The sequence below is a fragment of the Escherichia sp. E14V7 genome (genome assembly GCF_004212225.1).
Lineage (GTDB): Bacteria > Pseudomonadota > Gammaproteobacteria > Enterobacterales > Enterobacteriaceae > Escherichia.
Genome location: NZ_RHJJ01000012.1, coordinates 1 through 57,671, shown reverse-complemented (window position 1 = coordinate 57,671; position 57,671 = coordinate 1). Strand labels below are relative to the sequence as shown.

53 protein-coding genes (1 of these 53 running past the window's edge) are annotated in these 57,671 nt (G+C 52.1%); 20 read left to right on the top strand and 33 right to left on the bottom strand.

Going from position 1 to position 57,671, the window contains the following annotated elements; all coding sequences use genetic code 11:
- Nucleotides 1-341: the 5' end (the start) of a DNA-binding transcriptional regulator HcaR gene (hcaR, locus tag D9741_RS13880; protein WP_130214633.1), read on the bottom strand. 550 nt of this gene lie to the left of the window's left edge; 341 of the gene's 891 nt are visible here — the first part of the coding sequence; its start codon is at nucleotides 339-341; its stop codon lies off the left edge, out of view.
- A gap of 135 nt (nucleotides 342-476) precedes the next feature.
- Here hcaR and hcaE point away from each other — a divergent pair, with 135 nt between their 5' ends.
- From hcaE to D9741_RS13850, 6 genes are all read left to right on the top strand, one after another.
- Nucleotides 477-1,838, top strand: coding sequence for a 3-phenylpropionate/cinnamic acid dioxygenase subunit alpha (hcaE, locus tag D9741_RS13875; RefSeq protein ID WP_130214635.1), 1,362 nt, complete (start codon nucleotides 477-479; stop codon nucleotides 1,836-1,838).
- Nucleotides 1,835-2,353 (top strand): 3-phenylpropionate/cinnamic acid dioxygenase subunit beta, encoded by a 519-nt coding sequence (gene hcaF / locus D9741_RS13870; protein WP_130214637.1) that lies wholly within the window; start codon nucleotides 1,835-1,837, stop codon nucleotides 2,351-2,353. Before hcaE ends, hcaF begins: the two co-directional genes overlap by 4 nt.
- Nucleotides 2,353-2,673, top strand: coding sequence for a bifunctional 3-phenylpropionate/cinnamic acid dioxygenase ferredoxin subunit (locus D9741_RS13865; protein ID WP_130214639.1), 321 nt, complete (start codon nucleotides 2,353-2,355; stop codon nucleotides 2,671-2,673). The genes hcaF and D9741_RS13865 overlap by 1 nt, the downstream gene beginning before the upstream one ends.
- Complete coding sequence (gene hcaB, locus D9741_RS13860; protein WP_130214641.1) at nucleotides 2,670-3,482, top strand: 3-phenylpropionate-dihydrodiol/cinnamic acid-dihydrodiol dehydrogenase; 813 nt, start codon at nucleotides 2,670-2,672, stop codon at nucleotides 3,480-3,482. Before D9741_RS13865 ends, hcaB begins: the two co-directional genes overlap by 4 nt.
- 9 nt (nucleotides 3,483-3,491) lie before the next feature.
- Nucleotides 3,492-4,694 carry a phenylpropionate dioxygenase ferredoxin reductase subunit gene (gene hcaD / locus D9741_RS13855; protein ID WP_130214643.1) on the top strand — a complete coding sequence of 401 codons (1,203 nt, stop codon included), beginning with the start codon at nucleotides 3,492-3,494 and terminating at the stop codon, nucleotides 4,692-4,694.
- 96 nt (nucleotides 4,695-4,790) lie between these two features.
- Complete coding sequence (locus D9741_RS13850) at nucleotides 4,791-5,213, top strand: DoxX family protein (protein WP_001087245.1); 423 nt, start codon at nucleotides 4,791-4,793, stop codon at nucleotides 5,211-5,213.
- Nucleotides 5,214-5,372: 159 nt separating this feature from the next.
- On the opposite strand, the gene D9741_RS13845 is transcribed toward D9741_RS13850, so the two are convergent.
- The 6 genes from D9741_RS13845 to D9741_RS13820 all read right to left on the bottom strand — a co-directional run bounded on the left by D9741_RS13845 (nucleotide 5,373) and on the right by D9741_RS13820 (nucleotide 14,302).
- Complete coding sequence (locus tag D9741_RS13845; protein WP_130214645.1) at nucleotides 5,373-6,245, bottom strand: aldose 1-epimerase; 873 nt, start codon at nucleotides 6,243-6,245, stop codon at nucleotides 5,373-5,375.
- Nucleotides 6,246-6,256: 11 nt separating this feature from the next.
- Nucleotides 6,257-7,351, bottom strand: coding sequence for a zinc-binding dehydrogenase (locus D9741_RS13840; protein WP_000700812.1), 1,095 nt, complete (start codon nucleotides 7,349-7,351; stop codon nucleotides 6,257-6,259).
- A gap of 32 nt (nucleotides 7,352-7,383) precedes the next feature.
- Entirely contained in the window at nucleotides 7,384-8,382 is a 999-nt protein-coding gene (locus tag D9741_RS13835) for an ABC transporter permease (protein ID WP_001276664.1), read from the bottom strand.
- 24 nt (nucleotides 8,383-8,406) lie between these two features.
- A complete protein-coding gene (locus D9741_RS13830) occupies nucleotides 8,407-9,918 on the bottom strand; it encodes a sugar ABC transporter ATP-binding protein (RefSeq protein ID WP_130214647.1) in 1,512 nt (503 codons plus the stop codon).
- 22 nt (nucleotides 9,919-9,940) lie between these two features.
- Entirely contained in the window at nucleotides 9,941-10,924 is a 984-nt protein-coding gene (locus D9741_RS13825) for a substrate-binding domain-containing protein (RefSeq protein ID WP_130214649.1), read from the bottom strand.
- 96 nt (nucleotides 10,925-11,020) lie between these two features.
- Nucleotides 11,021-14,302 (bottom strand): DUF5107 domain-containing protein, encoded by a 3,282-nt coding sequence (locus D9741_RS13820; protein WP_130214651.1) that lies wholly within the window; start codon nucleotides 14,300-14,302, stop codon nucleotides 11,021-11,023.
- A gap of 117 nt (nucleotides 14,303-14,419) precedes the next feature.
- Here D9741_RS13820 and D9741_RS13815 point away from each other — a divergent pair, with 117 nt between their 5' ends.
- A complete protein-coding gene (locus D9741_RS13815) occupies nucleotides 14,420-15,613 on the top strand; it encodes an ROK family protein (RefSeq protein WP_130214653.1) in 1,194 nt (397 codons plus the stop codon).
- A gap of 197 nt (nucleotides 15,614-15,810) precedes the next feature.
- Here D9741_RS13815 and glyA read toward each other — a convergent pair whose 3' ends face one another.
- Nucleotides 15,811-17,064, bottom strand: coding sequence for a serine hydroxymethyltransferase (glyA, locus tag D9741_RS13810; RefSeq protein ID WP_130214655.1), 1,254 nt, complete (start codon nucleotides 17,062-17,064; stop codon nucleotides 15,811-15,813).
- Nucleotides 17,065-17,394: 330 nt separating this feature from the next.
- On the opposite strand from glyA, the gene hmpA reads away from it, so the two are divergent.
- Nucleotides 17,395-18,585, top strand: a complete 1,191-nt coding sequence (gene hmpA / locus D9741_RS13805) for an NO-inducible flavohemoprotein (RefSeq protein WP_130214657.1) — start codon at nucleotides 17,395-17,397, stop codon at nucleotides 18,583-18,585.
- A gap of 43 nt (nucleotides 18,586-18,628) precedes the next feature.
- Here hmpA and glnB read toward each other — a convergent pair whose 3' ends face one another.
- From glnB to purL, 5 genes are all read right to left on the bottom strand, one after another.
- Nucleotides 18,629-18,967 (bottom strand): nitrogen regulatory protein P-II, encoded by a 339-nt coding sequence (gene glnB / locus D9741_RS13800; RefSeq protein ID WP_000717691.1) that lies wholly within the window; start codon nucleotides 18,965-18,967, stop codon nucleotides 18,629-18,631.
- Nucleotides 18,968-19,027: 60 nt separating this feature from the next.
- Nucleotides 19,028-20,362 carry a two-component system response regulator GlrR gene (glrR, locus tag D9741_RS13795; RefSeq protein WP_064526171.1) on the bottom strand — a complete coding sequence of 445 codons (1,335 nt, stop codon included), beginning with the start codon at nucleotides 20,360-20,362 and terminating at the stop codon, nucleotides 19,028-19,030.
- Nucleotides 20,352-21,065, bottom strand: a complete 714-nt coding sequence (qseG, locus tag D9741_RS13790; RefSeq protein WP_130214659.1) for a two-component system QseEF-associated lipoprotein QseG — start codon at nucleotides 21,063-21,065, stop codon at nucleotides 20,352-20,354. The genes glrR and qseG overlap by 11 nt, the downstream gene beginning before the upstream one ends.
- A gap of 163 nt (nucleotides 21,066-21,228) precedes the next feature.
- Nucleotides 21,229-22,656: a two component system sensor histidine kinase QseE/GlrK gene (gene qseE / locus D9741_RS13785; protein WP_130214661.1), complete on the bottom strand. Its 1,428-nt coding sequence runs from the start codon at nucleotides 22,654-22,656 to the stop codon at nucleotides 21,229-21,231.
- Nucleotides 22,657-23,253: 597 nt separating this feature from the next.
- Nucleotides 23,254-27,141: a phosphoribosylformylglycinamidine synthase gene (gene purL, locus D9741_RS13780; RefSeq protein WP_130214663.1), complete on the bottom strand. Its 3,888-nt coding sequence runs from the start codon at nucleotides 27,139-27,141 to the stop codon at nucleotides 23,254-23,256.
- A gap of 257 nt (nucleotides 27,142-27,398) precedes the next feature.
- Between purL and mltF the strand changes: the two genes are divergently transcribed.
- Nucleotides 27,399-28,955 carry a membrane-bound lytic murein transglycosylase MltF gene (gene mltF / locus D9741_RS13775; RefSeq protein WP_130214665.1) on the top strand — a complete coding sequence of 519 codons (1,557 nt, stop codon included), beginning with the start codon at nucleotides 27,399-27,401 and terminating at the stop codon, nucleotides 28,953-28,955.
- Here the strand turns inward: mltF and tadA are convergent.
- Nucleotides 28,952-29,455 (bottom strand): tRNA adenosine(34) deaminase TadA, encoded by a 504-nt coding sequence (gene tadA, locus D9741_RS13770; RefSeq protein WP_064526984.1) that lies wholly within the window; start codon nucleotides 29,453-29,455, stop codon nucleotides 28,952-28,954. The two genes, mltF and tadA, sit on opposite strands and share 4 nt — an antisense overlap.
- Nucleotides 29,456-29,512: 57 nt before the next feature.
- Nucleotides 29,513-30,148, bottom strand: a complete 636-nt coding sequence (gene yfhb, locus D9741_RS13765) for a phosphatidylglycerophosphatase C (protein WP_130214667.1) — start codon at nucleotides 30,146-30,148, stop codon at nucleotides 29,513-29,515.
- 207 nt (nucleotides 30,149-30,355) lie between these two features.
- Here yfhb and D9741_RS13760 point away from each other — a divergent pair, with 207 nt between their 5' ends.
- Complete coding sequence (locus D9741_RS13760) at nucleotides 30,356-31,204, top strand: MurR/RpiR family transcriptional regulator (protein WP_130207550.1); 849 nt, start codon at nucleotides 30,356-30,358, stop codon at nucleotides 31,202-31,204.
- A gap of 55 nt (nucleotides 31,205-31,259) precedes the next feature.
- A complete protein-coding gene (gene yfhL / locus D9741_RS13755) occupies nucleotides 31,260-31,520 on the top strand; it encodes a 4Fe-4S dicluster ferredoxin YfhL (RefSeq protein WP_001196283.1) in 261 nt (86 codons plus the stop codon).
- Between the two features lie 193 nt (nucleotides 31,521-31,713).
- Here yfhL and shoB read toward each other — a convergent pair whose 3' ends face one another.
- From shoB to rseD, 13 genes are all read right to left on the bottom strand, one after another.
- Nucleotides 31,714-31,794, bottom strand: coding sequence for a type I toxin-antitoxin system toxin ShoB (gene shoB, locus D9741_RS13750; protein ID WP_130214702.1), 81 nt, complete (start codon nucleotides 31,792-31,794; stop codon nucleotides 31,714-31,716).
- Between the two features lie 418 nt (nucleotides 31,795-32,212).
- On the bottom strand, nucleotides 32,213-32,593 hold the full coding sequence (gene acpS, locus D9741_RS13745; protein ID WP_064526159.1) for a holo-ACP synthase: 381 nt from the start codon (nucleotides 32,591-32,593) through the stop codon (nucleotides 32,213-32,215).
- Nucleotides 32,593-33,324 carry a pyridoxine 5'-phosphate synthase gene (gene pdxJ / locus D9741_RS13740; protein WP_130214669.1) on the bottom strand — a complete coding sequence of 244 codons (732 nt, stop codon included), beginning with the start codon at nucleotides 33,322-33,324 and terminating at the stop codon, nucleotides 32,593-32,595. The genes acpS and pdxJ overlap by 1 nt, the downstream gene beginning before the upstream one ends.
- Before the next feature lie 11 nt (nucleotides 33,325-33,335).
- On the bottom strand, nucleotides 33,336-34,064 hold the full coding sequence (recO, locus tag D9741_RS13735) for a DNA repair protein RecO (RefSeq protein ID WP_130207598.1): 729 nt from the start codon (nucleotides 34,062-34,064) through the stop codon (nucleotides 33,336-33,338).
- 131 nt (nucleotides 34,065-34,195) lie between these two features.
- Entirely contained in the window at nucleotides 34,196-35,101 is a 906-nt protein-coding gene (era, locus tag D9741_RS13730) for a GTPase Era (protein ID WP_000020738.1), read from the bottom strand.
- The gene (gene rnc / locus D9741_RS13725; protein WP_001068343.1) at nucleotides 35,098-35,778 is read right to left on the bottom strand and encodes a ribonuclease III; all 681 of its coding nucleotides are present in this window, start codon (nucleotides 35,776-35,778) and stop codon (nucleotides 35,098-35,100) included. Before rnc ends, era begins: the two co-directional genes overlap by 4 nt.
- A gap of 272 nt (nucleotides 35,779-36,050) precedes the next feature.
- Nucleotides 36,051-37,025, bottom strand: coding sequence for a signal peptidase I (gene lepB, locus D9741_RS13720; protein WP_000002532.1), 975 nt, complete (start codon nucleotides 37,023-37,025; stop codon nucleotides 36,051-36,053).
- A gap of 15 nt (nucleotides 37,026-37,040) precedes the next feature.
- The gene (lepA, locus tag D9741_RS13715) at nucleotides 37,041-38,840 is read right to left on the bottom strand and encodes a translation elongation factor 4 (RefSeq protein ID WP_000790173.1); all 1,800 of its coding nucleotides are present in this window, start codon (nucleotides 38,838-38,840) and stop codon (nucleotides 37,041-37,043) included.
- Between the two features lie 197 nt (nucleotides 38,841-39,037).
- Nucleotides 39,038-39,517 carry a SoxR-reducing system protein RseC gene (rseC, locus tag D9741_RS13710; RefSeq protein ID WP_130214671.1) on the bottom strand — a complete coding sequence of 160 codons (480 nt, stop codon included), beginning with the start codon at nucleotides 39,515-39,517 and terminating at the stop codon, nucleotides 39,038-39,040.
- Complete coding sequence (rseB, locus tag D9741_RS13705) at nucleotides 39,514-40,470, bottom strand: sigma-E factor regulatory protein RseB (protein WP_064526144.1); 957 nt, start codon at nucleotides 40,468-40,470, stop codon at nucleotides 39,514-39,516. Before rseB ends, rseC begins: the two co-directional genes overlap by 4 nt.
- Complete coding sequence (gene rseA, locus D9741_RS13700; protein ID WP_130214673.1) at nucleotides 40,470-41,120, bottom strand: anti-sigma-E factor RseA; 651 nt, start codon at nucleotides 41,118-41,120, stop codon at nucleotides 40,470-40,472. Before rseA ends, rseB begins: the two co-directional genes overlap by 1 nt.
- A 32-nt stretch (nucleotides 41,121-41,152) precedes the next feature.
- Nucleotides 41,153-41,728 carry an RNA polymerase sigma factor RpoE gene (gene rpoE / locus D9741_RS13695; RefSeq protein WP_001295364.1) on the bottom strand — a complete coding sequence of 192 codons (576 nt, stop codon included), beginning with the start codon at nucleotides 41,726-41,728 and terminating at the stop codon, nucleotides 41,153-41,155.
- Nucleotides 41,725-41,880, bottom strand: a complete 156-nt coding sequence (gene rseD, locus D9741_RS13690) for a rpoE leader peptide RseD (protein ID WP_064526141.1) — start codon at nucleotides 41,878-41,880, stop codon at nucleotides 41,725-41,727. The genes rpoE and rseD overlap by 4 nt, the downstream gene beginning before the upstream one ends.
- A gap of 255 nt (nucleotides 41,881-42,135) precedes the next feature.
- Between rseD and nadB the strand changes: the two genes are divergently transcribed.
- Nucleotides 42,136-43,758 carry an L-aspartate oxidase gene (gene nadB / locus D9741_RS13685; RefSeq protein ID WP_130214675.1) on the top strand — a complete coding sequence of 541 codons (1,623 nt, stop codon included), beginning with the start codon at nucleotides 42,136-42,138 and terminating at the stop codon, nucleotides 43,756-43,758.
- On the opposite strand, the gene trmN is transcribed toward nadB, so the two are convergent.
- Nucleotides 43,743-44,480: a tRNA(1)(Val) (adenine(37)-N(6))-methyltransferase TrmN gene (gene trmN, locus D9741_RS13680; protein ID WP_130214677.1), complete on the bottom strand. Its 738-nt coding sequence runs from the start codon at nucleotides 44,478-44,480 to the stop codon at nucleotides 43,743-43,745. The two genes, nadB and trmN, sit on opposite strands and share 16 nt — an antisense overlap.
- A 131-nt stretch (nucleotides 44,481-44,611) precedes the next feature.
- Here trmN and srmB point away from each other — a divergent pair, with 131 nt between their 5' ends.
- On the top strand, nucleotides 44,612-45,946 hold the full coding sequence (srmB, locus tag D9741_RS13670; RefSeq protein ID WP_000219193.1) for an ATP-dependent RNA helicase SrmB: 1,335 nt from the start codon (nucleotides 44,612-44,614) through the stop codon (nucleotides 45,944-45,946).
- A gap of 31 nt (nucleotides 45,947-45,977) precedes the next feature.
- Here the strand turns inward: srmB and D9741_RS13665 are convergent, their stop codons facing one another.
- Nucleotides 45,978-46,859 carry a LysR family transcriptional regulator gene (locus tag D9741_RS13665; RefSeq protein ID WP_130214679.1) on the bottom strand — a complete coding sequence of 294 codons (882 nt, stop codon included), beginning with the start codon at nucleotides 46,857-46,859 and terminating at the stop codon, nucleotides 45,978-45,980.
- Between the two features lie 102 nt (nucleotides 46,860-46,961).
- Between D9741_RS13665 and eamB the strand changes: the two genes are divergently transcribed.
- Nucleotides 46,962-47,549, top strand: coding sequence for a cysteine/O-acetylserine transporter (gene eamB, locus D9741_RS13660; RefSeq protein ID WP_130214681.1), 588 nt, complete (start codon nucleotides 46,962-46,964; stop codon nucleotides 47,547-47,549).
- A 55-nt stretch (nucleotides 47,550-47,604) separates the two neighbouring features.
- On the opposite strand, the gene grcA is transcribed toward eamB, so the two are convergent.
- Nucleotides 47,605-47,988, bottom strand: coding sequence for an autonomous glycyl radical cofactor GrcA (gene grcA / locus D9741_RS13655; protein ID WP_130214683.1), 384 nt, complete (start codon nucleotides 47,986-47,988; stop codon nucleotides 47,605-47,607).
- 304 nt (nucleotides 47,989-48,292) lie between these two features.
- Between grcA and ung the strand changes: the two genes are divergently transcribed.
- Nucleotides 48,293-48,982, top strand: a complete 690-nt coding sequence (gene ung, locus D9741_RS13650) for a uracil-DNA glycosylase (RefSeq protein ID WP_130214686.1) — start codon at nucleotides 48,293-48,295, stop codon at nucleotides 48,980-48,982.
- 47 nt (nucleotides 48,983-49,029) lie between these two features.
- On the opposite strand, the gene D9741_RS13645 is transcribed toward ung, so the two are convergent.
- Nucleotides 49,030-50,067 carry a tRNA/rRNA methyltransferase gene (locus D9741_RS13645; protein WP_130214688.1) on the bottom strand — a complete coding sequence of 346 codons (1,038 nt, stop codon included), beginning with the start codon at nucleotides 50,065-50,067 and terminating at the stop codon, nucleotides 49,030-49,032.
- Nucleotides 50,068-50,273: 206 nt separating this feature from the next.
- Here D9741_RS13645 and trxC point away from each other — a divergent pair, with 206 nt between their 5' ends.
- The 5 genes from trxC to D9741_RS13620 all read left to right on the top strand — a co-directional run bounded on the left by trxC (nucleotide 50,274) and on the right by D9741_RS13620 (nucleotide 55,988).
- Nucleotides 50,274-50,693, top strand: coding sequence for a thioredoxin TrxC (gene trxC / locus D9741_RS13640; protein ID WP_001098726.1), 420 nt, complete (start codon nucleotides 50,274-50,276; stop codon nucleotides 50,691-50,693).
- 68 nt (nucleotides 50,694-50,761) lie between these two features.
- Nucleotides 50,762-51,460 (top strand): tRNA-uridine aminocarboxypropyltransferase, encoded by a 699-nt coding sequence (gene tapT / locus D9741_RS13635; protein ID WP_130214690.1) that lies wholly within the window; start codon nucleotides 50,762-50,764, stop codon nucleotides 51,458-51,460.
- A 31-nt stretch (nucleotides 51,461-51,491) separates the two neighbouring features.
- On the top strand, nucleotides 51,492-54,152 hold the full coding sequence (gene pat, locus D9741_RS13630; protein WP_130214692.1) for a protein lysine acetyltransferase: 2,661 nt from the start codon (nucleotides 51,492-51,494) through the stop codon (nucleotides 54,150-54,152).
- Between the two features lie 113 nt (nucleotides 54,153-54,265).
- The gene (pssA, locus tag D9741_RS13625) at nucleotides 54,266-55,621 is read left to right on the top strand and encodes a CDP-diacylglycerol--serine O-phosphatidyltransferase (protein WP_130214694.1); all 1,356 of its coding nucleotides are present in this window, start codon (nucleotides 54,266-54,268) and stop codon (nucleotides 55,619-55,621) included.
- A gap of 43 nt (nucleotides 55,622-55,664) precedes the next feature.
- The gene (locus D9741_RS13620; RefSeq protein ID WP_130214696.1) at nucleotides 55,665-55,988 is read left to right on the top strand and encodes a YfiM family lipoprotein; all 324 of its coding nucleotides are present in this window, start codon (nucleotides 55,665-55,667) and stop codon (nucleotides 55,986-55,988) included.
- Here the strand turns inward: D9741_RS13620 and kgtP are convergent.
- Complete coding sequence (kgtP, locus tag D9741_RS13615) at nucleotides 55,985-57,283, bottom strand: alpha-ketoglutarate permease (RefSeq protein ID WP_130214698.1); 1,299 nt, start codon at nucleotides 57,281-57,283, stop codon at nucleotides 55,985-55,987. The two genes, D9741_RS13620 and kgtP, sit on opposite strands and share 4 nt — an antisense overlap.
- Between the last annotated feature and the right edge of the window lie 388 nt (nucleotides 57,284-57,671).

Sequence of the window (57,671 nt, the reverse complement as noted above, 5' to 3'; positions counted from 1 at the left end):
AGTCGGAACATGGGCAATACTTTTGGCAGTAAATTCACTTCCGCCGATGGCACAAAACCGATAGTCAAATGCTTATCTTCCTGAACAATTTTCCGCGCCCGTTGTTTGGCATTTTCCGCTTGTTCGAGAATCGCCTGCGCGTCCTGGAGAAAACATTCTCCCGCCGCCGTCAACGCGACTTTGCGCTTATCCCTCACCAGTAACGGAACACCGACACAGTTTTCGAGATCGCGGATCTGGCTGCTTAACGAAGGTTGTGATGTATGCAGTTTTTCCGCCGCACGAGTGAAGTTCAGCGCCTGAGCTACTGCGACGAAATAGCGTAAATGCCGTAGTTCCATCACCTTCCCCTTGTTATCGAAAAAACGTCTCAGTTGGTAGAAATTAACTATTTCACATATCAGCAACCAACCAGCAACATCCTTATGGCACAAAAATAGAAGGTCAATACATCTTATCTTTCAGGATTAAAAAATATGACCACACCCTCAGATTTGAACATTTACCAACTGATTGACACCCAAAACGGTCGGGTCACTCCGCGTATTTATACCGACCCGGACATTTACCAACTGGAGCTTGAGCGCATTTTCGGTCGTTGCTGGCTATTTCTCGCCCACGAAAGCCAGATCCCAAAACCTGGTGATTTCTTTAACACCTACATGGGAGAAGATGCGGTTGTCGTGGTGCGCCAGAAAGACGGCAGCATCAAGGCGTTTCTCAACCAATGCCGCCACCGGGCCATGCGTGTGAGTTATGCAGATTGCGGCAACACTCGCGCCTTTACCTGCCCGTATCACGGCTGGTCTTACGGTATTAACGGCGAATTGATCGACGTACCGCTGGAACCTCGCGCCTACCCACAAGGATTATGTAAATCCCACTGGGGGTTAAACGAAGTTCCTTGTGTGGAGAGTTATAAAGGGCTGATTTTTGGCAACTGGGATACCAGCGCACCGGGCCTGCGTGATTACCTGGGTGACATTGCCTGGTATCTGGATGGCATGCTGGATCGTCGCGAAGGCGGCACCGAAATTGTCGGCGGTGTACAGAAATGGGTTATCAACTGCAACTGGAAATTCCCGGCGGAGCAATTCGCCAGCGACCAATATCACGCTCTGTTCAGCCACGCTTCTGCCGTTCAGGTATTAGGAGCAAAAGATGATGGCAGTGATAAACGCCTCGGCGATGGACAAACCGCTCGCCCGGTATGGGAAACCGCTAAAGATGCCCTGCAATTTGGTCAGGACGGTCACGGCAGCGGCTTCTTCTTTACTGAAAAACCGGATGCTAATGTCTGGGTTGATGGCGCAGTTTCCAGCTATTACCGCGAAACCTACGCCGAGGCGGAACAACGTTTAGGTGAAGTTCGCGCCCTGCGCCTGGCAGGTCATAACAACATCTTCCCGACACTCTCCTGGCTCAACGGCACTGCCACGCTCCGCGTCTGGCATCCGCGCGGCCCCGACCAGGTAGAAGTGTGGGCGTTCTGTATCACCGACAAAGCCGCCTCCGATGAAGTTAAAGCCGCTTTTGAAAACAGCGCCACCCGCGCTTTTGGTCCGGCTGGTTTTCTCGAGCAGGATGACTCGGAGAACTGGTGTGAAATCCAGAAACTGCTGAAAGGCCACCGCGCTCGCAACAGCAAACTGTGTCTGGAGATGGGGCTCGGTCAGGAAAAACGTCGCGACGACGGCATTCCAGGTATTACTAACTATATCTTCTCAGAAACGGCCGCACGTGGAATGTACCAACGCTGGGCCGATCTCCTGAGCAGCGAAAGCTGGCAGGACGTGCTCGATAAAACCGCCGCTTACCAGCAGGAGGTGATGAAATGAGTGCCATAGTTTCGCTGGAGTTACATCACCGTATCAGTCAGTTTCTCTTTCACGAAGCCAGTTTACTGGATGACTGGAAATTTCGTGACTGGCTGGCGCAGCTCGACGAAGAGATTCGTTACACCATGCGCACCACAGTTAACGCGCAAACACGCGACCGCCGCAAAGGCGTCCAGCCGCCGACAACCTGGATTTTTAATGACACCAAAGACCAGCTGGAGCGGCGAATCGCCCGTCTGGAAACGGGCATGGCCTGGGCGGAAGAACCGCCGTCACGCACCCGCCACTTAATCAGCAACTGCCAGGTAAGCGAAACCGACATACCAAACGTATTTGCCGTGCGGGTGAATTATTTGCTCTACCGGGCTCAAAAAGAGCGCGATGAAACGTTCTATGTTGGAACGCGTTTCGACAAAGTTCGCCGTCTGGAAGACGGGAACTGGCGCTTGCTGGAACGGGATATCGTCCTGGATCAAGCGGTCATCTCCTCCCATAACCTGAGTGTACTGTTCTGATGAATCGAATTTATGCGTGTCCCGTTGCGGATGTGCCGGAGGGTGAGGCTCTCCGGATCGATACCTCGCCCGTCATCGCCCTGTTCAACGTCGGCGGCGAGTTTTATGCCATTAACGATCGTTGCAGCCATGGTAATGCGTCGATGTCAGAAGGGTATCTGGAAGATGACGCAACGGTGGAATGCCCACTGCACGCCGCCAGTTTTTGCCTGAAAACGGGGAAAGCGTTATGCCTGCCCGCCACCGATCCGCTAACCACTTATCCAGTACACGTTGAAGGTGGTGACATCTTCATCGACTTACCGGGGGCGCAGCCATGAGCGATCTGCATAACGAATCCATTTTTATTACCGGCGGCGGCTCGGGATTAGGCCTGGCGCTGGTCGAGCGATTTATCGAGGAAGGCGCGCAGGTTGCCACGCTGGAACTGTCGGCGTCAAAGGTCGCCAGTCTGCGTCAGCGATTTGGCGAACATATTCTGGCGGTGGAAGGTAACGTGACCTGTTATGCCGATTATCAACGCGCGGTCGATCAGATCCTGACCCGTTCCGGCAAGCTGGATTGTTTTATCGGCAATGCGGGCATCTGGGATCACAATGCCTCACTGGTTAATACCCCGGCGGAGGCGCTGGAAACCGGCTTCCATGAACTGTTTAACATCAACGTACTCGGTTATCTGCTGGGCGCAAAAGCCTGCGCTCTGGCGTTAATCGCCAGTGAAGGCAGCATAATTTTCACACTGTCAAATGCCGCCTGGTACCCCGGCGGCGGTGGCCCGCTGTACACCGCCAGTAAACATGCCGCAACCGGGCTTATTCGCCAACTGGCTTATGAACTGGCACCGAAAGTGCGGGTGAATGGCGTCGGCCCGTGCGGTATGGCCAGCGATCTGCGCGGCCCACAGGCGTTGGGGCAAAGTGAAACATCGATAATGCAGTCTCTGACGCCGGAGAAAATTGCCGCCATTTTACCGCTGCAATTTTTCCCGCAACCGGCGGATTTTACGGGTCCGTATGTGATGTTGGCATCGCGGCGCAATAATCGTGCATTAAGTGGGGTGATGATCAACGCCGATGCCGGTTTAGCCATTCGCGGAATTCGCCACGTAGCGGCTGGGCTGGATCTTTAAGGACGTGAAATGAAAGAAAAAACGATCATTATTGTCGGTGGCGGGCAAGCGGCGGCAATGTTTGCGGCCTCGCTACGCCAACAAGGATTCACTGGTGAGCTGCACCTGTTTTCCGATGAGCAACATCTTCCTTATGAACGACCACCGCTCTCGAAAACCATGTTACTGGAGGATTCCCCGCACTTGCAGCCCGTGTTACCCGCTATCTGGTGGCAGGAAAACAACGTTCATCTGCATTCTGGCGTAACCATCAAAACATTGGGACGCGACACACGGCAGTTAGTGTTAGCCAACGGCGAAAGCTGGCACTGGGATCAGCTTTTTATAGCAACCGGCGCGGCAGCCCGACCACTGCCGTTACTTGATGCACTGGGAGAACGCTGCTTTACCCTGCGCCATGCCGGTGATGCCGCCAGACTACGGGAAGCACTACAAGCTGAACGGTCAGTAGTGATTGTCGGTGCCGGAACTATTGGTCTGGAACTGGCTGCCAGCGCCACGCAGCGCGGTTGTAAGGTGACAGTGATTGAACTGGCAGCAACCGTCATGGGCCGCAATGCGCCGCCGCCCGTGCAACGCTATCTTTTGCAGCGCCATCAGCAGGCTGGCGTGCGCGTCTTGCTCAACAATGCCATTGAGCATGTGGTCGATGGTGAGAAAGTAGAGCTGACGTTGCAAAACGGCGAAACGCTTCAGGCCGATGTAGTGATTTACGGTATTGGTATCAGCGCCAACGACCGCCTGGCACGTGAGGCCAACCTTGATACGGTAAATGGTATTGTCATTGACGAGGCTTGCCGCACCAGCGATCCCGCGATCTTTGCCGGTGGCGATGTGGCAATCACTCGTCTTGATAATGGTCTGCTGCACCGCTGCGAAAGCTGGGAAAACGCCAATAACCAGGCGCAAATTGCCGCAGCCGCAATGCTGGGGCTACCGCTTCCGCTACTGCCGCCACCGTGGTTCTGGAGCGATCAGTACAGTGATAACTTACAGTTTATTGGCAATATGCGTGGCGATGACTGGATTTGTCGTGGCAACCCGGAAGCCCAGAAAGCGATTTGGTTTAATCTGCAAAGCGGTGTGCTTATCGGCGCGGTAACGCTGAATCAGGGACGTGAGATTCGCCCAATCCGCAAATGGATCCAGAGCGGTAAAACGTTTGATGCGAAACGGCTGACAGATGAGAACATCGCCCTTAAATCACTGTAACCAGGATAATTAGCGAATATCTCAACGCCTGGGGCGTGGCGAGGTGCAAGAGTGTGTATTACGTTTAAATCACATTATCTTGCAAAGGGATTGGTTATGAACTCACTACGTTATTTTGATTTTGGTGCTGCCCGCCCCGTTTTGTTATTAATTGCCCGTATCGCCGTCATCTTAATTTTCATTATTTTTGGTTTTCCCAAAATGATGGGCTTTGATGGAACGGTACAATATATGGCCTCGCTGGGCGCACCGATGCCGATGCTGGCGGCAGTTATTGCGGTGATTATGGAAGTACCCGCCGCGATATTAATCATACTTGGCTTTTTCACCCGTCCGCTGGCGGTGCTGTTTATTTTCTACACGCTGGGAACGGCGGTGATTGGTCATCATTACTGGGATATGACTGGCGATGCGGTTGGGCCAAATATGATTAATTTCTGGAAGAATATCAGCATTGCTGGCGCATTCCTGCTGCTGGCAATTACCGGGCCGGGGGCAATTTCTCTCGATCGGCGTTAGGAAAGATGCCGGATGCGGCGTGAACGCCTTATCCGGCCGACCGCTCCAACACCAATTGTAGGCCTGATAAGACGCGGCAAGCGTCGCATCAGGCATGGTGCGCCGAGTGCTACAAAATCGAAATTACCCTGTAGGCCTGTGCATCCGGCATTTTATAAATTACAGCCACTCTACCCGCAACGACATCTCTGAGGTTGTTGATTCCCCTGGTGCAAGCGCAATGAGGTCCCCCCCTTCCGGGCGATGATGGTCATCCGGCGCATGGCTCATCGGCTCCAGACAGAAGAAATCAAACGCATACCCTTTATCAAACGCGGGATCGGAGACAAAGATGAAATAGCACGGCGCAGGCGGCGTCGTTTCCATGATGACGGCGTAACCCTCCTGCGGCTGCTCGATGCGGGCCTGACCATTCCATCCGGCAAAACCATTGTTCACCCACTGGCGCGGCAACGGCGCGTGCTGGTTGAAATCCAGTTCCTGCGGTAGCTGCTCGCAAAACTCACCCGCCAGCCACTGCTCCCGCTCCAGCCAGTAACCGCTCGCCTGTGCCTGAATCCGCGTTTGCGGCGACAACGGAAAATAAGGATGCCAGCCGGTACCAAATGGCAGCGTCTCTGCCCCTTGATTGGTGACAGCGAGCGTCACCGTCAGCGTATCCGCCGTTAAATGAAACGCCTGACTTACCCGATAGTGATAGACACCGCTGCGATGTTCATACACCAGACACAAACTATCATCGCTGTGCGAGACACATTGCCACTCGCCCAACCAGCCATCGCCGTGTAGATAGTGCGCATCCCACTCAACATTCGGTTGCAGTTGATACTCACGCCCCTGCCAGACAAAACGGTTGCCGCTCACCCGGTTTGCAAATGGCACCAGCGGAAAACAAGAGGCATCGGTTGCCACACCGCTTTTTTTACCAGGACGTAGCAGCGGCGTCGTATCGCGCCAGAAGCCTTCGATTACGCCGCCCTGGTCAGAGACATCCAGCTTTAGCGGCCCGTGAGATAAGGTATAGATGGTCATCCGCTAACTCCTTAATCCGGGAAGTTAATCACAACTTTCCCGCATTTGCCGCTCGCCATCAGCGCATAGGCATCACCTGCCTGTTCCAGCGTGAAGCGGTGGGTAATAGCGTTACGCGGCCACAGTTTCCAGTCAGTCAAATCGTGGGCGCATTTTTCCATATGGAACAGACTGGTCACCCAGGAGCCAATAATCCGCCGTTGATGGTGCATCAGATCGGCGCTGACCTCGAATTCCACTTTTCCGGTTTCACCAATGTAAACCACCCGCCCCCAGTCAGCGGTGGATTGCAGTGCCAGCAAGCGACCTGCAGCATTACCGGAACAATCGAGCGCAACATCCGCGCCACCGTGGGTAAGTTCGGCGATTATCTGCGGCAGACCTTCGGTGGTCGCTAAATACCCGTGATCCATCACTCCTAACTGTTTTGCCATCGCCAGACGTTCCGGCAGCATATCAACGCCGATGATCCGTTTTGCACCGCGACCTTTCGCCAGCATCATCGCCATCATGCCGACCGGCCCCAGACCGACCACCAGCACGTTATCACTGCCGGAAACTTCGCCGCGCAAAATCCCTTCATAGGCCGTGCCAACGCCGCAACTGATAAACGCACCATCTTCGTAGCTCAGCGCATCCGGCAGGAGGATCAGATCTTTTTCTTCCGCCAGCAGATATTCGGCATGACCGCCGTCACGCTGCCAGCCGTAAGCCGCTTTTCCTTTGCCAGTACAAGAGATAGGAAAGCCGCGGCGGCAGTTCGGGCAAAAACCACAGCCAGAAATGTGATACACCAGCACGCGATCACCCTCTTTAAAATGGCGACAGCCTTGCCCCATCGCCACAATTTGCCCGCACGGCTCATGACCGTTGATAAAGCCCTGGTATAACGGTTTATCGGGCGCCGCCGCCGTGGCGCGGTGTTGATGGTAGATATAGTGGACATCGCTTCCGCAAATCCCGGAGGATTTCATTTTGATCAGCACCTGGTTAATCCCCGGCGTCGGCACCGCAACTTCCCGCAGATCGACGGTCGAATTTCCTGGTAAATAAGCTGCCAGCATCGTTTTCATAAATCCCTCATTAACAATACGATTAATTTTCATCCCTGCCGCACCCGCGCCAGGGGCGTTAAGGTTTAGCGTTTCGCTTTACTGCTTCGCTGGGTCAGCAAGATATTCGCCAGGACTGCCACCACGATGATGACGCCGCGTACCACCTGCTGGAAAAAAGAGTTAATCCCGAGCAATACCAGACCGTTACCGATTAGTGTAATCACCAGCACACCAAGCAATGTACCGAACAGGGAACCGCGACCGCCGGAAAGTGCCGTACCGCCGACCACGACCGCGGCGATGACGTCAAACTCCAGACCGTTTGCCGCACCTGCGTTACCAGAACCGAGGCGCGCCGCCAGCAAAATGCCAGTCACCGCCGCTAATAATCCCGAAAGGGTAAAGATAAGAATGCGCACCCGACGAACGTTGATGCCGCACAACTGCGCCGCCGTAGCATTACCGCCAACAGCAAAAACCGAGCGCCCGAAAGCGGTTTTACGACTGATGAACACAAACAGCGCAAACAACACCATCATGATCAGCGCGGATACCGGCACTCCGAGAAATTGTCCACCCAGCCAGTCCAGTACCTCGTTTTCGTCAATCGGCACTGGCAGGGCGTTAGTCATAAACAGCCCCATTCCGCGCAGGGCGCTCCACAGCCCCAGCGTGGCAACGAAACTTGGTACGTTAAACACACCGCGCAGCACTCCGGCCAGCGTTCCCATCAGCGCGCCTAACAGCAACACCAGCAGACAAGCAATCGCCAGCGGAACTTCAAATTGCAGCAAAAATGCCAGGCACACCGAGACAAAAGCCACCATCGGCCCAACGCTGACATCAATTTCCCCGGAGATAATAATCAGCGTCATCGCCCAGGCGGCGATCCCAATGGTAGCGGCATCGCGCAGCACGTTCATTTGGTTATTCAATGAGATAAAGCCAGGCGCGTTCAGGGAGAAGACCAGATACAAAATGGCAATCACCACCAGCAAACCGATCTCATTAATATGGCGACTGACAAATTGTTTGAGCGAGACGCTCTTGCCCTGCGGCAATGGTAATGACGAAGCAGACATCTTCAGGTTCCTCGGTAAAATTCATCAGTGCACAGACAGAATGGCGGACATCAGCTCATCCACATTGACTGGAGAGTGAAACTCCTGCGAGAACGTACCGTGCTGTAACAACAGAATGCGGTCGCACACCAGCGGTAACTCCTCCACTTCACTGGAGATAAACACCACGCTTTTTCCTTCGGCAGCCAGCTCGCGGACAATACGGTAAATCTGCTGTTTGGCTTCGATATCGACGCCGCGCGTTGGCTCGTCGAGCAACAAAATCTGGCTGGCGGCATAGACCCAACGACCGATCACCACTTTTTGCTGATTGCCGCCAGAAAGCGTGCCGATGGGTGTTTCGCTACTGGCAGCCTTGACCGTCATCCGCTGCATCACCTCTTCGGTCAGGCGGCGGATGGTGGACCATTGCAGTACACCGTTGGCGCTGATTTTTTGCCGATTGGTCAGCACTGTATTTTCGTCAACGCCCAGCCAGGGAATGATCCCCGCTTCTTTGCGGTTTTCTGGCGTATAGCCAATGCCGCGTTTCAGCATGTCGCCGTAATCGGGGCGCGTGATTTTCTCGCCGTTGATAACAATTTCGCCCTGTTCATACGCTTCCAGCCCAACTATCGCTTTCAGCAATTCACTGCGCCCGGCCCCCAGCAGGCCAGCAATGCCGAGCACTTCGCCACGACGCAGGGAAAAACTGATCTCTGTAAGTTTTGGTCTGTGGCGTAACGCGCGAACTTCCAGTACGGTCTGGTCCGCAATCTCCTGAGCTGCAACCGGTGCAATATCAACGTGATCGCGCCCGAGCATCAACGACACAATATGGCGAGTTGAGGTGTTTTCGAGCATCACATCGCCCGCCACCTGCCCGTCGCGCATGACGGTGGCACAGGAAGCGATACGGCGGATTTCCTCCATCCTGTGGCTGACGTAAATCACCGCCACGCCCAGTGCCGACATTTTTTTCACGGCGCTGATCACCAGTTCAACTTCCGCACTGGCAAGCGAGCTGGTGGGTTCATCAAGGATGACCACGCGCGGCTCGCCCTTCATCACCCGCGCAATTTCCACCAGTTGCTTTTGCGCCGGGCTTAGCGTTGAAACAAGTTGTTCAGGACTAACGTCAACGCCCAGCGCCTGTAAGCAACGTTGGGCATCCTGCGCCATTTGCAGGTAATCAATCATGCCGTTGCGGCGAGGCCATTGACCAAGGCAGAGGTTTTCTGCCACCGTCAGCCCTTCCACCAGACTTAATTCCTGATAAACCGCGCGTACTCCCAGTTCAGCGGCACGGCGAGTCAGCGTAGCTTCGTCTCCTTCCAGTCGCGTCTCGCCAATCCAGATATCACCGCTATCCGGACGTTCGCTACCGGTAAGCATTCGAATGAGGGTCGATTTTCCCGCACCGTTTTTGCCTAACAGCGCGCGAACTTCGCCTTTATTGAGCGTGAAGTTAACGTTATCCAGCGCAACGACGCCGGGGTAACGCTTATTTCCTGCCACCACTTTTGCTACCGGGACTGCCTCTGTTGCCGTGAACATAGGGACCTCTGCGAATCAGCTATTAGGGCAGACCATCAACGTGCGTTGCCAGCCACTGTTTACCGTCTTCAGTTTTGGTATAAAGATCGATTGGCACCTGAATCACTTTTTCACCGTCGGCTTGTTTATTGATAACCTTCAATGTTTGCGCGAAAACAGCATTGCCCATTTTCTTACCGGAAATATCCACTACCGCTTTCAGCACCTGGTTGTTTTCCAGCTCCTGAGCAATTTCAGTGGTCATGTCCGAACCGAAAACGGCAATTTTTCCGGCCTGATTTTGATTGCGCACCGCTTTTACCGCACCGAGTGTCGCTCCGCCCGATTCCCCCATAACGGCGTTGAGATCTGGCGTGGAGATAATCAGTTTTTCACCGACAGAAATCGCTTTATCTAAAACAGTCCCTTCCTGATTAGCGACAATTTGCGCGCCGGGAACGCGGGCTTTTAATACTTCTTCAAACCCTTTACGTCGTTGCACACAAACTTCAAAGGCTTCGCAATTGATGACGGCAATTTTCGGCTGGTCAATTTTGTTGGCAATAAAATAATCGGCGGCAGCGTTACCCAGCTTTTTACCAAATTCCAGCGGGTCACCCACCAGATATGCCGAGACATATTTATCGACACCCTTTTGATTAATACAGGTGTTGTAGCAAATCACCGGAATACCCGCTTCACTGGCGCGACGAACGGTACGGCTACTGCCATTTTCAGACACTGCCGATAAAATAATGGCATCGACATTACGCGCCACGAGGGTATCTACAAAAGTACTTTCTTTCGAAATATCGCCCTGGGCGTTAGTTTCAATTAACTGTACCTGTACTGAAGAATCTTTTGCCGCATCCTGAACGCCCTGACGCACTCCAGCGTAATATCCCTGGGTATCAAGGTATATTGCACCAATGGTCATTTCTTTATCCGCAGCGTTGGCAAATAGTGCGCTACCTAATAGCGTAGCCATTAATAATAGATTACGGGTTGTTCTCATTTTTTTAGGCATAGTGCCTCCTGTAGGGTTTTTATTTACAACGGCTTATTTTAATTATTTGAGCGTGAGCGGCAGCGCGTGCCGCTCAAATATTACAGTTAATAGGGTTTAGTGAACGCGGTTAAAAATAAAAGGCATCACGGTGGTGAATAATGCCGCTTTCGGCCAAGCCGGATTAATCGCCGTCAATTCAGCGCGAGCAGATTCATAGTGCGCAATCTCCCCTAGTCCCGCGGCCGCCAGCATCGCCACCATCAGGCATTTTTCTTTATGCTGCTGTTGTAAATCGCCATACAGCGACAACAAGTCAGGTTGCGAGACGGCAAAGAAATCCGCTTCGATACTGGTTTTCGCCATCTCTTGCGCCCACTGTTTCATTTCACTAAACAGTTGCTGTGCGGTGTGTTGTTCGCCCAGCAGTCGCAGCGCCATTCCTTGCCAGAAGAGATAATCAACCGGCTGATCGTTGTAATAACTGTGGATGTTAATGGTGCGATCGCCAGTCGCCGCCAGACGTAAACAACGCGTCGCTTCAGTTTCATCGCCCAGGGCTTTGGCGCATATCGCCTGCCAGAACCAGATGTCGTTGTCAGTTTGCCCCGGTAAACGGCCTTCGCTTAAATTCTCCGGATAATGCAACGCGGCATGAAGCAGTTCGCTGGCCTGCTGCGGCTGTCTGGCATCAAGATGCTGCCAGGCGCGTAACAATTGGTTAAGGATAAACTGACTGGTGACCTTCCCTTCCCCACCTTCCCACGGGTGGAATTTGCGCGTGGCGAGAATGTCCGCCGCTTTGTCGGCCTGACCAGTGAGATGCCACAAATTGAGCAGTTCTGCGGTCATGTCGTCGCGTTTCAGCGCAATTTCCAGATTATTTTCCAGACGCGCCAGTCGTTTCTCCGGTGTGGCTCCGCTTAACTTATCCAGCAAATCCCGTTCGAAAAGCAGACGTGCATCCTGCGGCGCAAGCTGATAAGCATTATCAAGATAGCGCGCGGCCAGCTCATAATCGTGTTGCTTATTCCACGCATGGATCGCCAACCCGCGCCAGCCGTCGGCAAACTCCGGTGACATCTCTACGCAACGCAGCCATAAAGTAATGGCTTTGTTGTAGCTACGCTTGTTGTAATAGAAGCAGGCCAGTAAATGACGGGCAAACCAGCACTCTTCAATACTCTCCAGCGCCGCCACTTCTTCCAGCGTATTCGGGAAACGGACAAACTGCGGGAAGACATCAATAGCTTTTGCGACCAGTTCGCCGCGTTCGGCTTTCGGCAATAAACTCGCCTGCAGATAAAGCGGCAGCGTGCGCTGACAGTCCAGTGCGTTCAGCATCTCTGCCGCCAGGGCGGGCATTCCCCAGTTAATCAGTCGCCCGGCGGTCATCAGGGCGTTAACGTCGCGTCCCTGACACAGACCGCGCCACTGCGCGAGGGCTGATTCGCTACGACCATCGAACCAGTTCAGCCACCACAGAGTGGCGTTCAGCGGATAATCACGCAGCAGTTTCTCGCGCTGCAAACGCGCGTTGTCCTGACGACCACTTAACACCAGCAGCAGGTTATGCAGGCAAAGCACTTCCTGGTTGGTTGGGCTGGCACGAAGACTTTGTTGGCAAAAATCCAGACCCGCGTCGAAGTTACCATTGCGCGCCGCCAGCCGTGCCAGACCATAATAGCCGCCCGCTTTACTATTGCCGCTCCAGACCGCACGCCAGAAATCCTCTTCGGCCTGTTGATATTGTCCCTGACGTTCGTAAGCACTGGCGCGAATCAAACTTGCCTGTCCACACTGCGGGTTTTTGTTCAGCGCATGTGCGCGTTTCAGCGCCTGACTGGCATACGCCACCGCTTGCGGGAAATCTGCGCGGTTATATTCCAGCATCGCCAGCGCCAGGTTACAGCGATAATCCAGCGGGTCCAGCGCCACGCCGCGCAGGTAGTAATCGAACGGTGAACGACTGGCGTGATGATATTGCTCCAGATGCTGACCGATAAACCAGGCTTCATCTGTACTGGCAATGTCTTGTGCAGCCAGTGGCGCTTTGGCAACGTCCGGCAACGGCAACTCTTGCGGCTGATGTTCCTGATAACTCAGTACAATATTGCCGTCAGCATCGGAAAGTTCGATGGTCAGTCTGTCAGGATTGATACCGTGCAACACGCCCTGGATGGCGGTCGCTGGCATCAGGGTCACGGCATCATCGAGTAACGCGTTGCATTTGCCGATTTCGCGGATCGCCAGACGGTATCCTTTCAACGGGGAGATGGCATACAGCCCCCACTCAATCCCCCGCTCGCTACGCTGGAGTTTTATCACCGCATCGCGGGAGGCATTTTGCACCATGCCCAGAGAATGATAAGGCAGGAAATACTGCTCAAAACGCTTCTCTTCGTAAGCATCAAGCCAGGTAAAATCGGGCTGGTTATCGGCAAAAATACCGGTCATCAGTTCGATATACGGGCCGTTATTGTCGGTCAGACTCTTATCCCACGCCTGGCCAAATTCACTGTGTCCCCAACTCCACTGTTTTTTACCTGGTGCAATATGGTGGTTGGCAACGTGCAGCAAACCGCCATCTTCATCGTGACACCACGCGCCGACAAAATCATACTGCGATTTTTCGGCCATATATGAGGTTGGAACAGGCACATTTTTATAGCGAGAAATGTCCACTCCAGCGGAGTAGTCCACTTTGTAGTAAGTGCCGGTGGCGATGGGGAAAGCGGAGACGGCCCGTTTGCCGTGATCAAACACCGCAGTCACATCCGGCGGGAAGACGCTCTGATGCCCTTCACCCCCTTTCACTGCCGGGTTGGCCCACCACAAGAAATGACGCGGCGTGGCGTTGCCGTTATAGACGCGGCTGGCGATCTCCAGCGCCGCCCGGTCAGGGCGCAGGGTGAAACCTGTCATCACCTGTAAACCATGCATCGGCTCCGTTTCGCCGACCCACACCGTCTGTGCGCCGTCGTCATGGGCTTCGAGGGTGAAATCAACGGGCATAAAGGTGGTCGGGCGATGGTGTTGTGGCCAGTTAAACTCAATCCCGCCCGAAATCCACGGCCCCAGCAGCCCCACCAGCGCCGGTTTAATGACTTCATTGTGATAGACAAAATCGCGCTGTTTCACTTTATCCCATGCGCGATGCACGCGACCGCCCAGCTCCGGCAGGATCATCACTTTGATGTAGTCGTTTTCCAGCCACACCGCCTGCCAGGATTTCAGGGTTTTCTGCTCGCTCAGCGTATCGGTCACGCCATAGGGATAAACCGCGCCGGACGATCCCTGATAAACGCGATTTTCCAGGAACATGGGATGTATATCCTGCGGACCGGTTTCATAGGTCGGGATCTCAACGCGCTCTTGCCACACTTTTACTGGAGTCATGGTGCCCTCAATATTAACAAGACATACTGAATTAAAAGATTTGTGGCAGTGTATTGAACAATCTGGCAATGTTTTCGCGGAATAATCACGCAATTAACTAAACAAGGTTTAGTGAAGATGAGAGCCTGCATTAACAATCAACAGATCCGCCACCATAACAAATGCGTGATTCTGGAACTGCTGTACCGGCAAAAGCGCGCCAACAAGTCGACGCTGGCCCGGCTGGCGCAAATTTCAATTCCGGCGGTCAGTAATATTTTGCAGGAACTGGAAAACGAAAAGCGGGTGGTGAATATCGACGATGAAAGCCAGACGCGTGGGCATAGCAGCGGCACATGGCTGATTGCGCCGGAAGGTGACTGGACGCTATGCCTGAACGTGACGCCCACCAGCATTGAGTGCCAGGTCGCTAACGCTTGTTTAAGTCCGAAAGGCGAATTTGAATATTTTCAGATTGATGCACCGACACCGCAGGCACTGCTGTCCGAAATCGAAAAATGCTGGCATCGTCATCGCAAACTGTGGCCGGACCGTACCATCAACCTGGCGCTGGCAATTCACGGGCAGGTTGATCCGGTGACCGGCGTATCGCAAACCATGCCGCAAGCGCCGTGGACAACGCCAGTTGAGGTGAAGTATCTGCTGGAAGAGAAGCTGGGCATTCGGGTGATGGTCGATAATGACTGTGTGATGCTGGCACTGGCAGAGAAATGGCAAAATAATTCGCAGGGACGTGATTTCTGCGTGATCAACGTTGATTACGGCATTGGCTCGTCGTTTGTGATTAACGAACAAATTTATCGCGGCAGTTTGTATGGCAGCGGGCAGATTGGTCACACCATTGTGAATCCCGATGGCGTTGCCTGCGACTGTGGACGTTATGGCTGCCTGGAAACCGTCGCCTCGTTAAGCGCATTAAAAAAACAGGCGCGAGTATGGCTAAAATCACAACCTGGCAATACTCAACTTGATCCAGAAAAACTGACTACCGCGCAATTAATCGCTGCCTGGCAGAGTGGAGAGCCGTGGGTCACCAGCTGGGTTGACCGCAGTGCCAATGCCATTGGTTTGAGTCTGTATAACTTCCTCAACATCCTCAATATTAATCAGATTTGGTTGTATGGTCGCAGTTGTGCCTTTGGTGAACACTGGCTTAATACCATTATTCGCCAGACAGGATTTAACCCGTTCGACCGCGACGAAGGACCGAGCGTGAAAGCGACGCAAATTGGCTTCGGGCAATTAAGCCGCGCACAACAGGTGCTGGGAATTGGCTATTTGTATGTTGAGGCACAGTTACGACAGATTTGACGGCGCGATAACGTAACAAGGCTTCCCGAAGGAAGCCTTGATGATCACAAACGTAAGATTGCCTGATGCGCTACGCTTATCAGGCCTACACGAAGATTGCAATATATTGAATTTGCAAGAATTTGTAGGCCGGACAAGGCGTTCACGCCGCATCCGGCATGAACAACGAGCACATTGTCAGCAAATCACCGTTTCGCTTACGCGTAAACCGGGTAACGTGCGCAGATGTCGAGAACTTTACCTTTGATGCGCTCGATAACCGCTTCATCATTGATGCTGTCCAGCACGTCACACATCCAGCCAGCCAGTTCTTTCGCTTCTGCTTCTTTGAAGCCGCGACGCGTAATCGCCGGAGTACCTACACGAATACCGGAAGTTACAAACGGGCTCTTCGGATCGTTTGGTACGCTGTTTTTGTTCACGGTGATGTTGGCACGGCCCAGAGCGGCGTCTGCTTCTTTACCGGTCAGGTTTTTATCAACCAGATCAACCAGGAACAGGTGGTTATCAGTACCGCCGGAAACCACTTTGTAGCCGCGTTCCAGGAACACTTCTACCATCGCTTTAGCGTTTTTCGCGACCTGCTGCTGGTAAGTTTTGAACTCAGGCTCCATCGCTTCTTTCAGCGCTACTGCTTTACCCGCAATAACGTGCATCAGCGGACCGCCCTGACCACCAGGGAAAACGGCAGAGTTCAGTTTTTTGTACAGTTCTTCGCTACCGCCTTTTGCCAGGATCAGGCCGCCGCGCGGACCCGCCAGGGTTTTGTGAGTGGTAGTAGTCACTACGTGAGCATGAGGAACCGGGTTTGGATAGACGCCAGCGGCAACCAGGCCCGCAACGTGCGCCATATCAACGAACAGGTAAGCACCGATGCTGTCAGCGATTTCACGCATTTTCGCCCAGTCAACCACGCCGGAATATGCAGAGAAACCACCGATGATCATTTTCGGCTTGTGTTCTTTGGCTTGTTTTTCCAGATCTGCGTAGTCGATGTGGCCAGTTGAATCGATACCGTAAGGAACGATGTTGTACAGTTTACCGGAGAAGTTAACCGGAGAACCGTGAGTCAGGTGACCGCCATGCGCCAGGTTCATACCCAGAACGGTATCACCTGGTTCCAGCAGCGCGGTGTAGACCGCAAAGTTAGCCTGGGAGCCGGAGTGCGGCTGGACGTTAGCGTAGTCAGCGCCGAACAGCTCTTTCGCACGATCGATCGCCAGTTGTTCAACAATATCAACATACTCGCAACCGCCGTAGTAGCGCTTGCCCGGATAACCTTCAGCATATTTGTTGGTCAGCTGAGAACCCTGCGCCTGCATTACGCGCGGGCTGGTGTAGTTTTCGGAGGCGATCAGTTCGATGTGCTCTTCCTGACGTACTTTTTCCTGCTCCATAGCCTGCCACAGTTCGGCATCATAATCGGCAATGTTCATTTCACGCTTTAACATCCGCATCTCCTGACTCAGCTAACAATAAAATTTTTTCGCCTAATTTTGGCGGTCCTGATGGACAACGGCGAACAGTATAACCGAATCATTGTGCGATAACAGGTCTTGACAAAGGAATTTACGCAAACGATTACCTTCAAGCTGTGCAAGGCTTTGGAGAATAAAGGGCCTGCAACCGGAAACGGATTTCTTTTCAGGTTTGTGATGCAAATTTTTCACTTCATCACATTCTTGATGAAAAACACCAAAAGAACCATTTACAGTGCAGGGCTATTTTTTATAAGATGCATTTGAAATACATCAATTAAGATGCAAAAAAAGGAAGACCATATGCTTGACGCTCAAACCATCGCTACAGTAAAAGCCACCATCCCTTTACTGGTAGAAACAGGGCCAAAGTTAACCGCCCATTTCTACGACCGTATGTTTACTCATAACCCAGAACTCAAAGAAATTTTTAACATGAGTAACCAGCGTAATGGCGATCAACGTGAAGCCCTGTTTAACGCTATTGCCGCCTACGCCAGTAATATTGAAAACCTGCCTGCGCTGCTGCCAGCGGTAGAAAAAATCGCGCAGAAGCACACCAGTTTCCAGATCAAACCGGAACAGTACAACATCGTCGGCGAACACCTGTTGGCGACGCTGGACGAAATGTTCAGCCCAGGCCAGGAAGTGCTGGACGCGTGGGGTAAAGCCTATGGCGTACTGGCTAATGTATTTATCAATCGCGAGGCGGAAATCTATAACGAAAACGCCAGCAAAGCCGGTGGCTGGGAAGGTACTCGCGATTTCCGCATTGTGGCTAAAACGCCGCGCAGCGCGCTTATCACCAGCTTCGAACTGGAACCGGTCGACGGTGGCGCAGTGGCAGAATACCGTCCAGGACAGTATCTCGGCGTCTGGCTGAAACCAGAAGGTTTCCCGCATCAGGAAATTCGTCAGTACTCTTTGACTCGTAAACCTGATGGCAAAGGCTATCGTATTGCGGTGAAACGCGAAGATGGCGGGCAGGTATCCAACTGGCTGCACAATCACGCCAACGTTGGCGATGTCGTGAAGCTGGTAGCTCCGGCGGGTGATTTCTTTATGGATGTGACAGATGACACGCCGGTAACACTGATCTCTGCGGGTGTAGGGCAAACGCCAATGCTGGCTATGCTCGATACGCTGGCAAAAGCAGGCCATAACGCCCAGGTAAACTGGTTCCACGCGGCAGAAAATGGCGATGTTCACGCCTTTGCTGATGAAGTTAAGGAACTGGGGCAAGCACTACCGCGCTTTACCGCGCATACCTGGTATCGCCAGCCGAGCGAAGCCGATCGCGCTAAAGGTCAGTTTGATAGCGAAGGCCTGATGGATTTGAGCAAACTGGAAGGTGCGTTCAGCGATCCGGCCATGCAGTTCTATCTCTGCGGTCCGGTTGGCTTCATGCAGTTTGCCGCGAAACAGTTAGTGGACCTGGGTGTGAAGCAGGAAAACATTCATTACGAATGCTTTGGCCCGCATAAAGTGCTGTGATTTGATGTTGCCGGATGGAAACATCCGGCAACCATGACGCGGTTTAAATCGCTGCGTCGTCCTCTTCGCCGGTACGAATACGAATGACCCGTGCCACGTCGAAGACGAAAATTTTACCATCACCAATTTTGCCGGTTTGCGCCGTACGAATAATCGTGTCTACGCAGATATCGACAATGTCGTCCGGCACGACGATCTCAATTTTCACCTTCGGCAGAAAATCCACCATATATTCCGCACCGCGATACAGCTCAGTGTGGCCTTTCTGGCGCCCAAAGCCTTTCACTTCGGTCACGGTCATGCCGGTAATACCGACTTCGGCCAGTGCTTCACGGACATCGTCCAGCTTGAAGGGTTTAATAATCGCATCAATCTTTTTCATGCTATTCCTTGAAAAGGTCGCCTGTCTTTTGATCTGCTAAACGTAACACATTACACCGATTCATTCCTTGAAATCGTTTGCATCCAGCTCGTGTCGGGAAAGCAGTTTATAAAATTCTGTCCGGTTGCGCCCCGCCATTCTCGCCGCGTGGGTGACGTTGCCTTTGGTGATTTGCAGCAACTTGCGCAAGTAATTGAGTTCAAACTGGTTACGTGCCTCAACAAAGGTGGGCAGCGCCGTGTTTTCGCCCTCCAGCGCCTGCTCTACTAATGCATCGCTAATCACCGGAGATGAGGTCAGCGCCACGCACTGTTCAATCACGTTGACCAACTGGCGCACATTTCCCGGCCAGCTGGCAGTCATCAGGCGTTTCATCGCATCGGTGGAGAACGCGCGGACAAACGGTTTATGTCGCTCTGCCGCCTGGCGCAATAAGTGGTTTGCCAGTAGCGGAATGTCTTCCGTGCGCTCCGCCAGTGCCGGAATTTTAAGGCTGACGACATTGAGGCGGTAATAGAGATCTTCGCGGAATTCCCCGCGCGCCATCGCTTTTGGTAAGTCGCGGTGGGTCGCAGAAATAATCCGCACGTCGATATCAATATCGCGGTTACTGCCCAGCGGACGGACTTTTCGCTCCTGCAATACGCGCAGCAATTTGACCTGCAACGGTGCGGGCATATCGCCAATCTCATCGAGAAACAGCGTACCGCCTTCCGCCGCCTGGAATAAACCTTCGCGATTGCTGACGGCACCAGTAAACGCGCCGCGTGCATGACCAAACAGCTCCGACTCCAGCAACTGCTCGGGCAATGCGCCACAGTTAATGGCAATAAACGGCTTGCTGTTACGCGGGCTGGCGTTGTGGATAGCCTGGGCAAAAATCTCTTTCCCGGTGCCGCTCTGACCGTTAATCAAAACGCTAACGTCTGATTGCGCCACCAGCCGGGCCTGTTCCAGCAAGCGCAGCATCAGCGGGCTGCGAGTGACAATCGCCTCGCGCCAACGTTCGTCGGTGGCTGGCGCGGATTGTTCCAGCGCATCGTCAATTGCCTGATATAGCGCGTCTTTATCAACGGGCTTGGTGAGGAAACTAAACACGCCCTGCTGTGTCGCGGCAACGGCATCGGGAATAGAACCATGCGCGGTAAGGATGATTACCGGCATACCTGGCTGCACTTTCTGGATTTCAGCAAACAGTTGCATACCATCCATTTCATCCATCCGCAGGTCGCTAATGACTAAATCCACTTTTTCACGATTCAGTATCCGCAGCCCCTCGGCACCACTTTCTGCCGTGACCACGCTGTAGCCTTCGCTGGTCAGGCGCAGGCCAAGTAATTTCAGTAATCCCGGATCGTCATCGACCAATAATAAATGCGCAGGTTTATGGCTCATCAGGGGTGACCTCATTGGTGGATGGCGCGTTTTTTTCACTCTCGTGCGGCGTGTCCGGTGGGAAATTTCCGGCCGGTTTGCGAGTCGAGAGTTGACGTTCAATATCCGTCAGGTTCTCCAGCTTGCGGGTGGTTAGTTCCAGTTGTTGCTGTAGAACGTGTTGCTGCTGGCGCAGGGCGTCCAGTTCGCTGTCGCTGGATTGCTGGAGTTTACTGTAACGTAGGCGCTCTTCCGCCAGTTGCAGTTGCAACGCCTGTCCGTCGCGCCAGAGTTGATACAACGGGCGAACCTGCGCCGGGATCTCAGTACTTAACGCATCAATGCGCGCGACCAGTTGGCGGCGCTCAAAAGGCGTGATTTTGGCATCGGCAAGCAAAATCCCCTGCTTAAAGGTATTTTGCCAGCTGCCATCACCATACTTGCGCGCTTCCTGACGCGACTGCGCTGGCATTAAGCGGTTGGCGCAATCCATCGCCCGTAGCCAGTAAAGCGGGTTAGTTTCAGTTGATTTACCTTGCAGCGCCCAGATGTCGCTACATTCAGTAGGAAGATAATCAGCCAGTTGATAAACCGGGATTTTTTCTTCTACTGGCGCATTAATGGCTGGCTTATTGTGATTCTGCACGCAGCCCAGCAGCGCCAGACAAGGCACCCACGCCAGCCACAGCCGTCGGGATAAAAATCGTTGAAAAATGTGTCGCATATTCACCAGACTCAGAGCCTATCCCAGTGGGCGTAATTGTTGCAGGCAGTTTGGACACGGACAGCGCGGAGAAACCGGAGCGTACACGTAGTACGTGAGGATTTCGAGCACTGCCCGGGGCCGAACTGGCAAATAAAATAGCCTGATGGGATAGGCCTTAACATTATTTCGTGTTTTTCGACGAAGGCAATTCAATGCGGAAGCAAACGTCTTGCCCGCTCTCGTCGACCAGATACAGTTCCCCCTGCATACGGCGAATACAATCCCTGGCAATGCTTAATCCCAGACCGCTCCCCTTCACCGCCCCTTTTCGCTGGTGACTTCCCTGAAAAAAGGGTTCGAAGATCATGGCGCGTTCCTCTTGCGGAATGGGTGTGCCTGTATTGATGACATCAATATAAACCCGTGCGCCATGTAAACTGCTGCGAAGGCAAATGTTACCGGATTCAGCCCCGTAGTGCACCGCATTGGAGTAAAGATTATCCAGCACGCTCATCAGCAACATGGGTTCCGCCAGGCATGCTGTTGCCTTGAGATCAACGTCGGTATGCATCATTTTAGTCCGAGCTGGCAGGCTGTGAGCGGAAACTACCGTCTCCACCAACGGTGCCAACTCAACATTCTCCAGTTCCACCGCGCCATCTGCCTGTTTACGGTTGTAATCAAGCAGTTGTTCTATAAGTTTTTGCAAATTGCGGCTGCTGCTGTCGAGGATGCTTACCACCTCTTTTTGCTCTGGCGTAAGCGGCCCGACAACCTGGTCAGCCAGTAATTCAGTGCCCTCGCGCATACTCGCCAGTGGCGTTTTTAATTCATGAGATAAATGTCTTAAAAATTGATGGCGCTGGGATTCCAGCCATGACAGGCGTTCACTTAACCAAAGAATACGTTGCCCTACCGAGCGTAACTCGCTCGGTCCACTAAACGAGACGCTATTACCCAGTGAGCGTCCTTCCCCCAGACGGTTGATCATCCGCTCGATATTTTTCACCGGACCAATAATCATTCGGGTGAAAAGCAGCACCATTATCAGACTCACCAGAAACAACACCAGTGACTGCCAGCCGAAATACTGTCCGCGTTCGGCTATCTCTCGCTGGAGTTGCTGCCCGCGTGAAAACACCACGGTGCGCGTGGCCTGTACCATTTCGGCATTGGCATTGGCAAAGGCTTCCAGACGCGCGGCAGCCGCCGCATCCGGCCCACTGTTGTTACACTGGAGTTGGGCAAGATTGTTCAAATCCTGACGCAATGCCTGGTAAAGTTTATCGTCCGGCAGCACGCCAGCGTGGGCATCGAGCATTTCGCTGTAACGTTTACGCTGGCTTTGATAGACCTTCGCCAGGGTTGAGTCGTCCAGCACGCAATACTGACGGTAGCTACGCTCCATCTCTAGTGCCGCATTAGTCATTGCCTCACTGCGCCGGGCGTCAATAAGCGTTGTGCGATTGACCAGCGCCGCCTGATCGCTAAGCGCATTAAGGCTTTGCCAGGCTTGCCATGCCAGTACCAGCAGAGGCAGCAGAATCAGCAAGAATGCCAGCATGACTAATTGTCGTAATGAACGGGGAAAAACGGGCCAGCGTTTCAAGGTGTTACTCTCGTCAGACGCGAATAGCCAGATGCTAACCGAGGGGAAGTTCAGATACAACAAAGCCGGGAATTACCCGGCTTTGTTGTGGAATAAGGCGGTGCCTAACTCGACGTTTCGCCCGATGGTTGATATAGCTACGCTGATATCAGAAGTTGGACGGCAGGCACCTTGTTGTGCGTCATTCGAATTTTATGTAGCACGTCCCGAAGGGGCTGACATAAGTGGGTGAATGAGCCACTGGTTATTATTATGCAGTAACTGTGCCAATAAATAAAATGGTTTGATAACGTACTGATAAAACATAGCTTTAATGAATTAATGGTTGTTCCATTGGTTGGCTATAAATCAGCCAGTGTGTCGCTTAAAAGAGACGCCCAAAGCTTAAATTATTCGTTTTAAATTAAATCAATAAGTTATATGTCACCTATAAGCGACACGGCAAACCACCCATTGTCGTGATTTACAGACACAAAAAAAAGCTCCCGGAGTTGGGAGCTTATAATTGTTGGCTAAGTGGTTGTGTGTAATGCCGGATGCGGCGTGAAAGCCTTATCCGGCCTACAAAACAATGGGTTGCGTGAAATTTCCGCAGCCTTACCCTAGTTGCTTACGCGCATTGCGGAAAATACGCATCCACGGACCATCCTCGCCCCAGTTTTCCGGGTGCCAGGAGTTGCTGACAGTACGGAAAACACGCTCCGGGTGCGGCATCATAATGGTGACTCGACCACTTTCAGTCGTGACCGCCGTAATACCATTCGGGGAACCGTTCGGGTTAGCCGGGTAGGTTTCGGTGACTTTGCCGAAATTATCGACATAGCGCAGCGCAACCAGCCCTTTGCTTTCCAGTGCCGCCAGATGCGCCGCGTCGCGTACTTCAACGCGCCCTTCACCGTGAGACACAGCAATCGGCATCTGCGAGCCCACCATCCCCTGCAACAGCAGAGACGGGCTTTGGGTCACTTCAACCAGGCTGAAACGCGCTTCAAAGCGATCGGAGGTGTTACGCACGAAACGAGGCCACAGCTCGCTACCTGGGATCAGCTCACGCAGATTAGACATCATCTGGCAACCGTTACATACCCCCAGCGCCAGCGTTTGCGGACGATGGAAGAAGGTTGCAAACTCATCGCGTACACGGTTGTTGAACAGAATAGACTTCGCCCAACCTTCACCGGCACCCAGCACATCACCGTAGGAGAAACCACCGCACGCGACCAGGGCGTGGAAATCCTCCAGACCAGTGCGTCCAGCCAGCAGATCGCTCATATGCACGTCGATAGCGTCGAAGCCCGCACGATGGAAAGCTGCCGCCATTTCAACATGCGAGTTCACGCCTTGCTCACGCAGTACGGCAACTTTCGGGCGCGCGCCAGTAGCGATAAACGGAGCTGCCACATCTTCGTTGATATCGAACGACAGTTTCACATTCAGGCCCGGATCAGCGTCGTTGGATTTCGCCTGATGTTCCTGATCGGCGCACTCCGGGTTGTCACGCAGGCGCTGCATCTGCCAGGTGGTTTCTGCCCACCAGACACGCAGCGTGGTGCGGCTTTCGCTGTATACCGACTGGCCGTTGGCGGTAATCACAAAACGGTCACCGGAAACCGCCTGGCCAACATAATGGACGCAATCAGCAAGGCCATGCTGTGCCAGTACCGCTTCGACTGCTTCACGGTCAGCGGCACGAACCTGAATCACCGCTCCCAGTTCTTCGTTAAACAACGCCGCCAGGTAATCGTCGCCCAGAGAGGCGATATCCGCTTCAATGCCGCAATGACCGGCAAATGCCATTTCCGCCAGCGTTACCAGCAGGCCACCGTCAGAGCGGTCGTGGTACGCGAGCAGCTTACGCTGTGCAACCAGCGCCTGAATCGCGTCATAGAAACCTTTCAGTTGCGCGACGTCGCGCACATCAGCCGGTTTGTCGCCAAGCTGACGATAAACCTGCGCCAGTGCCGTTGCGCCCAGCGCATTATTGCCAAGGCCCAGATCAATCAGCAGCAGTGCGTTATCTTCGGTAGAAAGCTGCGGCGTGATGGTGTGACGCACATCGTCCACGCGGGCAAATGCAGAAATAACCAGCGACAGCGGCGAGGTCATTTCGCGCTCTTCGCTACCTTCCTGCCAGCGGGTTTTCATCGACATTGAATCTTTACCCACCGGGATCGTCAGGCCCAGCGCCGGACAAAGCTCTTCGCCCACGGCTTTAACGGCTTCATACAGGCCCGCATCTTCACCAGGGTGGCCTGCCGCCGCCATCCAGTTGGCGGAAAGTTTAATGCGTTTGATATCGCCAATCTGTGTTGCGGCAATATTGGTTAACGCTTCACCGACCGCCAGACGGGCAGAGGCGGCGAAATCCAGCAGTGCAACTGGCGCACGTTCGCCAATTGCCATCGCTTCGCCATAGTAGCTGTCGAGGCTGGCAGTAGTGACCGCACAGTTAGCGACCGGCACCTGCCACGGGCCAACCATCTGATCGCGCGCCACCATGCCGGTTACGCTACGGTCGCCAATGGTAACGAGGAAAGTTTTTTCCGCCACGGTCGGCAGATGCAGCACACGTTTCACCGCGTCAGCAATGGTGATCCCTTCACGGGCCAGCGCATCGCCTTTCGCTTTCAGCGTTTGCACATCGCGGGTCATCTTCGGCGTTTTGCCCAGCAGTACGTCCAGCGGTAGATCGATCGGCTGATTATCAAAATGACGATCGTGCAGAGAAAGATGCAGTTCTTCGGTCGCTTCACCAATCACCGCGTAGGGCGCGCGTTCACGCTTACACAGTTCGTCAAACAGTGGTAACTGATCGGCAGCAACCGCCAGCACGTAGCGTTCCTGGGATTCGTTACACCAGATTTCCAGCGGGCTCATGCCCGGTTCGTCGCTCAGGATATCGCGCAGTTCAAATTTACCGCCGCGCCCACCGTCGCTCACCAGTTCCGGCATCGCGTTAGAAAGACCGCCTGCGCCAACGTCGTGGATAAACAGAATTGGGTTGGCATCACCAAGCTGCCAGCAACGGTCGATCACTTCCTGGCAACGACGCTCCATCTCCGGGTTGTCGCGCTGTACGGAAGCAAAGTCGAGGTCGGCATCAGACTGACCAGACGCCATAGAAGACGCCGCGCCGCCGCCAAGACCGATATTCATTGCCGGGCCGCCGAGAACGACCAGCTTCGCACCAACGTTGATCTCGCCTTTTTGTACGTGATCGGCGCGAATGTTGCCGATCCCGCCCGCCAGCATGATCGGTTTGTGATAACCGCGCAGCTCTTCGCCGTTGTGGCTGTTCACTTTTTCTTCATAAGTACGGAAGTAGCCGTTCAGCGCCGGACGACCAAATTCGTTGTTAAATGCCGCGCCGCCCAGCGGACCTTCGGTCATGATGTCCAGCGCGGTGACAATGCGCTCAGGCTTACCGAAATCTTCCTCCCACGGCTGTTCGAAGCCAGGAATTCGCAGGTTGGAAACGGAGAAACCAACCAGACCGGCTTTCGGCTTCGCGCCGCGCCCGGTGGCACCTTCATCGCGGATTTCACCGCCGGAACCGGTCGCCGCGCCCGGCCACGGAGAAATTGCCGTCGGGTGGTTGTGAGTTTCGACTTTCATCAGAATATGCGCCGGTTCCTGATGGAAATCGTAGCGGCCCGTTTCGTGGTCAGCAAAGTAGCGGCCCACTTCAGAACCTTCCATCACCGCGGCGTTATCTTTATACGCAGAGAGAACGTGATCCGGCGTGGTTTCGAAGGTATTTTTGATCATCTTGAACAGCGATTTCGGCTGCTGTTCACCGTCGATAATCCAGTCGGCGTTAAAAATTTTGTGGCGGCAGTGCTCAGAGTTCGCCTGGGCGAACATATAGAGCTCGATGTCGTTCGGGTTACGACCAAGCTTTGTGAAAGCATCTTGCAGATAGTCAATTTCATCTTCCGCCAGTGCCAGGCCAAGACGCAGGTTAGCGTCGATTAGCGCCTGACGGCCCTGCCCCAGCAAATCAACACTGGTGACCGGAGTCGGTTGATGATGCGCAAACAACTGCTCTGCATCATCTAAAGCAAAAAAGACCGTTTCCATCATGCGGTCGTGCAGTTCAGCGGTAACCTGCTGCCACTGTTCATTGGTCAGCGTAGCGGCTTCTACATAGTAAGCCACGCCGCGCTCAAGGCGGTTTACCTGTTGCAGCCCGCAGTTATGGGCGATATCGGTCGCTTTTGAAGACCAGGGAGAGATGGTGCCTGGACGCGGGGTCACCAGCAGTAATTTGCCTTCCGGGGCATGGCTGGCGAGTGCCGGACCATATTTCAACAGGCGTTCAAGTTGCGCGTGCGCTTCTTCGTTTAACGGCGCATTGAGGTCAGCAAAATGGACATACTCGGCGTAAATGTTGTGAACCGGGAGCCTGGCAGCCTGAAAACGCGCCAGCAGTTTATTGATTCGGAATGCCGACAGTGCAGGCGAACCACGCAGAATTTCCATCATAAGTCTCTCGTCTTCTAAGCTTTCGGTGTACCCAAGGGGGGGAAACGGGCGTCATTATAAAGAATCTGATGCGCTGACGAAACCGTTTGCGTGGAAATAAAATCACCATCGTGAATTAGCAACGCGTGCCGCCAATGGCTCTAATAAGTTGCCAACTGGCACAGGTTTACGCAAAATGCCGCTCATTGATGATTATACCTTTGTTTAGCATATCGTTTTTTCAAGCCAGGACACGAACGACACAGAGAATTAACTAATTGAAAAAATTAAAGATTAATTATCTGTTCATTGGCATTCTGGCACTGCTTCTTGCGGTAGCTCTCTGGCCGTCTATTCCGTGGTTTGGTAAAGCCGACAACCGTATCGCCGCCATTCAAGCGCGGGGAGAATTGCGCGTGAGCACCATTCATACTCCCCTCACCTGGAATGAGATTAACGGTAACTCTTCCGGGCTGGATTATGAGTTGGCCAAACAATTTGCCGACTACCTCGGTGTGAAACTGAAAGTGACCGTACGGCAGAATATCAGCCAGTTGTTTGACGATCTCGACAACGGCAACGCCGACCTGCTGGCAGCAGGTCTGGTTTATAACAGTGAGCGGGTAAAAAACTATCAGCCTGGTCCTACCTATTATTCCGTTTCACAACAACTGGTTTACAAAGTGGGTCAATATCGCCCACGCACGCTGGGCAATTTGACGGCGGAACAGCTCTCCATCGCACCAGGACACGTCGTCGTTAACGATCTACAAAGACTGAAAGAAACTAAATTCCCGGATTTAAGCTGGAAGGTGGACGACAAAAAAGGCTCAGCGGAATTACTGGAAGATGTCATCGGAGGTAAGCTGGATTACACCATTGCTGATTCTGTCGCCATCAGCCTGTTCCAGCGAGTTCACCCGGAACTCGCCGTGGCACTCGATATCACCGATGAACAACCAGTGACCTGGTTTAGCCAGTTAGATGACGATAATACCCTTTCCGCAGCTCTGCTCGACTTCTTCAACAAAATGAATGAGGACGGCACGCTGGCACGCATTGAAGAGAAATACCTGGGGCATGGCGATGATTTTGATTATGTCGATACACGCACATTTTTACGCGCCGTCGATGCGGTGCTGCCACAATTAAAACCTTTGTTTGAGAAATACGCCGAGGAAATTGACTGGCGTTTGCTGGCGGCTATTGCTTACCAGGAATCACATTGGGACGCGCAGGCCACCTCGCCAACCGGTGTGCGTGGCATGATGATGTTGACCAAAAATACCGCGCAAAGCCTGGGCATTACCGATCGTACCGATGCTGAACAAAGCATCAGCGGCGGCGCGCGTTATTTGCAGGATATGATGAGTAAAGTGCCGGAAAGCGTGCCAGAAAATGAACGGATTTGGTTTGCGCTCGCTGCTTACAATATGGGTTATGCGCATATGCTGGATGCTCGCGCCCTGACGGCAAAAACCAAAGGTAATCCAGACAGCTGGACCGATGTTAAACAACGTCTGCCTTTACTTAGCCAGAAACCCTATTACAGCAAGCTGACTTACGGTTATGCGCGGGGACATGAAGCTTACGCCTATGTCGAGAATATCCGTAAGTATCAGATTAGTCTGGTGGGGTATCTGCAAGAGAAAGAAAAGCAGGCAACAGAAGCGGCGATGCAACTGGCTCAGGATTATCCGGCAGTGTCGCCAACAGAATTGAGTAAAGGGAAATTTCCTTTTCTCTCGTTTCTTTCACAGTCGTCATCTAACTATCTGACACACTCCCCTTCGCTGCTGTTTTCCAGGAAGGGAAGTGAAAAGAAGCAAAATTAATCCGCAGAAGATTGCGCTTTTTTCTGCGCTTTGATTTCCTGACGGCGCATGCGAAAGAAGTCGCTGAGCAGCGCTGCACACTCTTCCGCCAATATCCCTTCCGTGATTTCTACCCGGTGATTCATGCCCGGATGGTGCAACACATCCATTAATGATCCGGCAGCCCCCGTTTTCGCATCACGTGCACCAAAAACTACACGACCAATCCGGCTGTGAATCATCGCTCCGGCGCACATCACACACGGCTCCAGCGTGACATATAATGTGGCATCGATCAGGCGATAATTTTGCATCACCAGACCGCCCTGACGCAGGGCCATGATTTCAGCGTGCGCGGTAGGATCATGCCGACCAATCGGACGATTCCAGCCCTCGCCGATTACCCGGTTGTTATGCACTAATACCGCGCCGACCGGTACTTCCCGCTCGTCCCAGGCACGTTTTGCCAGTGTCATGGCATGGCGCATCCAGTATTCGTGACTAAATTCGACTTCAGACAAAAAGAAAACTCCGGTTATAAAAGCGCGGCGCATTATACACGGACGCTATGCTTTACTCTATTCCAGTTGCTGGAGTTCACCGCGCGGGGTTACTCGCCAACGATGCTGGCAGAAATAAAGCAGCGGGTTGTCCTGATTACTGTCGCTGTAACCACTGTACAACCGCAGTGGCGTGCCGATTTTGCGTTCCAGTTGCGCGACCTTCTCATGCCCGAGGCAACGCATTGTCAATACCCAGCCGCCATAACCACGCTGAATTTGGCTGGCGATAAGATTCACCCGCGGTAACCAGGGCGTATCGAAATAGACCGCTTCAACCAGCGGCTGTGGAGAACCGGTAATCAACCAGATATCAGCATCAGAACTGAGCAAGTAGGTGGTCAGGCGCTCTTGCACCAGCGGAAAGGCAGTCACATTGTCGCGAAACCAGTGTACAAAATCGGCTTGTAATGCCTGTAAACGCGCTTCGCTGTGACCAAAAGTGCATCCCCACAATAGCAGACTCATCGGCCAGCGCGCAGCACGGCCTTTTATCAATAATGCCATGACAATAACCGGCAATAGCGGCAGGACAAGCAGTGTATTCAGCGGTTGGCGACGCAGTAAGTAGCGCAGAAAACTACCGAACATATCCTGTTGATGCAATGTTCCATCTAAGTCAAAAAACACCACACGACGCTCGTGAGTTGCCAAACCATACTCCTCTGGACTGAAACATCCTGATTAATCATCGCTACTACATAGCCTAACAGATAGATCATCACTTTTCCGGCAACAATCTACCGTATAATGCTGAATGGAATTTTTAATTCATAGATCTTACAAGCTATGGAATATAATATTCACTCGCTTGTGTCTCATATTGCCTGTTGTCGCCATTATTTTATCGCGAGGAAAGATATGAACGGCTTACTTCGTATTCGTCAGCGTTACCAGCAGCTTGCCCAGAGTGATAAAAAACTGGCGGACTATCTCCTGCTACAACCTGATACGGCGCGCCATTTAAGTTCGCAGCAATTGGCCAACGAAGCTGGTGTCAGTCAATCCAGCGTAGTGAAATTCGCACAAAAACTCGGCTATAAAGGTTTTCCAGCCTTAAAACTGGCGTTAAGCGAAGCTCTGGCGAGCCAGCCGGAATCCCCTTCTGTCCCCATTCATAACCAAATTCGCGGTGATGATCCGCTGCGACTGGTGGGTGAAAAACTCATAAAAGAAAACACGGCTGCCATGTATGCGACACTGAACGTTAACAGTGAAGAGAAATTGCATGAATGCGTGGTGATGCTGCGTTCTGCGAGGCGGATTATTTTGACTGGCATTGGCGCTTCGGGTCTGGTAGCGCAAAACTTTGCCTGGAAACTGATGAAGATTGGTTTCAATGCTGCCGCAGAACGCGATATGCATGCGTTGCTCGCTACTGTACAGGCATCTTCACCGGACGACCTGTTATTAGCCATCTCTTACACTGGTGTACGACGTGAGTTAAATCTCGCGGCAGATGAGATGCTGCGCGTGGGTGGAAAGGTGCTGGCAATTACCGGTTTCACGCCGAATGCTCTGCAACAACGAGCGTCCCACTGCCTGTATACTATTGCCGAAGAACAGGCGACGAATAGTGCATCGATCTCCGCTTGTCATGCTCAGGGAATGCTTACAGATTTGCTGTTCATTGCGCTAATCCAGCAGGACCTGGAACTGGCGCCTGAGCGCATTCGCCACAGCGAAGCACTGGTGAAAAAACTGGTTTGAGCAAAGAATGCGCGTATAATGCCCGCCCGGTTTGTGTTGTTTTGAGAGTTTCCTTATGGCGCTGTTAATCACTAAAAAATGCATCAATTGTGATATGTGTGAACCTGAATGCCCGAATGAGGCGATTTCAATGGGAGATCATATCTACGAGATTAACAGCGATAAGTGTACCGAATGCGTAGGTCACTACGAGACGCCAACCTGCCAGAAGGTGTGTCCGATCCCTAATACTATTGTGAAAGATCCGGCGCATGTCGAGACAGAAGAGCAGTTGTGGGATAAATTTGTGCTAATGCATCACGCAGATAAAATTTAATATTCTGATCTGGAAGTAGAGTATTAATTATTTATAGACAAAAGCTTAACGCTATTATATTTATTCAAATGATGACAACAGCATAATCATTCACCAAATGAATTCATATAATATCTGCGCAGACATTTATTTATAATTATTAAAGGCGCGCCTGGCTGGTTAACCTGACGCGCCTTAAGTACGTTTCCTTGTGTTATAAGAACAGAAGGATCAGCTGTAAAACAGCAATGATGACTTTAATGACCCGTTTAAACAGGTATCGACAATCAGTCATTCGTTTTCCTTAAACAAGGAATGCAGCTGTTCAGATTAGCCCTTACATCTCCCCAAAACTGAACGTGCGAGTTATTGAGGATACATGCTGCACTCCACACCAGAGCTTTGACGACACCACTCGTTTCAATGGGGGAATTCAGTGGCATGGTGTAAAGCACAGCAAAATCGCCAATAACGAAGCCAATTTTAATGTACTTACGAATTTGCAGTCACGTTAATATTTCCATCAATATCGCTTTCTTCGTAAAGGCTCGAGTTTTTATGATAAAGATTGCAAGTTGCTTGTAAAAGATAACCACCCTGATCCATAATCGCTGTAGTTGAGGGTGCATGCTGCACAAAATTAAAGTTATGAAGTAAAACCCCCGTTCCTTACCAGTTCGGGGGTTTTACTTTATAAAGAGAACGGTATTATTTTAACTTTCAATAATTACCGTGGCGCAAGCATAATGACGTTCATCTGCCAGCGTCACATGCATATGTGCGACGCCCAGCTTTTCCGCGAGTTTTAATGCCTCGCCCCACAGTCGCAACCGTGGCTTACCAAGCTCATCGTTGAATACTTCAAACTGATTAAACGCCAGACCATTGCGGATCCCGGTTCCAAACGCTTTTGCCGCCGCTTCTTTCACAGCAAAACGCTTCGCCAGAAAACGCACTGGCTGTTGGTGCGTTTTCCAGATTTCCCATTCGTTATCGCTTAATACGCGGCGAGCCAGGCGCTCACCGGATCGGGCGATCACCGCTTCAATGCGAGCGATCTCCACGATATCCGTGCCTAAACCTAATATTGCCATTAGCCACGCGCTTCCAGCATCAGACGCTTCATTTCTGCCACCGCATCTTTCAGTCCGGTCATCACTGCACGACCAATAATGGCATGGCCGATATTCAGTTCATGCATCTCAGGAATGGCGGCAATGGCTTTCACGTTGTGATAGGTCAGACCGTGTCCGGCGTTAACTTTCAGACCGAGGCTTGCGGCAAAGATCGCGGCTTTGGCGATGCGCGCCAGCTCTTGCGCCTGTTCAGCGTCAGTTTTGGCATCGGCATAACAACCAGTATGGATCTCGATAAACGGGGCGCCTACCTCTGCTGCAGCTTTGATCTGCTCTTCATCTGCATCGATAAACAGAGAAACCTGAATCCCGGCATCCGCCAGACGTTTACAGGCATCGCGCATTTTGTCACGCTGACCTGCGACGTCCAGGCCACCTTCGGTTGTCACTTCCTGGCGCTTTTCCGGTACCAGGCAGCAAAAATGAGGCTTCGTCTCAATGGCAATCGCCAGCATCTCTTCGGTCACCGCCATTTCCAGATTCATGCGGGTATCCAGCGTCTGACGCAGGATGCGCACGTCGCGGTCAGTAATGTGGCGACGATCTTCACGCAAATGCACGGTAATGCCATCCGCGCCAGCCTGCTCGGCAATAAACGCGGCCTGCACCGGGTCGGGGTAAGCAGTACCACGTGCATTACGCAGCGTTGCGATATGGTCAATGTTGACGCCCAACAGTAATTCAGCCATGACAATCCTCATCAGTCATTATGTGTTTGCACTGTTCGCTTAGGTATAAACTGCCGGAACAGTTCCCTGCTCTTTAATGGTTTACCGCCAAGATACGGCTTAAGCGCCATGCGGGTAAAGCGTTTCGCGGCACGCAATGTGTCTGCGTCAGGAAATTCCCGCGTGTGTAACGCTTTCAACTGCCTCCCGGTGAAGGTTTTATTGTCGATAACGACGCTTGCGATAAACCCTTTTTCTTCGCGATAACGATACGTCATGGTGTCATCCACCGGTTCGCCGCTACCTGCACAATGGGTAAAATTGACGCCATAACCCAGATGCCCGAGCAATGCCAGTTCGAAGCGGCGCAACGCGGGTTCCGGTGTGCCTGTGGCTCCAGCCAGAGACTGGATGCAGTGCAAGTAATCGAAAAAGAGTTCCGAGAAGCGCGTCTCGTATTCCAGCACGCGGGAGAGAAGTTCGTTGATGTACAGACCGCTGTAAAGCGTGATACCGCTTAATGGCAGCGCCAATGAGACAGCTTCAGCACTGCGCAGTGTTTTGACTTCACCGCGCCCACCGAAGCGAAGCAAGAGAGGCGTGAAAGGCTGTAATGCACCTTTCAGGGTAGAGCGTTTAGAGCGTGCGCCTTTGGCAACCAGACGCACGCGACCCGACTCCTCCGTGAAGACATCCAGCATCAGGCTGGTTTCGCTCCACGGGCGACTATGCAGGACAAATGCGCGCTGCCAGCCTTCCATCATACTCGTCGCCTTTCAAGTTGCAGGTGCCTTGGCTGCACCCGTTCCCCCTGGTCACTTACTTTAGTAAGCTCCCAGGGATTCACGGTCTTGCCGCCTTCCTGCACCTCGAAAGTCATAGAGTATGCTAATTAAAGATCGTCAACGTAACCGAGACTACGCAGTGCGCGTTCGTCATCAGCCCAGCCGGATTTCACTTTCACCCACAGCTCAAGGTGGACAGGCGCTTCGAACATTTCCTGCATGTCTTTACGCGCTTCAATACCGATGGTTTTGATCTTGGCCCCTTTGTTGCCAATGACCATCTTCTTCTGCCCTTCGCGCTCAACGAGAATCAAACCGTTGATGTCATAACCACCACGTTCATTGGTGACAAAACGTTCGATCTCCACGGTCACGGAGTACGGCAGTTCTGCGCCGAGAAAACGCATCAGTTTTTCACGGATGATTTCAGACGCCATAAAACGCTGCGAGCGATCGGTGATGTAATCTTCCGGGAAGTGATGGGTCGCTTCAGGCAGATGCTTACGCACGATTGCCGCAATAGTGTCGACATTCAGCCCGGTTTCGGCAGAGATCGGCACAATATCGAGGAAGTTCATCTGGCTTGCCAGGAACTGCAGATGCGGCAGCAGATCGGCTTTCTCCTGCACGTTGTCCACTTTGTTCACCGCGAGGATCACCGGCGCTTTGCCATCACGCAGCTTGTTGAGCACCATTTCATCGTCCGGTGTCCAACGGGTGCCTTCAACGACAAAAATCACCAGCTCAACGTCGCCAATGGAGCTGCTCGCCGCTTTGTTCATCAGGCGGTTAATAGCACGCTTCTCTTCCATATGCAGGCCCGGGGTGTCGACGTAGATCGCCTGATACGCGCCTTCAGTATGGATACCCACAATGCGGTGACGAGTTGTCTGCGCTTTGCGGGAAGTGATGGAGATTTTCTGCCCCAACAGTTTGTTCAGCAGCGTGGATTTGCCAACGTTCGGGCGTCCGACGATGGCAATAAATCCGCAATAACTTTTATCGATGCTCATTCCAGCTCCAGTTTTTTCAACGCCTGTTCGGCGGCAGCCTGCTCAGCCTTACGACGGCTTGAACCTGTGCCAACCACCGGTTCACTCAGGCCGCTGACCTGGCAGTGGATTGTAAATTCTTGATCGTGCGCTTCGCCACGGACCTGAACTACCAGATAAGTCGGCAGCGGCAGATGGCGACCCTGCAAATATTCCTGCAGACGTGTTTTCGGATCTTTTTGTTTATCGCCTGGGCTAATTTCGTCCAGACGGGTTTGATACCAGTTAAGGATTAACTTCTCGACAGTTTGAATATCACTGTCGAGGAATACGCCACCAATTAATGCTTCGACGGTGTCGGCGAGAATTGACTCGCGACGAAATCCACCGCTTTTAAGTTCACCCGGCCCTAAACGCAAGCACTCGCCTAACTCAAATTCGCGTGCCAGTTCTGCCAGCGTATTGCCACGGACCAGCGTGGCGCGCATCCGGCTCATATCGCCTTCATCCACACGCGGGAAACGGTGATACAGCGCATTGGCGATAACGTAGCTCAAGATTGAGTCGCCTAAAAATTCTAAACGCTCGTTATGTTTGCTGCTGGCGCTGCGGTGAGTTAATGCCTGCTGCAGCAGTTCCTGATGATTAAAAGTGTAGCCCAGCTTCCGTTGAAGCCGATTAATTACGATGGGGTTCATGCGATACCAATAAATAAATGCGTCAACAATTCAGCACACGAAACAGACCTGATACACATAGGCTCTGTTAACCGCTTTGTCGCGGATTCATTACGCCATATATGGAAACCAACGCTGTTTCGTGTGCCGTGGCAACCAGAAGGCGCCAACCTTAAACTTCGGGGGAATATTCTATACACAACGATAAGGGATGTCGTTAGCCTGGGGAGATTTATCTCATAAATAATTCACGTTGCCGCCAGAATGACGACAACGTGAACGAGAAGCAGCAATTAATGGATGCCACCAATGCGACTTAAGCGCACACCTGTCGGCCATTCACCTTCTTGCTTATCGAAACTCATCCAGATTGCCGTTGCCCGACCAACCAGATTCGCTTCCGGCACAAAGCCCCAGTAACGGCTGTCCGCGCTGTTGTCGCGGTTATCGCCCATCATGAAGTATTGACCCGGCGGGACAATCCAGGTTGCCAGTTGCTGCCCTGGCTGCTGGTAATACATACCCACCTGATCCTGGGCGATTGGCACAGTCAGGATACGATGCGTTACATCGCCCAGCGTCTCTTTACGTTCGGAAAGACGAATGCCATTTTCTTTGGTTTCGTTTTTCGGCACTTCAAAGAAGCCACTGGTCGCTTCCCCGCCGTTACGACGCGAGAAGGTCTGTACGAAATCGCTCGGTTCAACGTTGGAATAAGTTACCGGCAGCGCGTTTTCACACGCCTGACCAGAACTGCATCCAGGTTGAATGGTCACTTCTTTCGCGACCGGATCATAAGTGACTTTATCGCCCGGTAAACCTACCGCGCGTTTGATGTAATCAAGCTTCGGATCTTCCGGGTATTTGAAGACCACGATATCGCCACGTTTCGGATGACCGGTTTCGATCAATGTTTTCTGGTAAATAGGATCTTTAATGCCGTAAGCAAATTTCTCTACCAGAATGAAGTCACCGATTAACAGAGTCGGCATCATCGAACCTGACGGGATCTGGAACGGCTCATAAATAAATGAACGCACAATCAATACGATAGCCAGCACCGGAAATACAGAAGCCCCGGTTTCCAGCCAGCCTGGCTTCGGCGCAACCTTTTTCAGTGTTGCTTTATCCAGTGAATCCCCGGCAGCCGCTTGCGCCGCTGCCTGACGTTCCCGTCGTTTAGGTGCGAAAAAGAATTTATCCACGCACCATAAAATGCCCGTCACCAGTGTGGCAATCACCAGAATCAGGGCAAACATATTCGCCATGCCAACTCCTAAGGGTTATTTGTTGTCTTTGCCGACGTGCAGAATGGCAAGGAACGCTTCCTGCGGCAGCTCAACGTTACCGATCTGCTTCATACGTTTCTTACCTTCTTTCTGTTTCTGCAGCAGCTTTTTCTTACGGCTGATATCACCACCATAGCATTTAGCCAGTACGTTTTTACGCAGCTGCTTCACGGTAGAACGCGCAATGATGTGCGTTCCAATCGCTGCCTGAATAGCGATATCAAACTGCTGGCGTGGGATCAGATCTTTCATCTTCTCCACCAGCTCGCGACCACGGTTTTGCGAATTATCACGGTGGGTGATCAATGCCAGCGCATCAACACGTTCACCGTTGATTAAGACGTCAACACGCACCATGTCAGAAGCCTGGAAGCGTTTGAAGTTGTAATCCAAAGACGCATAACCACGCGAGGTAGATTTCAGTCGGTCGAAGAAATCAAGCACCACTTCCGCCATCGGGATCTCGTAGGTCAGCGCTACCTGGTTTCCGTGATAGACCATGTTGGTCTGTACACCGCGTTTTTCCACGCACAGGGTAATGACGTTACCGAGATACGCTTGCGGCAGCAGCATGTGACACTCTGCAATCGGCTCGCGCAGTTCGTAGATGTTATTTACCGCTGGCAGCTTGGATGGGCTGTCGACGTAGATAACTTCTTTTGCCGTAGTTTCAACTTCATACACTACTGTCGGTGCTGTGGTAATCAGGTCAAGATCGTATTCACGTTCCAGACGTTCCTGAATGATCTCCATGTGCAACAGGCCGAGGAAGCCGCAGCGGAAACCAAAGCCCAGCGCCGTTGAGCTTTCTGGCTCATAGAACAGTGAAGCGTCGTTCAGGCTGAGTTTGCCCAACGCGTCACGGAAGGCTTCATAGTCGTCGGAACTTACCGGGAACAGACCGGCATATACCTGCGGTTTAACTTTCTTAAACCCAGGCAACGCTTTTTCTGCCGGATTACGCGCCAGCGTTAAGGTATCGCCTACCGGTGCACCGTGGATGTCTTTGATCGCACACACCAGCCAGCCTACTTCGCCGCATTTCAGTTCAGTACGATCAACCTGTTTCGGCGTGAAGATCCCCAGGCGGTCGGCGTTATAGGTCTGCCCGGTGCTCATAACTTTCACTTTGTCGCCCTTACGCAGGGTGCCGTTTTTAATACGGATAAGTGAAACCACGCCCAGGTAGTTATCGAACCAGGAATCGATAATCAGCGCCTGTAGCGGACCTTCTGGATCGCCTTCCGGCGGCGGAATGTCACGCACCAGACGTTCGAGAACATCCTGCACGCCAACGCCGGTTTTCGCGGAGCAGCGCACCGCATCGGTGGCGTCGATGCCAACAATATCTTCAATTTCTTCCGCCACGCGTTCAGGATCGGCTGCCGGCAGGTCAATCTTGTTCAGTACCGGCACCACTTCGAGATCCATCTCCATCGCGGTGTAGCAGTTCGCCAGAGTTTGCGCTTCTACGCCCTGCCCGGCGTCGACCACCAGCAATGCACCTTCACAGGCAGCCAGCGAACGGGAAACTTCATAGGAGAAGTCTACGTGGCCCGGGGTGTCGATAAAGTTAAGCTGATAGGTTTCACCGTCAGACGCTTTGTAGTCCAGCGTCACGCTTTGCGCTTTGATGGTAATGCCACGCTCACGCTCAAGATCCATGGAATCGAGAACCTGCGCCTCCATTTCACGGTCAGACAGGCCACCGCAGATCTGGATAATACGGTCAGACAGCGTCGATTTACCGTGGTCAATGTGAGCTATGATCGAAAAGTTACGTATATTCTTCATAAAGTATGATTATTGTGCCTTAACGCCCGGTTAACCAGGCTTTTAGAAGTCGCTGTTCTGAGCTTAACGTCTGTATTAATAGAAAGGCCGCATTCTACACTACAACATTGAGGCGAGGAAATGTTCATACCGTATGGATTGTGGTATCTGGAAACGTCCTCGCATTTGTTATGCAAAATGCAACAAAGCCAGTGAAATCACTGGCTCGCGTCTTCCGAAGATGTTTCAAACCGCACAAGGCCTGGCGGCAATGCCACGCTTAAGATGATCGGTTGCCATTCAGCCCGGGCAGCAAACTTTCGCGAGTAGCCGCGCGCAATCAGGAATCCACCAACGCCACCAAGAATTGCGCCGCATAACGCCGCGATGTCTGAAGCAAAGAGTAGCTGAAATAACGAAGCAACAAGGAATAATCCCAACAGTGGCGACATATAAACCAGTAATGCGGAACTAAGCAGGCTACCTTCAGCGATTCCTAATTCCACTTTTTGCCCCGGCACTAACGGCTCATCACAGGGTACGACGATGGTATGTGTGGTTTGCGGACCAAGTTTATTCAACACGCGACTGCCGCAGCCAGCGCGGGAAGCGCAGCTGCTGCACGAGGCTTTGACATCACAACTGACCAGCGCCTGCCCGTTTTGCCAGGAGACGACGGTAGCCCACTCTTTGATCATTGTGCGGCCCCGAACTTAATGTTCTCGGCAATGCGTTTCGCCGTTTGCGGCGGTAGTTCACCAACAATAGTGATTTCCGCGTTGTCACGTATGCTGGTGCTGACTGTTCGGCGTCCGGTACGCAACATCTGATCGGTGCTCGATGGCGTCGCGCGGTTAACGTTTACCGAGAAGCTGAACAAGCCGTCTGAATAGAGACGTGATTCGATGGGCATATTGTCCATCGTGGGCAACGGGCGTCGGCTACTGGAGACTTCGCTAAACCCCTGCGGCAACCAGGTTGGAGTCCAGTTGAATTTGGCTTTTTCACCTACAGGAACAGAAAGCAGTGGCGGCAAATTTGCCTTCGCCAGCGTCTGCATACTGCTGCTGATATCCTGATTGACGTTAAAAGCAATCACGCGAAATTGTTCCAGCGTTTCACCATCGCGATCAAGGAGATCAACCCGCATCGGTAATTTCGATTCGGTGTCCATCCACACAATGTAGCTGTAGCGTGTGCCATCACGAGCAACCACGCGAATGACTTCGCAAAGACGATCAGCAATACGCGTGCGTCCCACGGAGATAAAGTCGTAGTAAGGAGAAAGGCGTTTGAAATCGGTATAAATGAGCGATGGCAGAGAATCAACAATGTAATCGCCATTAAGAGTAAACGGTTCAAGGCCCGGCTCAAAGTAGCTGATTTCATTGCCGCGCTGTACCACTTCCCGGCGCGGGCCATCCATTTGCAACAGCTGTGCAAGCGGACGGTTATCGAGGCGTGCATGTCGATAACGCAGAGACTCAACACCCTGTTTATTGATGCTGATGAATGACAGCTCGTAATTCAGTGACTGGCTGGCCAGGTTCATCTGCTGTAATAACGCCCCGGACGCGGGAGTGGCCGAGGCGTTAGCAGAGAATAACAGGCTACCTGTCACTAATGACATGGCAAACCAAAGTTGCTTCATTACTGCGATTGCGTTCCTAAAGTTTGAATTCCTGGCACCTGTACAGCGGCTTGCTGTGTTTGTGCCTGCTCAAACTGAAGCTGTTCAGAGTGGAGTCGACGTTGCAGTTCGTAATCCTGCAACATGGCATTAATGCGACGACGCTGCTCCTGTACCTGCTGCTGTTGACCATTGTTTGCGGTCGCTTCAGAAGGTACTCCCAGACTTACCGGACTGGCTTTCCCCATCATCGGCAGAGTATTAAATACCGGTGTTTCGGGCTGCTGGGACGTTTCAGATTGTCCATTATAGTGCTGGACGCCAACGATAACTGCAAGCGATACACATGCCGCTACGCCCATTTGGGTAAGCTGTGCCGCCCATGGACGTACTTTCTGCCAGAATGGCATTTTCTGCCATTGATGCGGCGCAGGCTGGGCCTCTGGGATCAATGTCGTCGGTTGACGAACGGGCTCTTCTTCAATGGCGGCCATCACGCGTGATGAAATATCGAAATGAAGCAACTCAGGAGTATCACCCCGCATAGAGTCACGGATTAAGTGATAGCTTTCCCAGGTTTTCTGCATTTCCGGGTTGTGAGCCAGTTCGTTAAGCAGCTCACTATCCAGCGTTTCGCCATCCATTAAAGCGGAAAGTTGTTCTTTCTGCATGCCTAATACCCTTATCCAGTATCCCGCTATCGTCAACGCCTGATAAGCGGTTGAACTTTGTTATCAATAGCTTCCCTCGCTCGGAAGATACGTGAACGCACCGTACCTACCGGACAATCCATGATAGCGGCTATCTCTTCATAGCTCAGGCCATCCAGCTCCCGCAAGGTTATTGCCATGCGTAAATCTTCCGGGAGGGACTCAATAGTTCGGAAAACTATCTGTCTCAGTTCTTCTGACAACATTAAGTTCTCAGGGTTCGAAATTTCTTTCAACGCGCCGCCACTTTCGAAGTTTTCTGCTTCAATGGCATCCACATCACTGGAAGGTGGACGACGCCCCTGAGCAACCAGGTAATTTTTCGCTGTATTTACAGCAATCCGATACAGCCATGTATAAAAAGCACTATCTCCCCGGAACGAATCCAGCGCACGATAGGCTTTAATAAAAGCTTCTTGTACCACATCGGGAACATCACCCGACGGCACATAGCGGGAAACCAGACTCGCCACTTTATGCTGATAGCGCACTACCAGTAAGTTAAAAGCTTTCTGATCTCCCTTCTGGACCCGTTCAACCAGGACCTGGTCCGTTAACTGCTCGCTCATCCGAGGTAAAGTCTCCCCAAACCAAATTTCCACGCGCTATCGAAACGCCACTCCATTAGCTGCAATTTGAGCAAGCAAAACGTTAGAGTGTCTCGTTTTTGTAAAGTTCCGTAACGCATCTGTTTTTGTTTGTCATGCTGTAGACGGATCATTATCTATCATTATAAGTCTACAGAATCTGAACATCGCATTATCTGTGTAGAAATGCCCATTTAACTGCCTGAAGAGTACCCCAACGGCCTTTTTATTTCACCACCTAATCCTCCGCCAGCAAGCAACTTCTCTTTTTTCCACCGTCCAGGATCTCCCTGTTTAGCCATTGTAACAAATATTAAAATAGCAGGTGTTTAATTACACAACGTGATGCTATGCTGACCAAACCGTGTTTAGTAAATTAAACAAACAAAATGAATACTCTTCCTGAACATTCTTGTGATGTGCTGATTATCGGTAGCGGCGCAGCCGGGCTTTCACTGGCACTACGTCTGGCTGACCAGCATCAGGTCATCGTTCTTAGCAAAGGCCCGGTAACGGAAGGCTCAACATTTTATGCCCAGGGCGGAATCGCCGCCGTGTTTGATGAAACTGACAGCATTGACTCGCATGTGGAAGATACATTAATTGCTGGCGCCGGTATTTGCGATCGCCATGCGGTTGAGTTTGTCGCCAGCAACGCGCGTTCCTGCGTGCAATGGCTAATCGATCAGGGAGTGTTGTTTGATACCCATGTGCAGCCAAATGGCGAAGAAAGCTATCATCTGACTCGTGAAGGTGGGCATAGTCACCGTCGTATTCTTCATGCTGCCGATGCCACTGGTAGAGAAGTAGAAACCACGCTGGTGAGCAAGGCGCAGAACCATCCGAATATTCGAGTGCTGGAACGCAGCAATGCGGTTGATCTGATCGTTTCTGACAAGATTGGTCTGCCTGGAACGCGACGGGTTGTCGGCGCGTGGGTGTGGAACCGTAATAAAGAAACCGTGGAAACTTACCATGCTAAAGCGGTGGTGCTGGCAACTGGCGGTGCGTCGAAGGTTTATCAGTACACCACCAATCCGGATATTTCTTCTGGCGATGGCATTGCTATGGCGTGGCGCGCAGGCTGCCGGGTTGCCAATCTCGAATTTAATCAGTTTCACCCTACCGCGCTGTACCATCCACAGGCACGGAATTTCCTGTTAACGGAAGCCTTACGCGGCGAAGGCGCTTATTTGAAACGCCCGGACGGCACACGTTTTATGCCTGATTTTGATGATCGCGGCGAACTGGCCCCACGCGATATTGTCGCCCGCGCCATTGACCATGAGATGAAACGCCACGGCGCGGATTGTATGTTCCTTGATATCAGCCATAAGCCCGCCGAATTTATTCGCCAGCATTTCCCGATGATCTATGAAAAGTTGCTCGGGTTGGGTATTGACCTCACGAAAGAACCGGTGCCGATTGTGCCTGCTGCGCACTATACCTGCGGCGGCGTAATGGTTGACGATCATGGACGTACGGACGTTGATGGCCTGTATGCCATTGGCGAAGTGAGTTATACGGGCTTACATGGTGCTAACCGCATGGCCTCTAACTCCTTGCTGGAGTGTCTGGTCTATGGCTGGTCGGCAGCGGAAGATATTACAAAACGTATGCCTTATGCGCGTGGCGTCAGTACGTTACCGCCGTGGGATGAAAGCCGTGTTGAGAATCCTGACGAACTGGTGGTGATTCAACATAACTGGCACGAGTTACGCCTGTTTATGTGGGATTACGTCGGCATTGTGCGCACAACAAAACGTCTTGAGCGCGCTCTGCGGCGTATCAATATGTTGCAACAGGAAATAGACGAATATTACGCACACTTCCGCGTATCAAATAATTTGCTGGAACTGCGTAATCTGGTGCAGGTTGCCGAGTTGATTGTTCGCTGTGCAATGATGCGTAAGGAAAGTCGGGGGTTGCATTTCACGCTGGATTATCCGGAACTGCTCACGCATTCCGGTCCATCGATCCTTTCCCCCGTCAATCATTACATAAATAGATAAAAAGCCTGGGTCAGCGCCGTATACGCTTCGGAATAGTTCTGGTCTGGCCCACGAATGACTAAGCGATCGCAAAAGCACTCCCCCGCCAGTGGGGAGAATGCCAGCAGCACCCGATGCGGCAATCGCGCTTCGTTTTCTGCCACATCCGTTCGCAAACGTAAATGCCACCCCATGCTTAATGCCAGCTCCGTAAAACTATTACCGATTTGCTCTGGCAACACCACGCAGAAAAATCCCTCTTCGGTAATGCACTCTGCCGCGCAAGTCAGCAAGGATTGATGATCCAGCGTGGTGGTATAGCGCGCCTGTTCCCGCTGCGGTGTCGCACACTCCACTCCCTGCTGATAATACGGCGGGTTGCTGATGATTAAATCGAAGCGTGCTGTCTGCTGTGTGATCCACTGCTGAATATCTGCCGTATGGACATTAATCCGCTCTGCCCACGGAGACTGGTTAATATTCTCCTGCGCCTGAGCTGCAGCTTCACTTTCCAGTTCAACTGCATCAATCATCACGCTGTCATCGGTTCGCTGCGCCAGCATCAGTGCCAACAACCCGCTACCAGTGCCGATATCAAGGCAGCGTTTTACCCCTGCCACCGGAGCCCATGCGCCAAGCAAAATTCCATCCGTTCCCACTTTCATCGCACATCGTTCGTGGCCGACAAAAAACTGTTTAAAAGTAAATCCATTACGACGAAGCACGGATGTAGACTGTGACATGTAAATAAAACCTTGCTGAAAAAACGGCGATAGCACCGGGTAAGAACAATACCTGAGAAGCGATATCCATACAAACAGATGAAGATTGCAGCCGTAACGTCTATAATCAGCGCCCCACACAGAGGTAGAACATGACTGTAACGACTTTTTCCGAACTTGAACTCGACGAAAGCCTGCTGGAAGCCCTCCAGGATAAAGGTTTCACTCGCCCGACCGCCATTCAGGCTGCCGCCATTCCGCCTGCGCTCGATGGCCGTGATGTACTCGGTTCTGCGCCGACAGGCACCGGTAAAACGGCGGCGTATCTGCTGCCAGCGTTGCAGCACCTGCTCGATTTCCCACGTAAGAAATCCGGTCCGCCGCGTATTTTGATCCTCACCCCAACTCGCGAGCTGGCGATGCAGGTGGCCGATCATGCCCGCGAACTGGCGAAACATACGCATCTGGATATCGCCACTATCACCGGCGGCGTGGCCTATATGAACCACGCAGAAGTTTTCAGCGAAAACCAGGACATCGTGGTCGCCACGACCGGACGTCTGCTGCAATACATAAAAGAAGAGAACTTCGATTGCCGCGCAGTTGAAACGCTGATCCTCGACGAAGCTGACCGGATGCTGGATATGGGCTTCGCTCAGGATATCGAGCATATTGCTGGCGAAACGCGCTGGCGTAAACAGACCCTGCTCTTTTCCGCAACGCTGGAAGGCGATGCGATTCAGGATTTTGCCGAGCGTCTGCTGGAAGATCCGGTGGAAGTTTCTGCGAATCCGTCTACCCGTGAGCGCAAAAAAATTCATCAGTGGTATTACCGCGCCGATGATCTTGAGCATAAAACCGCATTGCTGGTGCATCTGTTAAAACAGCCTGAAGCGACTCGCTCAATCGTATTTGTGCGTAAGCGTGAGCGTGTGCATGAGCTGGCAAACTGGCTGCGTGAAGCGGGCATCAACAACTGCTATCTCGAAGGTGAGATGGTACAAGGCAAGCGTAATGAAGCGATCAAGCGTTTGACCGAAGGCCGCGTTAACGTGCTGGTTGCAACCGACGTTGCCGCACGCGGTATTGACATTCCTGATGTCAGCCACGTCTTTAACTTCGATATGCCGCGCAGTGGCGATACTTATTTGCACCGTATCGGGCGTACCGCTCGCGCCGGTCGTAAAGGCACCGCAATTTCGCTGGTGGAAGCTCATGACCATCTGCTGCTGGGCAAAGTTGGCCGTTACATTGAAGAGCCGATTAAAGCTCGCGTAATTGATGAGTTACGCCCGAAAACGCGTGCGCCAAGCGAGAAGCAGACCGGCAAGCCATCGAAGAAAGTACTGGCAAAACGCGCCGAGAAGAAAAAAGCTAAAGAGAAAGAGAAGCCGCGGGTGAAAAAACGCCATCGCGATACCAAAAATATAGGTAAGCGCCGTAAACCAAGCGGAACGGGCGTGCCACCGCAAACAACAGAAGAGTAATCATAATGCCGGGTTTAAGCCCGGCATTTTTTTATCCAGCCACAAAACACTCTTCAACACACTGAATAAAAGTGTGCATCGCCGGGCTAACCGCTTTTCCAGCATGGTGTGCGCACATTGCCGTAATGGTCTGCGACTGTTCGCCAAAAGGCAATTCAATTAATTCTCCGCTCTCAAGCTCTTTTGCCACCGCAAAGCGGGGCAAGTAACTGACACCGATATTCGCCGCGACACAACGTTTGATGCTTTCGATGCTTATAAGCTCAATGGTGTTTTCCACCGTGATCCGCCGCTGGCGCAGCGTGCTCTCAAATATCTGCCGGAAGACACATTGTGGTTCATTGATAATAAAGCTACAGGCGTTATGTCTTCCCGGCTCAGTAAAATCGACATCTGCAATTTGCGGTGAAGCCACCAGCACCAGCGATTGTTCACCCAACTCACGTCGGTTCAGGGCATCATCATTCCCTACGCGATAAAAGACGCCGACATCGGCCTCATCATTCAGTAGTGCATCACGAATCACGTAACAGTTCAGTGACTGCAATGATAAACGCACTTTTGGTGCGCGTTGCCGAAAACGCTGCAACACCTGCGGCATTCGGTAAGAGAGTAACGTTTCGCCCGAAACAACGCGTAGTTCCCCGTCCGGATCCGACTCCTTTTTGGCAGCCTCACGAAGGGTATCCATCACTCTGGTAAGTTCATAGATGTGCGGCAGCAGCTTTTTCCCTTCGCGGGTAAGGCACATTCGTCGACCAATTTTCTCAAATAACTGTACTGAGAACTCCTGCTCAAGCTGCTGAATATGAAAAGTCACCGTCGACTGTGTGCAACACAATTTTTGCGAAGCTCGCAAAAAAGAACCCTCTTCCACCACGGTTTTTAGGGTAATAAAACGGCGCAGATCCATAATCCCAAACCTATCGAAAATATCGAATTTAGAATGTGAAAACATTCATTTTTTTAAATGTTTTGTGTCGGGTACTGTCTACCAAAACAGAGGAGATAACAAGTGACACCGACCCTTTTAAGTGCTTTTTGGACCTACACCCTGATTACTGCCCTCACGCCAGGACCAAACAATATTCTCGCCCTTAGTTCTGCCACGTCGCATGGGTTTCGTCAGAGTACCCGCGTACTGGCGGGGATGAGTCTGGGATTTTTAATCGTCATGCTACTGTGCGCGGGAATTTCGTTTTCACTGGCTGTTATTGACCCGGCAGCAGTGCATCTGTTGAGTTGGGCGGGGGCGGCATATATTGTCTGGCTGGCGTGGAAAATCGCTACCAGCCCAACAAAGGAAGACGGGCTTCAGGCAAAACCGATCAGCTTTTGGGCAAGCTTTGCGCTACAGTTTGTGAACGTCAAAATCATTTTGTACGGCATTACGGCACTATCGACGTTTGTCCTGCCGCAAACGCAGGCGTTAAGCTGGGTAGTTGGCGTCAGCGTTTTGCTGGCGATGATTGGGACGTTTGGCAATGTGTGCTGGGCGCTGGCGGGGCATCTGTTTCAGCGATTGTTTCGCCAGTATGGTCGCCAATTAAATATCGTGCTGGCACTGTTGCTGGTCTATTGCGCGGTACGCATTTTCTATTAATGAAAAAAAGCGGAAGAGGTCGCCCTCTTCCGCTTAGTAACTTGCTACTTAAGCCTTACAGGCTTTCAGTAAAGGTACGAGCGATAACGTCGCGCTGCTGTTCCGGAGTCAGAGAGTTAAAGCGAACTGCATAACCGGATACACGGATGGTCAGCTGCGGATATTTTTCCGGATGCTTAACTGCATCTTCCAGAGTTTCACGACGCAGAACGTTTACGTTCAGGTGCTGACCACCTTCTACGCGAACTTCTGGTTTAACTTCTACTGGAACTTCACGGTACTCAATGTCACCCAGTTTGCTTACTGCAATCACTTCGTCTTCTGCAAAACCTGCTTTCGCAACGATGCAACGCGCTTCGCCTTTTTCGCTGTCCAGCAGCCAGAAAGAGTTCAGCAGATCGTCGTTAGCGGCTTTAGTAATCTGGATACCTGTAATCATGTGATGCCTCCCCGGCAAAATTATTTGATTTGTTCAGCCTGTCGCGGCCAATTGGTAAAACCATTGTTGCTTGAGTGTATATATACTCCTCAAAGACCCCTGATTCTTTGATTTAAATCAACAAAAAACACACACTAAGTGTAGCAGCAAGTGGATTTTATTGTTTTACATCAACTTATGCGGGTGTGAAATTTTACCAATTTACATTTTTTTACAGTCGATTATGTCTATAAAATGAGCTTGATTTTGTTCTGTAGAAAGAAGCAGTTAAGCTAGGCGGATTGAAGATTCGCAGGAGAGCGAGATGGCTAACGAATTAACCTGGCATGACGTGCTGGCTGAAGAGAAGCAACAACCCTATTTTCTTAATACCCTTCAGACCGTCGCCAGCGAGCGGCAATCCGGCATCACTATCTATCCGCCACAAAAAGATGTCTTTAACGCCTTTCGTTTTACCGAGTTAGGCGATGTCAAAGTCGTGATTCTCGGCCAGGATCCTTATCACGGCCCCGGACAGGCTCACGGCCTGGCGTTTTCTGTTCGCCCCGGTATCCCCACTCCGCCATCATTACTGAATATGTATAAAGAGCTGGAAAACACCGTTCCAGGCTTTACCCGCCCGGCGCATGGCTATCTCGAAAGCTGGGCGCGTCAGGGCGTTCTGCTGCTCAATACCGTATTGACGGTACGCGCAGGTCAGGCGCATTCCCACGCCAGCCTCGGTTGGGAGACGTTTACTGATAAAGTCATCAGCCTCATAAATCAGCATCGCGAAGGCGTGGTGTTTTTGTTGTGGGGATCTCATGCGCAAAAGAAAGGGGCGATTATAGATAAGCAACGCCATCACGTACTTAAAGCACCGCATCCGTCACCGCTTTCTGCGCATCGTGGATTCTTTGGCTGTAACCATTTTGTGCTGGCAAATCAGTGGCTGGAACAACGTGGCGAGACGCCGATTGACTGGATGCCAGTATTACCGGCAGAGAGTGAGTAAATTTGCGGGAAAATGCCGGATGGCAGAGTTGCCACCCGGCTGATTTATCAGGCTTTATTCTGACGCCACCATTCGCCAAGCAGAACGCCAGTTGCGACAGAAATATTCAGTCCAGCAACGTTGCCAGTACCGTCAATCTTCACGCGCAAATCGTTCGGATCGCGTGCGGCATCCGGTAACCCTTCATATTCCTGCCCCAGCACCAGCACCATTTTTTCTGGCAGACTGGTTTTGAACAGCGGTTTACCTTGCTCGCTGGAAGTGGTCACCACGGTGTAGCCCGCCTGACGGAAATCATCCAACACGTCAACAATGTTGTCACCAGTAATCGGCTGAACGTGCTCTGCGCCGCCTTCTGCGGTACGGATAGCCGCACCAGACTCCAGCAGTGCCGCATCCTGCACCACAACGCCTTTCACGCCGAAGTGCGCGCAGCTACGCATCATGCCACCCAGGTTATGCGGGTTAGATTCGTTTTCCAGCGCCAGTACACAATCCTGCGCGCCTGCCTGGCTTACCCACTGCTGCACGGTTGTACCGTTACGCTTTTTGATCAGGAAGCACACGCCGCCGTGATGTTCCGTGCCTGACGCTTTTGTCAGTTCCGCTTCATCCACCACATGGTACGCTTTGCGGTTTGCCGCCATCCAGCGCAAGGCTTCTTTAAAACGTGGCGTTACGCTCTGGATAAACCAGGCGCGAACAATCGCTTCCGGACGGCTCTGGAACAGTGCCTGACATGCATTTTCGCCGTAGACGCGGGTTTCTTCCGCACGCTGACGACGCAAAACTTCTGGATCAATAAAACTTTTACCACTGATGCCACCGTGATCGGCCTTTTCCGGCGTCTCATCACCCGGCGCGCGGGAAACCGTGCGCCACGGCGAATCTTCCCACTTGCGGTCACGGGGCTGACTCTGTTTGTCATCGCGGGCGGGGCGACGGCCACCGTCAGCACGAGATTTTCCTGGACGCCCGCCCCCTTTCCCGGTACGCGGGTTGTGGGTACGTTTATCAGAATCATCATCACTGCGGACATACATCACTTTGACCTTGCCGCTTTTACCTTTCATTTCATCGTTCATGCTTTTCTCCACCAGCGCTGCGCGAAGCGCGCAGATTACCCGAAGTGCGCGCGGTTCGCCATGATTTCGTTCCAAAGCCTGCGTCTATCATACCCATTGAATAAAACAGATTGTTGTCTGGAACAATGTCCCCGATAATATGTAACATATTAGAAACATACCGGCGTCGTTGCCGATAAGTCTCCTTACTCATCCCGAGGTTAGTTATGAATACCGTTTGTACCCATTGTCAGGCCATCAATCGCATTCCCGACGATCGGATCGAAGATGCGGCAAAATGCGGACGCTGCGGTCACGACTTGTTTGACGGAGAGGTGATTAATGCGACCGGTGAAACGCTCGACAAATTGCTGAAAGATGATCTACCTGTGGTGATCGACTTCTGGGCGCCGTGGTGCGGCCCCTGCCGTAACTTCGCGCCAATTTTTGAAGATGTTGCGCAAGAGCGTAGCGGTAAAGTGCGCTTTGTGAAAGTGAATACCGAAGCTGAACGTGAATTAAGCAGCCGCTTTGGTATTCGCAGTATTCCGACGATCATGATTTTCAAAAACGGTCAGGTCGTCGACATGCTTAATGGCGCAGTGCCGAAAGCGCCGTTCGATAGCTGGTTGAACGAATCTCTTTAATCTTACCGGGGCGCATCTTGTGCCCCGTTTTCTCCTCTGCGACAATGGCGTTTTTTCGACGCTCTCTTATGACCGAAAACGCTGTTCTCCAGTTACGCGCCGAACGTATTGCGCGCGCAACACGTCCTTTTCTTGCCCGCGGTAATCGCGTTCGTCGCTGCCAACGCTGTCTTTTGCCAGAGAAATTATGTCTCTGTTCGACAATCACGCCAGCGGAAGCAAAAAGTCGCTTCTGTTTGCTGATGTTCGACACCGAGCCAATGAAGCCCAGTAATACCGGGCGTCTGATTGCTGATATTTTGCCTGATACCGTTGCGTTTCAATGGTCGCGTACCGAACCCTCGCAAGATTTGCTGGATCTGGTACAAAACCCGAACTATCAGCCAATGGTGGTCTTTCCCGCCTCATATGCTGATGAGCAACGGGAAGTGATCTTCACCCCGCCTTCCGGTAAGCCACCGCTGTTTATCATGCTCGATGGTACCTGGCCGGAAGCGCGCAAGATGTTTCGTAAAAGTCCGTATCTGGATAATCTCCCTGTCATTTCCGTCGATCTTTCCCGGCTTTCTGCCTATCGCCTGCGTGAAGCCCAGGCTGAAGGCCAATATTGTACCGCTGAAGTGGCTATCGCACTTTTAGATATGGCGGGCGATACCGGGGCTGCGGCCAGCTTAGGCGAGCATTTCACTCGCTTTAAAACACGCTATCTGGCAGGAAAAACGCAACATCTGGGTAGCATCACAGCAGAACAGTTAGAAAGCGTTTAAAATCATTCGGTCACTTCTGCGGGAGACCGGTATGAGTCAGCGAGGACTGGAAGCACTACTGCGACCAAAATCGATTGCGGTAATTGGCGCATCGATGAAACCCAATCGCGCAGGTTACCTGATGATGCGTAACCTGCTGGCGGGAGGATTTAACGGACCGGTGTTACCGGTGACGCCGGCCTGGAAAGCGGTACAAGGCGTACTGGCCTGGCCGGATATCGCCAGTCTGCCCTTTACGCCCGACCTTGCTGTGCTGTGTACCAATGCCAGCCGCAATCTGGCGCTTCTGGAAGAACTCGGCGAAAAAGGCTGTAAAACCTGCATTATTCTTTCTGCCCCGGCATCGCAACACGAAGATCTCCGAGCCTGCGCCCAGCGTCATAACATGCGCCTGCTTGGACCAAACAGTCTGGGATTACTGGCGCCGTGGCAAGGTCTGAATGCCAGCTTTTCGCCCGTACCAATTAAGCGCGGCAAGCTGGCGTTTATTTCGCAATCGGCTGCCGTCTCCAACACCATCCTCGACTGGGCGCAACAGCGTGAGATGGGGTTTTCCTACTTTATTGCGCTCGGCGACAGCCTGGATATCGACGTTGATGAATTGCTCGACTATCTGGCGCGCGACAGTAAAACCAGCGCCATCCTGCTCTATCTCGAACAGTTAAGCGACGCGCGACGCTTTGTTTCGGCGGCCCGTAGTGCGTCGCGTAATAAACCGATTCTGGTAATTAAAAGCGGACGTAGCCCGGCAGCACAGCGACTGCTCAACACGACGGCAGGAATGGACCCGGCATGGGATGCAGCTATTCAGCGTGCCGGTTTATTACGAGTGCAGGACACTCACGAACTGTTTTCGGCAGTGGAAACCCTTAGCCATATGCGCCCATTGCGTGGCGACCGACTGATGATTATCAGCAACGGTGCAGCGCCAGCTGCGCTGGCGCTGGATGCCTTATGGTCGCGCAATGGCAAGCTGGCAACGCTAAGCGAAGAAACCTGCCAGAAACTACGCGATGCGCTGCCAGAACATGTAGTAATCTCTAACCCGCTCGATCTGCGCGATGACGCCAGCAGTGAGCACTATATTAAAACGCTGGATATTCTGCTCCACAGCCAGGATTTTGATGCGCTGATGGTTATTCATTCGCCCAGTGCTGCTGCTCCCGCCACAGAAAGCGCACTGGCATTAATTGAAGCGGTAAAGCATCACCCTCGCAGCAAGTATGTCTCTCTGCTGACGAACTGGTGCGGCGAACACTCCTCGCAAGAGGCGCGACGTTTATTCAGCGAAGCCGGGCTGCCGACCTACCGCACTCCGGAAGGAACCATCACCGCTTTTATGCATATGGTGGAGTACCGACGTAACCAGAAGCAACTACGCGAAACGCCGGCACTGCCCAGCAATCTGACCTCTAATACCGCAGAAGCGCATCTTCTGTTGCAACAGGCGATTGCCGAAGGGGCAACGTCACTCGATACCCATGAAGTACAGCCAATCCTGCAAGCGTATGGCATGAACACGCTTCCCACCTGGATTGCCAGCGATAGTACCGAAGCGGTGCATATTGCTGAACAGATTGGTTATCCGGTGGCGCTGAAATTACGCTCGCCGGATATTCCACATAAATCGGAAGTTCAAGGTGTCATGCTCTACCTGCGTACAGCCAATGAAGTCCAGCAAGCCGCGAACGCTATTTTCGATCGCGTAAAAATGGCCTGGCCGCAGGCGCGGATCCACGGTCTGCTGGTGCAAAGTATGGCTAACCGTGCTGGCGCCCAGGAGTTGCGGGTAGTGGTCGAGCAGGATCCCGTTTTCGGACCGTTGATCATGCTGGGTGAAGGCGGTGTGGAGTGGCGTCCAGAAGATCAAGCCGTCGTCGCATTACCGCCGCTGAACATGAACCTGGCCCGTTATCTGGTCATTCAGGGAATAAAAAGTAAAAAGATTCGTGCGCGCAGTGCACTGCGTCCATTGGATGTTGCAGGCTTGAGCCAGCTTCTGGTGCAGGTTTCCAACTTGATTGTCGATTGCCCGGAAATTCAGCGTCTGGATATTCATCCTTTGCTGGCTTCTGGCAGTGAATTTACCGCGCTGGATGTCACGCTGGATATCGCGCCGTTTGAAGGCGATAGCGAGAGTCGGCTGGCAGTGCGCCCGTACCCACATCAGCTGGAAGAGTGGGTGGAATTGAAAAACGGCGAACGCTGCTTGTTCCGCCCGATTTTGCCAGAAGATGAGCCACAACTTCAGCAATTCATTTCGCGAGTCACCAAAGAAGATCTTTATTACCGCTACTTTAGCGAGATCAACGAATTTACCCATGAAGATTTAGCCAACATGACGCAGATCGACTACGATCGGGAAATGGCGTTTGTGGCGGTGCGACGTATTGATCAAACGGAAGAGATCCTCGGCGTCACGCGTGCGATTTCCGATCCTGATAACATCGATGCCGAATTTGCTGTACTGGTTCGCTCGGATCTCAAAGGGTTAGGCTTAGGTCGACGCTTAATGGAAAAGTTGATTACCTATACGCGAGATCACGGACTGCAACGTCTGAATGGTATTACGATGCCAAACAATCGTGGCATGGTGGCGCTGGCCCGCAAGCTCGGGTTTAACGTCGATATCCAGCTCGAAGAGGGGATCGTTGGGCTTACGCTAAATCTTGCCCAGCGCGAGGAATCATGAGTAAGGTACTGGAAATGTTGACCACTTAATCGGGACTGGTGTTATTATTGCCCGCTTATGTCGTCTGCATTGCACAGAGGACCCTTCAATGAACAGAGAAGAAATGCACTGTGATGTTGTCAAAATTTAAGCGTAATAAACATCAACAACACCTTGCCCAACTACCCAAGATTTCTCAATCAGTTGATGATGTCGATTTCTTTTACGCTCCCGCCGACTTCCGGGAGACGCTGCTGGAAAAAATAGCCAGCGCGAAGCAGCGCATTTGCATTGTCGCCCTGTATCTCGAACAGGATGATGGTGGCAAAGGCATTCTGAGCGCACTATATGAGGCTAAACGGCAGCGTCCGGAACTGGATGTGCGGGTGCTGGTCGACTGGCATCGTGCGCAACGTGGACGCATTGGCGCTGCGGCATCTAACACTAATGCTGACTGGTACTGCCGCATGGCGCAGGAAAATCCGGGCGTAGATGTTCCGGTTTATGGCGTACCCATCAATACCCGTGAAGCCCTGGGCGTTTTGCATTTTAAAGGCTTTATCATCGACGATAGCGTACTTTATAGCGGTGCCAGCCTGAACGATGTTTATTTGCATCAGCACGATAAATACCGTTACGACCGTTACCATCTGATTCGTAACCGCAAGATGTCAGACATTATGTTTGAATGGGTTACGCAGAATATTATGAATGGTCGCGGTGTTAACCGTCTGGATGATGAACATCGCCCAAAAAGCCCGGAAATCAAGAACGACATTCGCCTGTTCCGCCAGGAGTTGCGTGATGCCGCTTATCATTTCCAGGGAGATGCCGACAACGATCAACTTTCCGTTACGCCGTTGGTGGGTCTGGGGAAATCGAGTCTGTTGAACAAGACCATTTTCCATCTGATGCCCTGTGCAGAACAGAAACTGACTATCTGTACGCCATACTTCAACCTGCCGGCAATCCTGGTGCGCAATATCATCCAGTTGCTGCGTGAAGGGAAAAAGGTCGAAATTATCGTTGGTGATAAAACCGCGAACGACTTCTACATTCCGGAAGATGAACCATTCAAGATAATTGGCGCGTTGCCTTATCTTTATGAGATTAATTTGCGTCGCTTCCTGAGTCGTTTGCAGTATTACGTCAATACTGACCAGTTAGTGGTCCGTTTGTGGAAAGATGACGATAATACTTATCACCTGAAAGGAATGTGGGTTGATGATAAGTGGATGCTGATAACCGGTAATAACCTGAATCCACGCGCCTGGCGTCTGGATCTGGAAAACGCCATTTTGATCCACGATCCGCAACTGGAGCTTGCGCCACAGCGAGAGAAAGAACTGGAGCTGATCCGCGAGCATACCACTATCGTTAAACACTATCGCGATCTGCAAAGTATTGCCGATTATCCGGTGAAGGTTCGCAAACTTATCCGCCGTTTGCGCCGCATTCGCATCGACCGATTAATTAGCCGTATCCTGTAATCTGAACCCCGTCCTGTACGGGGTTTGTTTTTTGGAGGCCGCGTTGCGTATTCTTTTTATCTGTTTGCTATTGTTACTTTCTGGTTGCAGCCACATGGCTAACGATAGCTGGCAGGGGCAGGATAAAGCCCAACACTTTATCGCCTCGGCGATGCTTTCCGCCGCAGGAAATGAATACGCGCAACATCAGGGGATGAGTCGCGACCGCAGCGCGATGTTCGGGCTGATGTTCTCTGTAGGGCTGGGAGCGTCAAAAGAGCTTTGGGATAGCCGCCCAGAGGGGAGCGGCTGGAGCTGGAAGGATTTTGCCTGGGATATCGCCGGTGCAACTACCGGCTATACCGTCTGGCAAATAGCGCATCACTAAAGACGCATCCCCTTCCCTTTGCGGTGCAGCATCAAAGAAACCAGAAACGCTACCACGGCCATCAATGTCACATACCAGAAGAATGCCGTTTCCATTCCTATCGATTTCAGCGATAACGCTACGTACTCCGCCGAACCACCAAAAATAGCATTGGCGACCGCATATGACAGACCAACACCTAATGCGCGAACCTGCGCTGGGAACATCTCAGCCTTCAGTATTCCACTGATTGATGTATAAAAACTCACTATCAGCAGGGCGCACATCACCAGACCAAAAGCGGCATAAGGAGAGGAGACGTTCTGCAATGCTGATAGTATGGGGACGGTAAAAATAGCGGCCAAAGAGCCAAAGCATAACATTGAGGTTCGGCGTCCAATCTTATCCGACAGCGCGCCAATGAGTGGTTGAATAAGCATGAATACAAACAATGCGGCAGTCATAATGCCGCTTGCCACGTTGGCGTGCATTCCCGCAGTATTTACCAGATACTTCTGCATATAAGTGGTGAAGGTATAGAAACAAAGGGAGCCCGCAGCGGTGAAGCCGAGAACCATGATGAATGCACGGCGATTGCGCCATAATCCCTTCATTGAACCCGCTTCTTTTAAAGCGCGCGTTTCTTGTTGCGAAGTTTCATCTAATTGACGGCGTAACCACAATGCTACAACGGCTAACACCGCTCCTAACGCAAAAGGAATGCGCCATCCCCACTCTCTAAGAGCAGAATCTTCCATAGTATGTTGTAGAACAACCACCACAAGTAAGGCCAGCAACTGACCGCCAATTAGCGTGACGTACTGGAACGAAGCATAGAACCCTTTGCGCCCCTCAACAGCAACTTCACTCATATAGGTGGCGCTGGTGCCATATTCTCCACCAACGGATAATCCCTGGAATAAACGCGCGAGAAGCAATAATGCCGGAGCCCAGGTACCGATAGTTTCATAACCTGGGAGGCAGGCGATAACCAGAGATCCGAAACACATCATACACACCGATAACAACATTGATTTTTTACGACCATGTTTATCGGCTATGCGTCCAAATAGCCAGCCACCGATTGGACGCATCAGAAAGCCCGCAGCAAAAACACCGGCTGTTTGCAGTAACTGAGTGGTAGTGTTACCAGAAGGGAAGAAGATGTGGGCGAAGTAGAGGGAACAGAATGAGTAGACATAAAAATCGAACCACTCGACCAGATTACCTGAAGAGGCCCCTACTATTGCCCAGATGCGGCGACGAGTATCACTACTTGTCAGTTTGCCGTCTGCCGTTACAGTGCTTTCTGCCATGCCAATATTTCTCCTGCCATAATCCGATGCTTTTGTCGGCCAATGTTGTTTATTATTTAGTAAGACGAATGTTATACATTTGTTACCGATGTTTATGCAACCATAACTGCGAATTTAGTTAGCAGGGGAATGATTATTCTGGATGACCAGGAAGGATTTCAGGTGAGGTTGTCGTATGGAAATGGGCGAGCATCTGGCGTATACAAGGGAATGATAGGTTTTTTATTTCTTAGTCAGAACCACATCAGGTGGTTTTTACTGCCTACGCTATTCCGGACGGACGACAGATAAAACAAAAGGCCCAGTCTTCCGACTGAGCCTTTTGTTTTATTTGATGCCTGGCAGTTCCCTACTCTCGCATGGGGAGACCCCACACTACCATCGGCGC

What these genes read in the sequence shown, in the direction of transcription:
- hcaE (WP_130214635.1), top strand. Translation starts at nt 477, where the DNA reads ATGACCACACCCTCAGATTTGAACATTTACCAACTGATTGACACCCAA.
- hcaF (WP_130214637.1), top strand. Translation starts at nt 1,835, where the DNA reads ATGAGTGCCATAGTTTCGCTGGAGTTACATCACCGTATCAGTCAGTTT.
- D9741_RS13865 (WP_130214639.1), top strand. Translation starts at nt 2,353, where the DNA reads ATGAATCGAATTTATGCGTGTCCCGTTGCGGATGTGCCGGAGGGTGAG.
- hcaB (WP_130214641.1), top strand. Translation starts at nt 2,670, where the DNA reads ATGAGCGATCTGCATAACGAATCCATTTTTATTACCGGCGGCGGCTCG.
- hcaD (WP_130214643.1), top strand. Translation starts at nt 3,492, where the DNA reads ATGAAAGAAAAAACGATCATTATTGTCGGTGGCGGGCAAGCGGCGGCA.
- D9741_RS13850 (WP_001087245.1), top strand. Translation starts at nt 4,791, where the DNA reads ATGAACTCACTACGTTATTTTGATTTTGGTGCTGCCCGCCCCGTTTTG.
- D9741_RS13845 (WP_130214645.1), bottom strand. Translation starts at nt 6,245, where the DNA reads ATGACCATCTATACCTTATCTCACGGGCCGCTAAAGCTGGATGTCTCT.
- D9741_RS13840 (WP_000700812.1), bottom strand. Translation starts at nt 7,351, where the DNA reads ATGAAAATTAATCGTATTGTTAATGAGGGATTTATGAAAACGATGCTG.
- D9741_RS13835 (WP_001276664.1), bottom strand. Translation starts at nt 8,382, where the DNA reads ATGTCTGCTTCGTCATTACCATTGCCGCAGGGCAAGAGCGTCTCGCTC.
- D9741_RS13830 (WP_130214647.1), bottom strand. Translation starts at nt 9,918, where the DNA reads ATGTTCACGGCAACAGAGGCAGTCCCGGTAGCAAAAGTGGTGGCAGGA.
- D9741_RS13825 (WP_130214649.1), bottom strand. Translation starts at nt 10,924, where the DNA reads ATGCCTAAAAAAATGAGAACAACCCGTAATCTATTATTAATGGCTACG.
- D9741_RS13820 (WP_130214651.1), bottom strand. Translation starts at nt 14,302, where the DNA reads ATGACTCCAGTAAAAGTGTGGCAAGAGCGCGTTGAGATCCCGACCTAT.
- D9741_RS13815 (WP_130214653.1), top strand. Translation starts at nt 14,420, where the DNA reads ATGAGAGCCTGCATTAACAATCAACAGATCCGCCACCATAACAAATGC.
- glyA (WP_130214655.1), bottom strand. Translation starts at nt 17,064, where the DNA reads ATGTTAAAGCGTGAAATGAACATTGCCGATTATGATGCCGAACTGTGG.
- hmpA (WP_130214657.1), top strand. Translation starts at nt 17,395, where the DNA reads ATGCTTGACGCTCAAACCATCGCTACAGTAAAAGCCACCATCCCTTTA.
- glnB (WP_000717691.1), bottom strand. Translation starts at nt 18,967, where the DNA reads ATGAAAAAGATTGATGCGATTATTAAACCCTTCAAGCTGGACGATGTC.
- glrR (WP_064526171.1), bottom strand. Translation starts at nt 20,362, where the DNA reads ATGAGCCATAAACCTGCGCATTTATTATTGGTCGATGACGATCCGGGA.
- qseG (WP_130214659.1), bottom strand. Translation starts at nt 21,065, where the DNA reads ATGCGACACATTTTTCAACGATTTTTATCCCGACGGCTGTGGCTGGCG.
- purL (WP_130214663.1), bottom strand. Translation starts at nt 27,141, where the DNA reads ATGATGGAAATTCTGCGTGGTTCGCCTGCACTGTCGGCATTCCGAATC.
- D9741_RS13760 (WP_130207550.1), top strand. Translation starts at nt 30,356, where the DNA reads ATGAACGGCTTACTTCGTATTCGTCAGCGTTACCAGCAGCTTGCCCAG.
- yfhL (WP_001196283.1), top strand. Translation starts at nt 31,260, where the DNA reads ATGGCGCTGTTAATCACTAAAAAATGCATCAATTGTGATATGTGTGAA.
- shoB (WP_130214702.1), bottom strand. Translation starts at nt 31,794, where the DNA reads ATGACTGATTGTCGATACCTGTTTAAACGGGTCATTAAAGTCATCATT.
- acpS (WP_064526159.1), bottom strand. Translation starts at nt 32,593, where the DNA reads ATGGCAATATTAGGTTTAGGCACGGATATCGTGGAGATCGCTCGCATT.
- pdxJ (WP_130214669.1), bottom strand. Translation starts at nt 33,324, where the DNA reads ATGGCTGAATTACTGTTGGGCGTCAACATTGACCATATCGCAACGCTG.
- recO (WP_130207598.1), bottom strand. Translation starts at nt 34,064, where the DNA reads ATGGAAGGCTGGCAGCGCGCATTTGTCCTGCATAGTCGCCCGTGGAGC.
- era (WP_000020738.1), bottom strand. Translation starts at nt 35,101, where the DNA reads ATGAGCATCGATAAAAGTTATTGCGGATTTATTGCCATCGTCGGACGC.
- rnc (WP_001068343.1), bottom strand. Translation starts at nt 35,778, where the DNA reads ATGAACCCCATCGTAATTAATCGGCTTCAACGGAAGCTGGGCTACACT.
- lepB (WP_000002532.1), bottom strand. Translation starts at nt 37,025, where the DNA reads ATGGCGAATATGTTTGCCCTGATTCTGGTGATTGCCACACTGGTGACG.
- lepA (WP_000790173.1), bottom strand. Translation starts at nt 38,840, where the DNA reads ATGAAGAATATACGTAACTTTTCGATCATAGCTCACATTGACCACGGT.
- rseC (WP_130214671.1), bottom strand. Translation starts at nt 39,517, where the DNA reads ATGATCAAAGAGTGGGCTACCGTCGTCTCCTGGCAAAACGGGCAGGCG.
- rseB (WP_064526144.1), bottom strand. Translation starts at nt 40,470, where the DNA reads ATGAAGCAACTTTGGTTTGCCATGTCATTAGTGACAGGTAGCCTGTTA.
- rseA (WP_130214673.1), bottom strand. Translation starts at nt 41,120, where the DNA reads ATGCAGAAAGAACAACTTTCCGCTTTAATGGATGGCGAAACGCTGGAT.
- rpoE (WP_001295364.1), bottom strand. Translation starts at nt 41,728, where the DNA reads ATGAGCGAGCAGTTAACGGACCAGGTCCTGGTTGAACGGGTCCAGAAG.
- rseD (WP_064526141.1), bottom strand. Translation starts at nt 41,880, where the DNA reads ATGATCCGTCTACAGCATGACAAACAAAAACAGATGCGTTACGGAACT.
- nadB (WP_130214675.1), top strand. Translation starts at nt 42,136, where the DNA reads ATGAATACTCTTCCTGAACATTCTTGTGATGTGCTGATTATCGGTAGC.
- trmN (WP_130214677.1), bottom strand. Translation starts at nt 44,480, where the DNA reads ATGTCACAGTCTACATCCGTGCTTCGTCGTAATGGATTTACTTTTAAA.
- srmB (WP_000219193.1), top strand. Translation starts at nt 44,612, where the DNA reads ATGACTGTAACGACTTTTTCCGAACTTGAACTCGACGAAAGCCTGCTG.
- D9741_RS13665 (WP_130214679.1), bottom strand. Translation starts at nt 46,859, where the DNA reads ATGGATCTGCGCCGTTTTATTACCCTAAAAACCGTGGTGGAAGAGGGT.
- grcA (WP_130214683.1), bottom strand. Translation starts at nt 47,988, where the DNA reads ATGATTACAGGTATCCAGATTACTAAAGCCGCTAACGACGATCTGCTG.
- ung (WP_130214686.1), top strand. Translation starts at nt 48,293, where the DNA reads ATGGCTAACGAATTAACCTGGCATGACGTGCTGGCTGAAGAGAAGCAA.
- D9741_RS13645 (WP_130214688.1), bottom strand. Translation starts at nt 50,067, where the DNA reads ATGAACGATGAAATGAAAGGTAAAAGCGGCAAGGTCAAAGTGATGTAT.
- trxC (WP_001098726.1), top strand. Translation starts at nt 50,274, where the DNA reads ATGAATACCGTTTGTACCCATTGTCAGGCCATCAATCGCATTCCCGAC.
- tapT (WP_130214690.1), top strand. Translation starts at nt 50,762, where the DNA reads ATGACCGAAAACGCTGTTCTCCAGTTACGCGCCGAACGTATTGCGCGC.
- pat (WP_130214692.1), top strand. Translation starts at nt 51,492, where the DNA reads ATGAGTCAGCGAGGACTGGAAGCACTACTGCGACCAAAATCGATTGCG.
- pssA (WP_130214694.1), top strand. Translation starts at nt 54,266, where the DNA reads ATGTTGTCAAAATTTAAGCGTAATAAACATCAACAACACCTTGCCCAA.
- kgtP (WP_130214698.1), bottom strand. Translation starts at nt 57,283, where the DNA reads ATGGCAGAAAGCACTGTAACGGCAGACGGCAAACTGACAAGTAGTGAT.